The organism is Streptomyces jumonjinensis (genome assembly GCF_009600885.1).
Classification (GTDB): Bacteria; Actinomycetota; Actinomycetes; order Streptomycetales; family Streptomycetaceae; genus Streptomyces; species Streptomyces jumonjinensis.
The window spans coordinates 81,822-138,261 of record NZ_VCLA01000157.1; the positions used below are offsets into that span (position 1 = coordinate 81,822).

The following is a 56,440-nucleotide window of genomic DNA, read 5'->3' on the forward strand; positions in this document are numbered from 1 at the left end:
GCGGGTACTGCCACTCGTCCTCGTCCTCCGGCTCGCCGCCGGCCTCCCCCTCGCCCTCTTCTCCGTCGGCGGCGGAGGCCTCGCCCGGCTCTCCTCCCCCGCGGCCGGTGAGCGCGGTGACCTGGGCCGTCAGGTGCGCGATCTTAGCCTTGAGATCCTCGATGTCCTTGAACATGCCGATCGGCACGGCCAGGTCCGGATCCTCGTCCGGCTCATCGGCCATCGCGGGCCGCCTTCCGCTCCTCGTACGCCGTGACCGCCCGCTCGGTGATCGCCTTCTCCTCGGCCTTCATCTGCGGGCCGATGTGTGCCATCGCCTTCTCCGCGTACCAAGGGCGCAGACCGATCTGGGCGACCGGCATACCGGTGGCCAGCAGCAGAGCGCTCCCCTTCTTCATGGCGCGGATCTCGGCGGGGTCGAGCACCTGCTCGCGCTGCTCGGACCAGCTGCGGCTGCCGCCGTCCTTGCCCTTGGAATACGAGCCGCGCTCCACGAAGTGGGCGCCGGTCAGGCTGCTGATGTCCTGGGCGAACTTGGCATCGTCCAGGCCGACGCCGATAACCTTCTTGGTGGCCGCGCTCCACATCGAATCCATGCCGACCTCCCCCCACGCTTTCACGCCCTGGCGGTAGGACTGGAGGATGACGAACGGTGTGATGCCGCGGGAGCCCAGGTGGGAGTAGAGGTCGGGCAAGTCGGCGATCTTGCAGATGTTGGCGGCCTCGTCCAGCACGGCGCGCATCGGCTCGGGCAGACGGCCGCCATGGCGTTCGCCCGCCTCCGCGCCGGCGGTGAAGACCGCGTCGGCGACCGCGGCGACGAGCGCCGAGGACGGGCCGCCCTTCTTCGACAGGAGATAGAGCGTGTCCTTGCTGGTGGCGAAAGCCTCGGGGTCGAAGCGTGCCCGGTGTTCGTCCGGGGTGACCCATGCGAGGACCTTCTCGTCGCGCAGCGCGGACATCGCCGTACGGGCGTTCTGAAAGATGCCCGACTGTGTCTCCTCGGCGATGTTGACCGAGGAGTCCACCTGCTCGGCAAGAACGGGCTCGTGCTCGTAGAGGACCCTGAGCGGTGCCTTCTCCTTCGGGTCGGCCAGCCAGCGCATGACCTCGCGGACGGTCGCGCCCTCCCACCACGCGGCCCGGAACAGGCCGGTGAGGAGATCTCCGGCGGCCTGGGACCAGAACGGATCGCCCTGCTCTGACGTGATCTGGCAGACGAAGTGGCTGGCGAGCCGCTCGGCACCTTCCAGGGTCTCGGCCTGGGCGACCAGGTCGACCCACACGCTCCGCTCGGCCTGGGCCACGCCCTGGGTGTCGAACAGGAAGGTCTGCCCGATCTTCGCGCGGGAGCCCTGCGTTGCGGCGTAGACGTCCGCTTTGTTGCTGGTCATCAGCAGAGCGCCGGGGGCTTCCTCCGCCACGGGGATGGCCAGCGAGGTCGATTTCCCCGCGCGGGGGGCCATGATGGCGACGTAGGTGTCCTCGTCGGATCCACGCAGCTCGACGCCGGAGGGCAGGTGGTCGCCGAGGAGGACGCCCCGGTCCCGGGCCGGGATCGCCCTGGGGTCCGTGGCCTTCAGCGAGGCACGGAGCCGGGTGGCGGTCCGGGCGGCGTGCTTTGGCGTCAGCTCGCGCACCTGGTGCAGGGTCGCCAGACTGGACGGATTGCGGAACCAGCGGATCACCCAGCGCAGACCCCACACGACGAAGACGACGACGGCCAGGTCCGCCACCGTGGCGCCGATGGCGGACGCGGTCTGCGAGTGCGGCCAGACCGTCGGCCACTGGGTGGCCATCTCGTACGCGCCCACCAGGGACAGGGGGAAGTCGGCGACTTCCTCGCCGGTGACGAGCGCGCCGACCGCAGCCCCGGCCCAGGTCGAGACGGACAGCGCGACGGCGCCGCCGAGGGCGATGCCGCCGGCCGCCCATGCCCGGTCGTTGTCCGTCATCATCAGGTGGTCACCTCTGTTCGTGCCGGGCGCCGGTTGTTGTCGGTGCGGTACAGGCGCCGTTCGGTGGCGGTCAGCTCCAGCGATGCCGCGATCCCGGGCCGCGCACCGACCTTGATCAGGTACTTTCCGCGGCCGGGGTGCCGGGCGCCCTCGTCGTCGGCGCTCGCGGTGCCGTCCTCCGCCGTGTTGCCGGGGTCGATGTCCAGCCCGGTGGAGGTCGCCGACGACCACGAGCCGATCATCATCCGCTCCTGTTCCGTCAGGCTCCGCTTGCCGGTGACCCGCCGCAGCTCCTCCTCCGAAGAGGCGCCGATGACCCAGGTGTCGCACCTGTCCATCAGCCCGCGCGCTTTCGCGCGGTCCATCTCGGTCGGCAGAGCTTCCACGTCGAGCAGCGAGTGTGTGACGTAGATGGTGACGTCGTCGGTGACCCGGTTGAGCCGGGAGATCGCGTCCATCGCGTCCACCAGGCCGGGGCCGCTCCTCAGGGCCCTCCACATCTCGTCCATCGGCAGGACCAGCTTGCGGTCCATCAGGCCGATGGACCGGGCGGAGTCCACCGCGCTGTAGGTGTACGCCCAGGTGGCGATCATCCCCGCGCTAACCACGTCGTTTCCGCGGGCGCGGAGCGCGCTGATGTCCACGGACACGGCCGGGGCGGAGATGTCGAGCGGGGTGGTCGTCGGGCCGTCGAAGAGCCCGCGGAGCGGCCCGCCGACCAGGTTGTCGAGCCCGGCGACGACGGACCGGGTCAGATCCTGGTAGCGATCCCCTTCGGCGGCCAGCTTCGACCGCAGTTCCTCCGGCGCGGCCCGGAGCACCAGGGCAACGTCGGCGACGACGGGGTCATTCCCGGACCGCTGGGCGGCGGACGCGACCTGCACGGCGGTGTCCAGCGCGGACCGTTCGATCTCGTCCGGTGCCCTGCCCAGCCCGTGCTTGGTGGACAGCAGCGCGACCAGGGTCCCCATCCGCCGGCCGTTGAGGACATCGAGCAGGGCCTGGCGGCGGGTGGGGTCGAGCGACTGCACCCTGCCCTTCAGCGGCCCGCTGTCGAGCGGATTGATGCGGCCGATCCCGTCGCCGATCTTGACGACGGAGCCGCCAAGCTCGCGCACCAGCTCGCTGTACTCGCCCTTCACGTCCCCGGGGACGCACATCATGTGCCCGTAGGCGCTGTAGACCAGGCAGATGCGTTTGACCAGCGCGCTCTTGCCCGCGCCCGGCTGTGACATGACCCAGACACCCGGATTGGTGGTGATCCGCCCCGTCCAGCCGGACGGGTCCACGCACACCAGCTCGCCCGTGAGGACATCCCGGCCGACGGGGACACCGCGCGCCGGGAGGCCGGATCCCAGGAGGAAGGGATAGATCGAACCGGCCTGGCTGGTGGGGCCGGTGTAGACGGTGCCAGCGTCCTCCACGGGTGCCCGGCCGCCGAACCGGCCGCCCCAGCCGAGCCGGGCCGCGTACCGGTCCTTCAGCTTCTTCTCGGTCCGCCGTTCGTCGCGGGTCGGCTTCGGCTCGACGGTCCGGCTCACCCGGCGGGGGCTGGTCATGCTCGGCGGCTTCTGCTTGCGTACCACTATTGCATCACCCCTTCACCAGCGGGTTGTAGCCGAGCGGGAGCCCGGCCGCGAACACGGCGGCCTGGGCCCCGTACGCGGGCCGGAGCCGGATCGAACGCATGGCCTTCGTCGCCCGTTCCAGCTCCTGGCGTGCCGCGGGCAGTTCACCGGCGCTGCGGGCGGTCACGGTGACCATGAGGGTCCAGTCGACGACCTGGTCGCCTGAGGCGGCCTGGGCGGCGGCCCTCTCCGCGCGCTGCGAGTCCGCCCTCTGTGACCACTTCGCGCGTCCCTTCATCTCGGCGGTCGCCTGCTCGCGTTGCCGCGCGTGGCTGATCTCCCGCTCCAGCACCGCCTCCCCCTCATAGGGGTCGAGCACCCGGTAGGCGATCGTGATCCTGCGCTGGAACCTGCCCGGCGCGAGCAGGGGGAGGAGAACGGAGTAGGGGATGGGGCGGCGGGGCATCTCCTGGAGCACCCAGGAGATGGAGACGCCGCCGTCGTGAGCGTACTCCTCCCATCCGTCGTCGGCCGCGACCGGCCCGCACTCGCCCCACTGGAGTTCCTCGAACTGGGCGTTCCTCGCGGTGAACACGGCCGGGTCGTACGCGGCCCGGACAATGCGCCGCAGGTCGATGTCGCTCGCGCGCCGCTCGATGTCGGTCCCGGTGCCGGACAGGTCGAGCCCGTCGACCACCTTGAGCGTCTCGGCGACCTGCTCGGCGAGGTCGACCGGGGGGTTGGCCGAGGCGGAAGGGTCGACGGTCACACTCATCCACGGCGCAACGCTCGCAGTGGCGTGCGGGGTCGTCCGCACCAGCTCGTCAATGACCCGCTTCGCCAGATCCGGAGCGCCGGGGTCCTTGCGGGCCTGAACGTCGTCGCCCAGGGCCTCGCCCGCGCCCGGGGTGATCTGGATCGTCACGCTCGCACCCAGGATCTGCTCGTCGGTCGACATCGCGTCCAGCACCGCAGACCAGGTCCGCAGGCTGCTCTGCACCGCCCCGGTGGGCGCCATCAGGCTCCCACCGGGCGAGAGCAGGGTGGTGACCGTCATCCGTCCGGTCGCCCGGTCGTGGACCACCCCGACCGACTGACCCGTCGTCGGATCATGGGCCTTGATCAGCGTGGAGCTGGCCCCGACGCCGGGCAGATCGAGCCGGTAGGGGTGCGGAAGAAGGAGACGCCGGTACGCCGTGCCCTCGTACCGCGATGCCCGCCGCCAGGACAGCTTCGCCCAGTAGTACGACAGCGCACTCATGCCGTGGCGGCGGGCGGCGGCCAGTACAAGGACCGCGACCGTCGCGGGCAGGGTGACGAGCAGGCTCAGCGGTGCCTGGGTGGCGATCAGTCCGTCCGCCGCCAGGACCACCGCCCCGGTCATCGTCGCGCCCTTGGACAGTCCTGCGACACCGCTCCTGCGAGCGCGGAATCCGTCAACCATCAAGGCCCGCGGCACTTCGTGGCTCATTGCTGGCCTCCGTTCCCGATCTCTCCGCTCGCCTGCTGGACTGCGGAGTTGACACCATCCAAAACCTGGATGCCGATGGCGACCGCAGCTCCGGCAGGCCCGGCCGCGGCTGCGGCACCCGATCCGGCACCAGCGGCAGCCCCTCCCCCGGCGGCACCGGTCCCGGCACCGGCTGTGGCACCGGCGGCTTCCGCACCTCCGCCTGCGGCCTGCCCCGGCACCTTCGCGCCGGCCTCGGTCCGGGCGGCCTGGGCCTGGGCGTCACCGCCCCCGGAACCGCCTCCGGGACCGTCGCCACCAGTCCCGGCACCTTCCGCTCCGCCGTCGCCCTGCTGGTTGCCCATGCTCTGGGCGACGCGCTGCGCGTGGCTGACCGGGCTGTCGGGGGCTTCGCCCCCGCCACCGCCGTCCCCGCCATCGGAGCCATCACCGGATTTGCTGCCCATGTAGCTCGCGGCCGCCGCGCGCGCACCGCTCGCTCCCCCGGCGGCCATCCCGCCGCCGACCGCCGCGCCGAACGGCGCGAAAATCTTGGTGAGCGGCGCTGGCGCGAGGATGCCGAGGACGAGCGTCGCGCAGCCGCGGAGCCACTCGACCATGGTGCTGGAGTGCCCGAACTGGCTGAACCCGGTGCAGATGATGATGGTCAGAATCGGCTTGTAGGCCACGATGACGAACCCGCTCGTGATGAGCTTCGGGGCCCACTGCCGGGTCGCGTCGCCACCGGTCCGGCCGCCGCCGGCCACCGGGATGAGCAGACAGATGATGGGGATGGCGCTCTGCCGCAGGAAGATCATGACCATCTGGATGAAGCCGACCAACAACAGGACGGCGACGATGCACAACACGGTGATGGGGTTGGAGACCCCGATGGGGAGCATCACGGCGACGATGCGTTCGTAGGCCTCGCCGTCCGTGGAGAAGACCGACTCGACCAGACCGGCGGAGAAGGCGTCCCCGATGATCAGCAGCAGCGCGAACAGACTGACGCCGAGCGTGCTGAGGATCAGGTTCTCGATCCACCCCGTCATCGCGCGTCCGGCGTGTTTGACCTGCCCGGTCAGCGCCATCTTCGCCAGTTGCCAGATCACTCCCGCCACGGCGATGAGCAGGCCCAGCCACACGAGCATTCCCGCGAGGGTCGACTCACCGCCCCACAGGCCGGTCCCCTTCAGGTCGAGGGAGGGGCCGAGGAGCGCGAGCGTCAACGTCTTCTTGATGATCCACTTGGTAGCGTCGGTGGCACTGTTGATGAAGTCGCCCAGGATGGAACCCCAGACGGCCTCCCACGCTTTCTTGATCGTCTTCGCGGCCGCTTCACCGATCGGATCGCACAGCTCGCTTCCGGCGAGCCCGCCGATGCCGGTGACCTTCCCCCCGGTCTTGAGGATCGTGCCCAGGACCGGGCCGGTGGCGACCCGGCACGTCATCTCGATGCCGTCGCTGATGATGCCGTCGGCCGCGGCGGGTTTGGCAGCGGACACCGACAGTCCGGCCACGGCGACCAGAGCGAGGAGCAGCGCTATCAGCCGCCGCTTCATGACGCCTCCCGGATCGCCGTCCATCCGTTCGCGTTGAACGCGGCGTCGCCCGGCGCGGCCTGCTTCGGTTCCGGCTTCCCCTTCACATCCGTGAGGGCGCGCTCGGTCGCCGCGCCGGTGAGGCGCCAGTCCCCGTTCTGCCACTGGGCGCCGGCCAGAGTGCGGGTGTAGGCGGTCGTCTCCCGCGAGGTCTCCCCGGTCTTCGTCACCACGCGGGCCAGCAGCCAGGCGCTGACCTCGGTCGGCGACTTCTTGATGACCTGGTAGCCGATGACAACGTTGCGGACGTACGCGCCCGGGGGAAGCTGCTGCCCCGGCTTCACGCCCATCTGACGGGCCAGCTGCTTGTCCGTCTCCAGCGCGGTCAGCTCGATCTGCTCCGCGTTCAGCTCGGACTTGTCGGCCTTGCCGATGTACGAGTGGTAGATGCGCAGCTGCTCGTCTGTCGCGCTGGTGCCGCCTTCGATCGCGCTCCGGTTGGCGGCCGCCATCATGCCCACCGCGCCCTCGGTCGTCTCCGGGTATCCGACCAGGCTGCCCCGGGTGTCCGTACGCTCCCCCCGCGGAAGCGCCGACCACCGTACGGGTTCAGTCCAGTCCTCGGGCGCCTGGTACGTCGGCGCGGGACTCGCCGACGCCGACGCGCTCGGCCCGCCCTTGCCCGTGGCGGCGGTATCCGGCTCGTCGTCGCCGGACAGGATCGCGTACCCGGTCAGGGCCAGTACGACGGCGCCGGCCCCTCCGGCGATCCACGCCACCGTCTTCCTGTTGTCCCTCCTGCGTGCCATGCCGTCAGCCCGCGATGCCGTTGAGGATGGTGATCAGGGACCCGGCCAGCAAAATGGCCGCGATTCCGCCGCCCATCCATTTGAAGGGCTCGGACCCGCCGCCGTTCCTGCTCTTGTCGCTCACGGCGAGCTTGTAGACGCCGAAGCCGGCGCCACCGGCCCCGGCGAGGATCAGCAGCCACAGGGCATACCCGAAGATCGTCGCAACCGGGCCGTCCATGCCCGGGATCTTCGTCGGCGTGGCAGGCGGAATCAGGGCGGCGAGCGTCGTCATGTCCGTCAGTGCGCTGTTCATCAGTTCCCCTCGATCGTGTGCCGCAGTGCCTCCGCTGCGGCTCGGACGTCCTTGTGCTCCAGAGCCTCGTCCGCCCCTCTGACGGCCCGGAGGACCGGGAGGTACGGAACCCTCGCCACACCGGCGAGACGGCTCTCCAGAGCGCGTACCAGGTAGCGGGCATCAGAAACCGGGCGGGCCGGGGCGTCCGCGATCAGCACCAGCCAGGGCCGGGGCAGCGCGGTCGTCCAGCGGCGCATCAGGGTCTCCACGCAAGTGGCGCCGTAGACCGTGGTGTCAGACACGACCACGGGCATCACCCCGAGCGGCAGATGCTCCTGCGGACCCAGCGGGCGGGCGATACCCGCGCCCTCCGGGTCAAGCATCCGCTCGACGGTGGCGGTCCCGATACCCTGCCCGGTCACCGGGATAAGCCCATATCGGAGCACAGTGGTCTGTGGTGTTGCTAATGGGGTCATCAACCGCAACTCACCCCCGGTCACGTGCGGTTATCGTTCATGATCTCTGCGTCCGTGAGACTACAGAGGCTAGCGTGCACCCCTGATAAACGCCTGGCAATAAAAGGCATCTGTGATCTAGTGTCCTGCGCCAGAAGAGGCCGACGAAAGTCTGTAGCCTGTCTTAATGTCGCCAGGTCCGCGTGCTGTTGAAGTCGTGCTGTCTGCAGGAGAGTTCGCCGAGTTGACCCGCTGGGCGGGTGGGGAGGTGGCGCCCCGTCTGGCCGAGCGGGCGCGGATCGTGCTGGCCTGTGCGGATGGGCTGCCGACTGTGCGAGTGGCGGCGAAGTTCGGGGTGACCACGGACATGGTCCGCAAGTGGCGCACGCAGTTCGCCGCGCGGAGGATGGCGGGCCTGGCGGACGCGCCGCGGCCGGGCCGGCGCAAAGCGGACCTGGTGCTCACCGAGGAGGAGCGGTCTCAGCTGACGCGCTGGGCAAAGCGGGCGAAGACAGCGCAGTTCCTGGCGCTCCGCGCAAAGATCGTGCTCCGCTGTGCGGAGGGCGGGACGAACCAGCAGGTCGCCGGCGAGCTTGGCATCGCGGCGGGAACGGTGAACCGCTGGCGGGCCCGGTTCATCGCTGGCCGGCTGGATGGCCTGGCCGACAAGCCGCGTGTGGGGCGGCCGCCGGCGGTCCTGCTCGATCAGGTCGAAGACGTGATCACGGCGACCCTGGAGTCTGCACCGGGCCGGGACACCAACTGGTCACGTTCTGCGATGGCCACACGCACCGGCCTGTCGAAGTCGACGATCGGACGGATCTGGAAAAGGTTCGATCTCAAACCGCACCTGCAGGACTCCTTCAAGCTCTCCACCGACCCTCAGTTCGTCGCGAAGGTCGTCGACGTCGTCGGCCTCTACCACCACCCGCCGGAGAACGCAGTGGTCCTGTGTGTCGACGAGAAGAGCCAGATACAGGCGTTGGACCGGTCCCAGCCGGTGCTGCCGACGATGCCCGGCATGCCTGAGCGCCCTACCCACGACTACCTGAGGCACGGCATCACCAGCCTGTTCGCAGCCTTCAACATCGCCGACGGCACCGTCATCGGCGAACTCCACCGCCGCCACCGCCGCCACCGCGCCATCGAGTTCAAGAAATTCCTGGTCACCATCGACAAAGCCGTACCCCGTGGGCTCGACGTGCACCTGGTGTGCGACAACTACGCCACCCACAACACCTCCGAGATCAAGACGTGGCTGGGCAAACACCCCCGCTTCCACGTCCACTTCACCCCGACCGGTTCGTCCTGGCTCAACCAAGTCGAGCGATGGTTCGGCCTGCTCACCGACAAACTCATCCGCCGAGGCGTCCATACCACCGTGAAGGCATCGGAGAACGACATCCGGGCCTGGATCGACACCTGGAACGAGGACCCCAGGCCCTTCCGCTGGACCAAAACCGCCGACGAGATCCTCCACTCCCTCGCCGACTACCTCGCAAGAATCACCCCACCAGCCACCGATTAGTGAATACAGACTTTCGTCGGCCTCTTCTGGCGCAGGACACTAGTGCGCCAGAAGGGCCAACCAGCAGCACACGGGGGAACGTGTGAAAATCGCCGTCCAAGTCGCGGCCGCAACAGTCGCGTTGATGCTCATAGCCGTCCTCGGAGTGATCACCCTGATCGCCTCCGAGGACGATGCCGGGGCCGCCGAAACGTCCTCACCGCAAACCGGTCTGCAGGGCGTCCCCGAGGAGTTCCGCCCCTGGATCGAGAAGGCGGAACGGGACTGCAAGCACCCCGAACTGACCGGCGCCTTCCTGGCCGCCCAGCTGAACCAAGAGAGCGGATTCCGCACCGACCGCGGAGCCGAGAGCCACGCCGGCGCGCAGGGCCCCGCGCAGTTCATCCCGAGCACCTGGGCCACCTGGGGCCGGGACGCCGACAAGAACGGCGAGACCTCGGTCTGGGACATCGGCGACGCGGTCGACGCACAGGGTCGATTCATGTGCTCGCTGATCGGGACGGCGAAGTCCTCCGGGTATCCGGGCGACGTCCGGGCGCTCGCCCTGGCCGGGTACAACGCGGGCTGGGGCGCGGTGCAGCGGTTCCGCGGAGTGCCGCCGATCTGGTTCTCCCGCAAGGCCGGGCAGAAGGAGGGCGAGACCTATCACTACGTGAAAGTCATCATGGCCTCCATCCCAACGTTCCAGGGTCCGAGCCCGGTCTCCATCGCCGGATCCGGGGCGGGACCCGACGCCGTCCGCAAGGCCCTCGCCCGGCTCGGCACGCCGTACTCCTGGGGCGGCGGCAGCCCGCAGGGTCCGGGTCTGGGCTTCTGCGACGGGAGGAACGGCTACGACAAGCACACCGGCAAGTGCAGCGCCAGCCGGACCCACGGATTCGATTGCAGCAGCTTGGTGCAGTACGCGTACTGGGGCTCCCTCAAGCTCCCCCGGACAGCGGCCCCCCAGTACGGTGCCACCTCCGACCGGCCGGTCTCCCGCTCCGACCTCCAGGTCGGGGACCTGCTGTTCTGGTCGAAGTCAGGATCAGGCGCGATCTACCACGTCGCGCTCTACGCCGGAGACGGCAACGTGGTCCACGCGCCGCGCACGGGCAAGAACGTGGAGATCGCACCGCTCACCTCGGCCATGCCGGAGCGCGACTACTACGGAGCCACCCGCCCCTGACCCCTGGAACGCCGTGTGCCGCAGACCGGTTCGATCTGCGGCACACAGTGTCTCCAGAGATGAAGGACTACCGGGTCTTGCCGCCCTTCACGGCAGGCCCGGCCTCCCGGTGCGCAGCCACCGCCGGCGCGGCGGGCGCCGCCCCCTTGGCGGCCGACAGCCTAGTAGGCCCCACACTCGGCGACGACGCGCGGGCCGCCGCGCTGTTCACCCTCACCCGCGACTCTCCCGCACCAACCGGCCTGCGCAGCGCGTCAACGGCCGCCAGGACCAGCCGCCCGCCCAGCTGCCCCGGCCCGTCCTCCCACGCCACGGTGTTCCTCGACAAAGCCGCCAAGCGGTCCGCCACCGGCAGACCCTTGCGCTCCACGTCGATCATCTGTGCCGCGACCAGCGGCCACTGCCGCGCCGCGACCAGCAGACCGGCCTCACGCTCGTACCCGGGCATAGCTTCACGCACCATCCGGCTAAGCCGCGCATTCTCCGACGGAAGGATGCCGAACTGCCGAAGAGCACGCTCCCGGTTGCCCAGATCCAGATTCGGGGGTACGTCCAGCCCGATCGTCAACGGCCCGTACGACAGCACCGCGTCCCGGCTCGGCACCGGAGCCGCCGCGAGCACATTCGCCACCGCCTGGTCCACACCGACGCCCTCGTCATGCGCGGCCACCAGGATCGCCCGCACATCAACTCCGCGATCGCTCAGCTGCGCCATCGTCGCCGCCATGCCCGGCCAGGCCGGGGAGGACAGAATCGCCTCGCGCACCGGGCCCGCCGGCGTGGTCTCCCGCAGCAGCTTGGCCCACTCGTCGGTACCCTCGCGCGCCGTACGCTCGGCGTTCGCGGCGACCGCGTCCCTCACCGTCACGGCGATCTCCCCGACGCGCGGAAGCATCGCCCCCATGTCCACCCCCGCGCGGTGCAGCGCCACCATCTGCTGCGCGATCTGCGGCCAGTCGGCACCCGTCAGCAAGGCCGCACTGATGTCGGGCGGCAGCAACTTCGTGACCTCGCCGGAGGCCTCGGCCACCGACTCCGCGACGGGCGGCAGGTCCTCCTCTTCCTTCCCCGCCCTCTTCAACTGCTGACGCCGCACCGCATCCGCGATGGCCATGACCAGACGAAACGCCATCACGGAGGTCTGCACCGCCTCGGCGGCGGCCGCCGCGAACGCCTCCCCCGCCTGCTCCTCTGGCGACGGTGTTGCCATGCCCCACTCCCCTCGCTAGCGGGCCCGATTCGGCCCCTTGCGCTGCTCGTCGCCCGGCGGCCGACGCTTCGGCCCAGGCCCCCGTCTTGCGAACCACACCAGTACGACCGGTGCCCCCGACGTCGGCGACGGGGTCCTGCCGGGGGCGGAGGCACTCAAGCCGCGTTCCTTCTGCCACCCGTACAGACGCCATGTAAGCACCTCTGCCACCGAGTCCGCTGAGCGCAGTTCTCTTCGGGCGGCGACTGCGGCCAGTACGTCGGTGGGGTCTTCGCCTTCCTGCTCGACCGCAGCCAGCCGCACTCGGAGCGCGGGCCACGCCGGGTCCGCGAGGATCGCCACCGCGTGGTTGGGCACGGCCTGCTGGAGCACCCCGGCCCCCAGACGAAGGCCCCTCGCCCTGCGCTGGAGGATGGCGGGGGGGCAGGGTGGCGAGGTCGCCGACGGTGGTCAGGAGGGGAGGTGCCGGGGTGGAAATCGCCGCTGTGCTGGCCGTTCAGACGGCTCCTGGGGGCTGTTGGGGCGGGTGGGTCAGGTCTGTGCCATGTCGACGAACCGCGAATAGTGCAGTTGTGCGGCGGCGGAGAGGGTCGCGCGGGGTCCGAAGCGGTTCTTTTCGATCACGAGGTCGACTTCGCCGGCGCGGGGGGGATTCGGGTTCGTCCATGTCGGGGCGTTCGACCTTGATCATGACGGATGCGTCGTTCTTGATGGCGCGGGATCCGCGGACCATGCCGTCGTCGTTGAGCTGGGAGAGCGCGATGACGTGGCATTCGAGCTGGACCGACAGGTTCTTGAGGCCGCGTGAGACTGCGGCGACGGCCTGCTCTCGGTTGCTGGTGCGGGTTTGCTCGACTTCGATGAGCTGGAGGTAGTCGACGACGAGAAGGTCCAGGCCGTCGCCGCGGGCGCAGGACCGGGCCGCGGACTCGATATCGCGCAGGGCCGCGCCGCCGGGCCGGTACACCCGCAGCGGCAGTGTGCTGAACAGCTCCCGTCCGAGACGTTCGACCGTGACCCATCCTTCGGGGGTCAGGCCGCCCTGCCGGGTGAGGTGATGCATCGGGATCATTCCCTCGGCCGCGGCGATCGAGCTACCCCCGCGCGGGCGGGGACGACCCCTTCCTGACCTGGGGTGTTGTCACGTGATCATGCTGTTTTCCTTTACCTGCTTCACGACAGCTCCCGGGTGCTGATGTTGTGCCGGTGTCGGCGTCAGCGGCTTGGACAGCACCGTATCCATCGGCATGACCGCCGCGCCGTCAGTTCCCCATGGCGGCACCTGGCATCGGCATAAAAGGCGGGCGGAGGCACCGCCGGTCGTCGCGCGCGTACCCGAGGCGTTCGTCGGCCAGTTCGTAGCGGGTGCGGCGGACGTCGGGCACGGTGACGGCCAGGCCACAGTCGCGCGGACAGGGACGGCTGTTACCGAACTTCGCCGCCGGCTCGAAGGCATCGCCATGTAGCGGGGTCGACAATGCCGTACTCAACAATGGAGCCGCCGCAATGGTCCCACTGGAAGTTCTCGACAGCGGTAGACGTCACCGCGCCGTAAACGCCGTCGAGAGGGTCGCCGTAGTAGCCCCACCAGTCGAGCAGACACTGGACCTCGCGGACGCGGTCGCCCGAATCGCCGTTAGCCACGTAAACGTTCCACGCCCAGCTGTAGCCCGCCGTCAGACCCTGGTAGTTGGCGGAAGTCCGCTCCCAGACCAGGCACCGCGACTGAACGTCGATATCGGTGGACGAAGCGAGGTGCTGGGACGTGGCAGACGCGGACACGCTCATCGACGCCGGGGCCGCGGCTGCCGTGGCCGGTACGAGGGCACCGACGGTGAAGAGCGCGGTTGCGGCGGTGGAGATCATCGCTCTGACTACGCCCATGCCGGCCTTCCGCTCTCTTGAATCGTTGGGCATGTTGTTCCTCTCATTCTTCTCGGTTGCTGCGCGGTTTGTGCTCGGTCGAGCGCTGCACTCGTCCCAAATCCAATTGATATAGGGATGCGATATGGCGGCGCGGCAGCGATTCCCCGGAATTCGTTCCGGGCCGGGGTCGGCTGAAATCGAGGATGTCTGCGCGGTCGGGGAACCGGCAAGGAAAAGTGGCGTTCGTGTTCGTTCGGAACGGTGCTCATCGCGTTCCGAACATGCTCGAACAAGGCCGGTTTCACCGTCACCCGGTAACTGCCGATGCCGCCATGCTGAGATCATGACCCAGAGGGAGAGCGCTTTACCCGAGCCGTCGACGAGGCCACCGCAGCCGGATCAGATCGAGACTCCCGCCGAGTTCACCGCGGCGCTGCGCGCGTTGCGGACCTGGTCCGGACTGACCTACCGGCAGCTTGAGAGCAAAGCCGGCGCGCATGCCGACACCCTTCCGGCCAGCACGATGGCGACCACGCTCGGCCGCGTCCCCCTGCCTCGCGAACGGTTCGTCGACGACTTCGCCCGTGCCTGCGGCCTCGGCGAGGAGGAGATACACCAGTGGCTCCTGGCCCGCCGCCGCATAGCCGGCGGCGAGCCAGCGCCCACCCGTGACGAGGGCGGCGGCGAGGCCGGCGATGAGCGTGATTGTCCCGTCGGCGGCGCGTCGGCCCCGGCGCACGCCCCTCGGTGGTGGTGCCGCGCGCTCGTCATGACCGGCACTGCGGGCATCGGGGCCGTCGGCGCCCTCGGGGTCGCCAGCCTGGTTCACGGCGCGTCGTCACCGGCCGACCCGCCCACGATGCCGGTGACCGGGCTGCGCATGCTGGCCGTGGGGAGCTGGGCACAGATCCACCCCGCACGCACACCCGAACTGTGCGTGACCGAGGGCAGCGATCGCACCGGCCGCTACGAGACCGCCGTCGCCGCCCAACGACCCTGCACCCAGGCCCGGCTGCCGCAGGTGTTCCTCGAACCGGTGGGCCGGGACCTTGTGCAGATCCAGTGGCACCACCCGAAATACGGCATCGGCTGCCTGACAGCCCTGCAGAAGGGCCCGGGCCGGGGCCTGCTGGAGCCCCGCGACGACTGCGCCGACACCGACCGGGCCCAGCAGTTCCGCGTCGAGCCCTTTGGCACGCCTGCCGCCGCCCATTTCCGTCTCCGCGCGGTCAGCACCGGCGAGTGTCTGAGCCTGCGCGACCAGGACACCGTGATCGGAGCGGAAGTCGTTCAGGGCCGTTGCTCCGGCGCCGCCGACCAGGACTTCCTCCTCGAACTGATCCCGCCCCCGTCGGCCGATCCCCTGGATGCCACCAGCACGTCGCCGGAACCCGAGAAAAGGGGACCGGCTCAGCCTGACGCTTTCCGCCAGGCACCGCTCAGGCTGTCATGAGACCTCTGCCACAGCACCCATCTGGGGCTTATATCCCCTGTGTATGTTCGGCGGCATATGTGCGACGGCATCCGATCCACCTCTCCGAATACCGCACACCCGAGTTGTCGCCCACGACACCGAGCTACCCCGCGCGCGCGGGGGTCGGGAGCATCCCCGCTCACGCTCCGCCGCTGCCGCACGGGCCGCATTGCGCCGGTCCTGCTCCTGCCGCCACACGAAGTCCTCCGCCTCGGCAGCGGCGTGCTCACGCAGCCGCTCCTCAAGGACGTGCCGGCGCTCGCCGTCGCCCAGGCCGGGCAGCTCCCGGTCGATGTCCGCGCCGATTCGCGCACGGCGGGCACGGCGGAGGTGGATGACGTTGCCGCAGTTCTCGCAGTCCTCCCCGGTGTCCAGCCGGATCTCGTCGTCGCACTTGCGGTGCGAGCACGCGCGCCGCTGGGGCAGACCCCGCCGGGTCAACCACGGGAAGGGACGGTCGACCAGGGCCTCGCCACCGGTCTCCCCCAGGCGGTCGGCGAGCCGGTCAGCCAGCAGCCGCGGCGCACGGAGCTGGCTGAGCGGGGCGGAGCTCATGGCGTGAGCGGTTGTGCGGGTTGAGCGCTATCGAGCCGTTCGTCGAGTACGAGGGTGTGGCCCGGCTTGTCGGCCTTACCTGGCTCAAGGCCTTTGAGCCAGGTCTCGAACCGCTGGTAGAGAGGGCCGCACGCGCTCCTGTTCGGGTCGGGGTCCAAGAACGCCAGGTAGTAGCTTTGTCCGTACGCGCTCTCCCAAAGCCGCTCAAGGATTGTCACGAGGTTGTCGCCGGAAACCTCCACCGTCTGCATACCGTTGTCCTGTTTGGTGATGCGCCCCGGAGTGAGGTTGGGATTCTTTCTGAAGGCCCCTTCTTTCGCTACCGGCCCGCCCTGGCCGGGCCCGTCTTGCGTGACGCTGGTGAGCCACTCAGGCGACCATGTGCCAAAGGCCCTGCGGGCGATAAACGTCCAGGTGTCTTCATGGCAGGTCAACGAGACATAGGAGACGGTGGCTGCCTTCTTCATGACGCCAAAGTGCGCGCGATACAGAATGCTGGTGGTCTCCGCGTTCCGCGCTTCCTTCGCGGCCCGCTCCTGCTCCTGTTCCTGGCGCAGCCTTTCCTCTTCGGCCTGCTTCTGCCGCCGCCCTTCGCGGTCCTCTTCCCTCCAGCGCTTCTCCTGCTCCCACTTCTCGGCTGCGATAGCCCGCTTCTGCTCCTGGTTCGCCCGCCACTGCTCAGCCAGCGTCTTGAACATCCAGATCCTCCCGCTCGAAACCGAATCCTGATGATCCCGTGCCTGGCTGGACGGCCGGGCCGGATCCGCTGAATTACCTGGTCCGCATCTAGCCATTTTCGTCCGTCACCAGCATCTGCCGTCCGTTGACCAGACGGCGGACGGCGACCGGCACTCCGCCGCCGGCAGGCGGGCCTTGACCTCGAATCGCGGTGACCTCAGCGGCTCCGTCGCCGCCGAGCTGCGCGCAGCCACTCGTTGAACGCCCGCCGGTAGCGAGGGCCGGCCAGATCCGGGCCGGGCGCGCCGCCGTTCGGCGAGGGCTCCGGCCCATCCCCGGGGCGCCACAGCAGCCCGACGGCCGGGTAGGCCGGGACGGTGTCCGCCGCCGTGCCGTCCCACTCCGCGACCGTGAACCCGGCCTGGGCGAGGCCCGGATCGTGCGTGGCGTCCAGCAGGGCCCAGCGTCCGTCGATCAGAACCTCGGCCGCGGAGTGGACGTCTTCGCGGGACCGGAGGAGCCGGACCTCCGGCGGCCGGTCGGGCAGGTGGTAGAGCTACCGCGCCGGACAGCCCAACTAGGTACGCGGACTTCGCCGGGCAGTCACCCCGGCCGACCGAGACGAGCTCGGCGGCAGCGTGCGCGCCGTCCGTCGCGTACGGGACTGCCTGTACCCGCTCGAACAGCCGCAGCCGGATACGCCTGGCCTCTTCGTCGCCCACGTTCAGGGCCAGCCGAGGAGCCAGACCACGCGGACTTCGACCTGGGCGTCGATGACGCGGTAGCCGATCGTGACCCCGGCGGAGGCCACGGCGAGTTTCCGCAGGGTGCCCGGCCCGGTGCCCTCCGGTGTGCCCACCGCGAGGGGGTTCGTGGACAGCGTCCCGCGCATCGCCTCGTGGACCGCGCGGCGCCGCTCCGGGGCAAGGCCAGCCAGGGCGCGCTGGGCCTGGGGGCGAGGACGACCTTGTACGTCACGCCGCCTCTCCCCCGTCGCGGCGCTCGTAGGTGTCGGGGTCGTACTCGCCCATGACGGCGTCGAGGAGGACGCCGTCGTCGATTCCGGCCTCGTCGTCGGCCACGGCCTGGACGATGTCCGGGTGGACCTTCGCCATCCACTCGACCCGGTACGCGCTGATCACGTCCCGCACCGCGCGCAGGGACTCCTCACCGTCCTGGTGGAACGGCGCGGCCTCCAACTCGGCGGCGAACGCCGCCAGCAGGTCGGGCCACGGGGCCAGGGCGGCCTTCAGCTCGCCGACGCTCTGGGGCCCCTCGTCCGCATCCAGCTGATACGGCGAGCGGGTCGGCGGATCCGCCCCAGCTGCCGGCGGCGGTACGCGGGTGTCACTCATCGGATTCCCTCTCCGGCTGACGGAAGCGGCACCCCTCAGTGTCGGGCCCGGGCCGCCCGGATCCTCCGGCCGTCACCCCATCGGACGACACACGGCCGCCCCGATGCCGCAGTGCCAGGAGGGGGTGACGTCGTGCGCGGGGGCCGGGCAGCTGGACCGCTCGCTCTACCGCCCAGACCGTACTCGAACCTGCCCGGCCTGGCCCCCCCGAGGGGGTGCGGGTAGACCGTGTCCGCCGGTGCGGCCCCCAGCCGTAGTGCCGTCAGGTTCAGCGGTTCCAGTCCGCTTTCCGGAGTCCTTCCTTGAGGATGGAGTTGTTCATCTGGCGCACGACGGTGAAGGGGCGGTCGGCCTGTTTGCCGTGGAGTTCGGCCTCTCGGTATCGACGGCCCGGATCGTCCGCGGCAGAACTGCACTCATACCGCGATCATTCCACGCTGAGACCACGGTGACCCTCCAAGCCCCCAGACGGAGGCCCCCACCCCGCGCCCGCCCGTGCGCTGTCGCACATCATGGACCGGTTCCCCGGCCCTGTGGGGCGTTGGGGAACCGGTCCAGATGCAGGCAGAGAGGGGGGGCGGTCGACCTTAGAACACGCTAAGGCTGTACGCGCCCAGCGCACGAGTGATCGGTTCGTATATCGAGAAGCCGCCGCCCGATGAACCGCAACTCTGGGCGGTTGAGGAGGAGAGGACGCCGTACGCGGTGTTCCGGCTGAAGAGCGGACCGCCGCTATCGCCCGGGAGGCGGCAAGCGTCGGTCACGATCATGTTGGTGAATTGGTAGCCGCCAACCGACAGGCTCGTGTCGATCGACCGCACGGTGCCAGTACCGTAGCCGGTCGTCATACCGGAGGTTTCGACACGTTGCCCGACATAGGGCGTACCGGAAGAAGTGATGTCGCGGTAGGAGCCGTTGTAGAGGTTGACGTTGCCGTCTGCGGTGGCGGACGGCAACGCGTGCTGGATGAGTCCGTAGTCGGCACCATTGATTCCGAGCATGGACACCCACATCGTGCCGAGGGGAACCTGGGCCCCGGTGTACCAGGTGGTTCCGTTGGATCCGCAGTGCCCGGCGGTGAGTCCGTAGAACGTATTGCCACGGCGCACGTTGAAGCCGAGGGAGCATATATTGCTTCCGGGCGGGCCGGATATGCGGTCGCCGCCAGAGGCCGCCAGAGAGAACTTACCCTCGATGCGCTTGATCTCCAGAAGGCCAGCTTGCGGGCCCGCGTATTTCTTGATCTTGGAGATTTCCTCGACGGATACGGTGGAGTCCACGGTGACGGAGACCTTGCCCGATGCCTTGTTGATGTACCAGGCGACACCGCTGACGCCGGAGTCACCTACTGCGTTGTCCGCCTTGGCGAGCTGTGCTGCTCTGCCGGTGGATTTCGTGTCGACTGCACTGGCGGGGGATGTGACCAGTGCCGAGGCAGTGAGTAAGCCAGCCACCAACAAGGCCAACTTTGCACGCCTCACGGGGGTTGAGGCCGTGAGATATTTTTTGATCTTCACGCATTCTCCAGAAGCGTCGGGGATGGAGTAGGAATCCTGTCTTTGCTTGCCCCCTGCGGCTAGTTGTGCTTCCAGCCCGCACGATCCTCAACCCAGGGAGAGACACCGCATGACTCGATTACGACCTTGCTCATGCCCCGGGAGCGTGGTGGCCATCGAACCCCGCGACACCCTGTCGACTACCGCCGGAATAGGCGGCTTAGCTCGCGGAACGAGTACCGGACAGAAGAAATGGAAGAGGGGTTCACCTACCCGCGAGAAGCCGCCTCTGCAGTCGGACTCTCACCTCAGGGCGCATATAGGGGCCTACGCCTGTCTAAAAGCAATAATCCCTCCGACATCTCAAGTGAGGGATATCACCCGGTATTCCACACGTTGAGGAACATGTCATATGTCTGATTCCGACACCCAGCAGCACGCGCCATCGGCATGTGCACTCGGAAAGGAACGACGCCTTGACCACTGCGCTGGGCGCAAGACCGGTCGAACGCAGCTGCTCCCGATGGCACTGCTCTCGGTGCCAGGGAAGGCGGGCGTGCACGTGCCGCCCAGGCCTGCCGCTCGGCCGCCGCGATGGCCGGGTCCGAGGCAGCGGCGCGGCCTGGCGGTGGGCTTCGAGGGCGCGGCAGTAGCCGTGCGGCGGGGTCCGCCGCTGACATCCGCGCCACTCTTCCCGCTGAGCGCCGTGCAAAGCTCGACGCGGCACTCGCCGAGCTGGACATCGCTGGCACCTCGGTCGCTGCTCACAGTAACGGTGTCCGCGTCATCACGACGTCGGCTCATGCCACCTCACCGGCTGCCTGCCGAGGGTGAGGTGTCGAAAAAACGGTCGCCCCGGCTCGTTCGGCACGGGCCCGGCGCAGGCGGCCTCGGTCACTGCGGCCTGGCGGTGCCGCTGGATGCGGGCCTGCTCGATCGGGGCCGGCGCATCGTCCGGGACGACGTCGGGCTCGGGGAACGCCCCGGCGCTCCACCGGAACGACGGGCGCGGCCAGCTGCGGAGCCGGGTCGGCGGACGCCGGGCCGGGGCTGGCCTTCAGGGGCGCGGGTGCCAGGACGCGCAGGGCGCGGACGTCCGCGTTCGGCACCCGCTCGTTGGCCGCCGCGATCAGCTTCGGCGCGCTCCAGCGCAGCTTCGTGCCGCAGGCCGGGGCTTCGGGGACGACGTCCAGGCGGCCGGTGTCCGCGTCGAACGCCACACCTCGGGCCCGCCCGGTGAGCTCGGGCACGGCCGTGGCGAGGATGGTGTCGAACCGGGCGAGGACGCTTCCGCCGGCGGCTGGGGCGACCATGCCGCGCTCGGTCATCATCGTCCCGATCGCGGTGCCCAGTCCCAGCGGCTCGCGCCCGTCCCGCCGTACGACGGTGGTGGTGCGCCGCTTCCCGGGCCGCGACCAGGGCCTGGCGGGCGAGGTCGACGCCGCTCAGCTCGGTGGTCATGCGATCACCGCCCGTCGCGCCTCGCAGTACGGAGGAGCGGGTGCAGGATGCGCACGAAGGCCGGATTCGACTCTCCCCGTGACCAAATGCCGTTGTTCTGGGATGAGTTGAGGTGATCCGGCTGCAAGGGAGAAGGCCGTCCGGCAGCATACGCAGCGAACTCGATCAATTACCTAAAGCGATCAGAGGGGGAGCGATGGTACGCCGGTCGGACACGGACCTCGCGGGCACGTTGTCGATCCTGCACAACGCCGTCCTGCACACGGGCACGGACCTGCGGGACGCACTCGACAAGAGCGTGGCGAAGCTGGAGGCGAACGGACAGGCCGCCCACGAGCAGACGACCAAGACGGTGGTCGAAGAGCTCAGCCGCATGCGCACCGACTTCCGCGACGTCCGGAACCGGTTGACCGCCAGCGGGGAGACGCGGAGCAGCGAGGTTCACAACGTCGTCACCAGCCTGCGAACCGAGCTGCGGGAGGTGCGCGTCGTGCTCGCCGATCTCGCCCCGGCACCTGTCCCGGGCCTTGATGAGGGGGCCAGGGCTGAGCCCGCTGCCGTCGGTGCCGCGGAGGCGCCGGTCACCACCGTCACTGGGCACGACGCGCTGGTGGAGAAGGCCGCACCGGCCGGGATCCCGGCCGGTAGCGCCGGCGAGTACGGGCTCCTGCCCGGTCCGGTGCCGGCGGTCGACGCGGTCCGCGACACCCTCCGCGAGGTCCTCGCCGAGGTCCTCGCCCCCATGCTGTCCCCGTTCACCGACCAGGACAGGCACGGCAGGGACCGGGCCGGGGAGCGCGACGACGCACTGGAGCGGCTGCGCGAGACGGCCGGGGAGATCAAGGGCGAGCTGAGCTCCGCCCTGGAGGAGGCCCGGGTGGAACTCGCGGGCCTGCGGCAGGAGGTCGCGGGCCTGCGCACCGTCGTGGAGGAGCTGCAGCCCCAGCCCTCCGTCAGCAGCGAGCCCGCAGACGCCGAGCGGTCCGCGCCCACGGACGCCGAGCGGGACCAGGCCGAGGCTCACAGCCGCCTTCTGCGTCGAGCGGCCCAGGTCTCCTCCGCCGGCCTGTCGTGCCACCGCGACGTTTGGGAGTTCGTCACCGCCCACGCCGGACGGCACCCGCACTTCCGGGTACCCCCGCAAGTCACCGGCGAGGAAGACGAGCGGATCCGCGCCGCCCTGTCCGGCCGGTCCCTGATCGCGCTGCTGATCAGCCTGCACTCCATCGTGCACACCGCCGACGACGGGAACGGCGACCAGGAGCTCGCCGCCACCCTCTACGAACGCATCGAAGAGAGCCTGACCGGCCTCACATCCAGCGGAGAACCGGTCTCCATCACCCTCGACGACCGCGCCCCCGCCCAGGACACCCCCGCCCCCGCCGCTGCGCCCGGCGCCGCCTCCGGCGACGAGCCCGAGGACACCGGTCCGCCCGCCCCCGGAGAACAGGACCCGCAGCCCGGCGAGGACGCGGACCCGCCCGACCACAAGGGGAGTTGATACGGAAACGGGAGACGTTCGCCGCGCGGTCCGGGGGTGTCAGGTGCATTTCGAGTTCGAATGCTGGGACTGTGAGGCGGACTGCACGGTCTGGGGGAAACCGACCGGGTTCTGGCGCGAGTTGTACACGCTCCCAGACGACTGGGAGTGCTGAAACTGCGGCGCTGTCAACACCACCCCGGACCCTCCGTGGACACCAGCCGAGTGACACCGGAACCCGTGGAAGAGCCCCCCGGACTGGCAAGGGCCCGGGGGGCTCTGCCACGCCCCTGCGGAACCCGGGCAGGGCCGGTGTCAGATGCCGGGCCATCGCTCCTGGGAGGCGATCCACTCCCGGCGGGCGTAGGCGCGGACCGCGTCCCGTTCGGCGTCCGTGCAGCCGTTCTCCAGAGCCGGCGGGATGTCGCCGGTGGTGCTGGGGTGCTGGTGGTCGTGGCGAACGAGCTGGTCGGCGACGTCGGAGGCGTCGGTGCGCAGTTCCACGTCCTGTGGCACGGGGTTGGCCGAGTCGTCCTGGTAGGGGCGGGGCAGGTAGGTGCCGTGTCCGTGGCACAGGGCGAGCGCGTCCAGGACGGCCGCGGTCTCCAGCAGGTCGTCCCGGCACTCCATCGCCAGACTCCTCGTCTGGGAGTCGATGAGGTCCTGGCGGCGGGCGCTGTGCGCGGCGGCCAAACCCTGCCGGTCCATGACGTGCATGTACAGCAGTGCCGGGACGAGTTGGCCGATGCGAACCAGGTGCTCTCCGTACGCGGCCTGAGCCGCCCGGCTGGTCGACCAGCCCGGCCACGGCTCATCGGGGGAAGCTCGATGTGCGCTCATATACGGGAAGCTACCGACCTGCCGACGGCAGCGGGGCCGGAACGGATCATCCCGGCCCCGTTCCGGCAGGGCGCGCCAGCCTGCACCGCCGGCCGCGGCCTAGTGGCGCTCTGCCACCCCGATTCGGCCTTTGCATCCTCGACTGCAGATGACTCCATCACGCGCGCCTGCGCACGTGGGCGGAGCCCCGCCTCCGGGCGGCCGTGCTGGTCGAAGGATCATTCCCTCACCGCTCGGGGGGCGGCCGTGCCCGCCTCTGTGTATAGGGCCTTGACGTCTTCCGTGATGTCGCGGTGGTCGTGCAGGTCGATGTCGAGGGCGTTGCCGATCAGTCCGAAGAGTTCGTGGAGCAGCCGGTCCAGCATGAAGGGGGTGAGGGGGCTCTCGGGGGCCGGAGTCTGCGGCGGGCGGCTGTCTTTCTGAGCAGTGCGGGTGGCTCGGAGGTGGCTTTGGTAGGCGGTCACGGCTTCCTTGAGCCGTCCGGGCCAGGGCATCTGGACGGGCGGAGGAGTGGGTCTGCCTTCGTAGACCGCGCTGTTGACGGCCCGTTCGTTCAGCTTGCCAGCGGGGGGAGATCGATCGGCGCGCTGCTGGAGGCTGGGGATGCTGCTCAGCCGCTCGGCCAGGGCGGTGATGCGGTCGGCGTGGCGGGAGGCCCAAGCGTATTCGCTGTGGCGGTCTCGGTGGGCGCGGGCGACCTCGACGCGCTCGGCTTGCGTCAGGTCGTCGCCGGCGATGTTGTCGAGGTCTTCTCTGAGCTGAAGGTAGCGGCGCTCGGCGGCCTGGCGGCTTTTGAGCTCCAGGGCGTCGGCGATCCGACTCCAGGTGACCTTTCTGGTGCGCGCTGCTTTGATCAGGCGCCGCTCGTCGAGGACGAGCTTGTCGCGCAGTGTGCGGATCACGAGGAGCGCGGCGAGGACGCTGGTTTCGTCGAGGTCGTCGTCTTCGTAGCGGACGAGTTGGACGACGTGATCGTACTTGGTGGCCACGCTGGTCAAGTCGAGGTCCCAGACGGAGATAACGCTGGTGAAGAGTGCTAACTCACCGGCCCATTCGTTCGGGTCGCGTTCGGTGGGTGTGTGCAGATGCTGCCAGGCGGCCGACCGGTTGCATTCTTCGCTCGGCCGGTAATGTGTCGTCTGTCGGACGACGCTTTTCGTCGTCCGAGAGACGACGTTTTCTTGAGGTGGCATAGAAATACCTCCAGAAATCGAGTGATGGTCGGATGTCAGCGATTTTCGTCGGTCTGTGAAGGGGGCGGCTGGTCGTGGTCGACAGGTCGGCGTTTGTTCCAGATGCGCAGCATGGCGCTTGCGGCGGCCCCGGTGACCAGGACCAGGACTCCCGCGAGGTACTCGGGGCCCGCCTCACGTAGAAAGCTGTGAATCATGCCAGCTCATCGCGCACGTGTGTCTCCCACATGCGCGGACTCCTCTCCAAGGGGGATGTTGTCGGGCGACACCGGGCCGCCCATGGCGACCGAGAGCCCTGCGCCTTCTGTGTGCGGGCAGCAGGGCGCATGGCCAGGTTCGTCCGCGGTCATTCATAAATCACCGTCGGGGCAATGCATCGCGGATTTATGAATTCGCCACCCCTCGCTACCCCCCGCCTCGATTTTCACCACCCGAACGCCACCGTGAACCGGATCCTCCGGTATCCCAATTCATCCCTTATGAGGGAATGGTGCCGTCTCTTTTCAGGAAGAGAGACCACGCCGAGGGGTTTCTGACTCTGCGGCGAACGCCGAAGCGCGGAACGGACACGGCCCGCATCCGCGTGGGCCCGTGGTGCTCCCGGGTCCCGGGCCGCTACTGCAGACATGGCCTGATGCGCCGTGCCGAGCGCATGGTGCGGTCAGTGTCAGCGGAACTTCTTGTGCCTATCACTGCTCGGCAACGGGGCAAAACGGGGCCGCCGGACGGGTCGTGGCGGGCAGGGCGGGTGCCGGGCTGCTTCATCTCGGGCTCACCGCACGCCGGCTGAATATGCCCGCCAGGGTGACGAGGCCGCGACCGCGCTCGGCGTGACTCACTCCCGGATCCGCCGGGAACCCTTCGTGGCGTGCGCCCACGGGTGCGGTAGCCGCCGTTAGCGGCGCAATCGGCTTCGTCAAGCCGACCGAATCCAGCCTCACGAGCAGGGATCAACCCGATGTTTCTTCACGGCCGTCACCCGTACGGCCGATGGTCGTTTCCCGGTGGGGACCAGCACACCTGAAGTGAAGGAGGCCCGGTGGGCCCGTCGTTTGTGATCGAGAGGTTCGAGTTCCAGCGGGGCGATGTCTGGTACGTCCGCCGCTTCAGGAGTCCGGTGACCTTCCTGGTGGGCCATTCGAAGTCGGGGAAGTCGACTGCGTTGGAGGCGCTGCTCTACCCGCTGGGGCTCCTCACGGGAACGATCATGCCGGAGGTCCGGGGGTGCCAGCAGGTCCGTCTGGTGTTCCGGGTCGCGGGAACCCGGTGGCAGGCCACACGCAGCGGATCGAACCCGCGGGCGCGGGTCTGTCTGAAGAACCTCGATGACGAGGTCGAGCGACAGCTGCCGGTGGCGAGTTCGAAGGCCGGGGAATCCACGGCCGGTGCCTTCGTTCAGGATCTGCTTGGCCTGCCGGCTGCGGCCCGCGGGGCAACGCGTGTCGGGCTGGACGACTTCTACGGCACTGTCATGGGGCTGCGGCAGAACACGATCGCCTCCGAGTTCCTCGGCGGTGGGAAGGACGAGGCGAGGGTTCTGGCCCTGGAGGTGGTCCTGGGGTTGTGGAACGAGGATCTGGCCGGCCTCGAGAAGAATGCCTCGGAGGCCGGCTCCCGGCACAGGGCGGCGCGGTCCGCCCTGGTCCAGTTCAAGAAACTGCGGGACAGCGGCGCACTGGCCGATCCGGACAGCATCCGCGCCGAGCACGAGCTGAAGCAGCGGGAGCACCGTGCCGCGGCCGAACGATGGCAGACAGCCTCCACGGCGCTGACGGCCGCCGTCGGGGAGCACGGGCGGCTTGTCGCCCTGCACAAGGCGGCCGAAGCCCGGCGGAGGAAGACCGCCAAGCAGGCTGAGGCCGCGCGCGGCAACCTCAACGCCGCCACCGCCCGGTCCGCGCGTGCCGAGGGCGAACTCTCAGCCCTCATCGCCCCCGCATCAAAGGACTGTACTTGCTGCGGACAGTCGCTTCCCAAGCGGGAGCCGGGTCTGTGCATGCAGTGCGGGCAGCCGCACGAGAGCGTGGAGGATCGGCGCGAGAAGCAGATCGCCGCCGCCCGCGCGAAGGCGGACCGGTACAGGCTCGCGCTCCGAGGCCTCGCAGAAGCCGCGGCCGCCGCCGCTGCGGAGGCCGCGGCGGCCGACACGGCGGCCGGGAACGCGCTCACGGCCCGCGACGCCTACGACGAGGGCCACGTCCTGCCGGCCCGCACAGCCGCACAGCAGGCTGAGAAGGAGGCCCACGGCCTGAGCCGGGATGTCGCTCAGCTGAAGCGACAGCTGGAGACGGCCGACTACATCAGCGCCCAGGAGCAGGTCGTCCAAACCGCCAAGGAGCAGATGGACACGGCCCAGGCCGCCCGGGACGCCGCGGTCACCGCCTACGAGGTCCGCCGCAAGGAAGTCACCGGCCGCTGGTCGGACTTCTACCTGTCCCGGCTCCAGCAGATCAACCCCGACGTCGAGACCGCCCGCATCGACCCTGTCGACTTCACCACCCGCGTCAAGGAGAAGAACACGGCCGACAAGACCTTCGCGGACAGTTCCGTCGCCGGCAGCCCCAAGGTCGCCACGAACGTCGCACTGCTCCTGGCCCTGCGCGATCTCGGCCGCGTCGACCCCGGCGTCCGGGTCCCACCTGTGCTGGTCATCGACTCGCCCCTGGCCGGCCTCGGAGCAAACGGCCTGGACCACGACACCGGGCTTCGCCTGATCGACACCCTCGTCTCCATCGCCGACGCCTCCTCCCCCGACGGCCATGGCTGCCAGGTCATCGCCGCCACGAACGACCCCCTTCCCCGCCCCTACCCCGGCGTCCGCGAGATCCGCATCGACACGGAAAACCGGTTCTTCGACCACGCCCCCCGCCTCGACACCTGACCGGCATCGCACGCACGGGGTCCGGAACCCAGCATCATTCCCCCAGGTCACCCCCTCGACTCCCTCTCGCTCAGACTTCGACTCCGTACTGACCCAGGCCCATACCGATGGACGGCCGGTCCGCCCGCCGCACTATCAAACGCGGCTCCCACCGCGGCGGAAACCGATGAACCAGCGCCCCGTCGAACCGCCGCCCGTCCTCACCACCGTGCCCGGGAGCACGGCGCACGGAATTCGCCCTCGACCGCTGGGACAGCGTCACCATGGTGCAATCTCCCGCACAACGGCTCCCCCAGATGTTCCGCCCGGCGAGGCTCAGCTTCTACGGCGACGGGTGAGGCAGGGTGTGCACAGCGGGTTCGCCCCATCGCCGTACCGGCAGGTCAGTTCCCGGCACGCCGCGCACAGGCCCACCTGTTCGGGTGCGCAACCCAGGCGGGCCGCCACCGCTTCCCGGTCCTGTGGTGGCCGGGAGACCGAGTCCGCCATAGGCGTCGCCACCCCATGGCGGGCGGGGAGCGGTTGCCGTTGCGTCGGCACGCCGGGGTCGGCAAGTCGCGATGGTACAAACGCGGCCGGAGGCTGCTGGGCTCTGGCGGAGGCCGGATCGGCGGAAGCGGCCGGGCGGCGCGGCACGGGTTCCCTCGGAACCGTCGGCAGCACCTCCCCCGCCTGCGCGGGCTGGACGACAAGTTCCGCGGAGAACTCGCACAGATCGTGCTGCCGTATGTGCGCCGCGCCTGGATCGACGTCCAAGACCCCGACGGAAAACTCGTACGGTTCGACCCGAATCACGCTCTGAAGATCTGGGCCCTGACCGAGCCCCGGATCTGTGCCGACTACCTGCTGCTCGACGAGGCACAGGACACCAATCCCGTCATGGAGAAAATCTTCAACTCCCAACGCTCCCAGGCGCAGCTGGTCATGGTGGGGGACTCCGCGCAGGCCATCTACGGCTGGCGCGGTGCCCGCGACGTCATGACCGACTTCGAGGGACGACAGCTGACGCTCTCGCAGTCGTTCCGCTTCGGGCAGGCCCTCGCTGACGAAGCCAACCGATGGCTGATGATCGTCCAATCCCCGCTCCGCCTTCGCGGCACTCCCGCCATCGACACCCTTATCGGCCCGCTGGAACAAGCGGACGCCGTGCTCTGCCGCACCAACGGTGGCGCAATCACGGAGATCTTCAAGCTGCTGGAGCAAGGCAAACGAGTCGCCCTGGTCGGTGGCAAGAAGTCCCTCGCGGAGCTGGCGAAGGCCGCTGGCGACCTCAAGCCGGACGCCGCGCGACCCACCCCGACCTTGTGCTCTTTCAGTCCTGGGACGAGCTCATGGAGTACGCGGAAGACGACCCCGACGGCCAGGATCTGCTCCCGCTGGTGGAGATCATCGAAAAACACGGCGTCACGAAGGTGCTCGACGCCATGAACCGGCTGCACGCCGAGAACGAAGCCGAAGTCACACTGTCCACCGCTCACAAGGCCAAAGGACGCGAGTGGGACAACGTCCGCATCGCTGGCGACTTCCGCGAGCCGGCTTCCCATGACCGGGACCTGAAAGGCAACCCCCTGCCGGGCGAACTCAGCCTGGACGACGCCCGGCTCGCATACGTCGCCGTCACCAGAGCCCGTCGGCATCTCGACCTTGGCGGCCTGGCATGGATCGACGACCATCCCAACGGCAGCCCCCGCGCTGCTCCATCCGGCCCCCCTCAGAGGCTCCCGCCGGGCCACCAGCCCCCCTCCCCATGGGACCGGCTCGGTCCAGCTCCCTCCTGACCACGAACCAGGCCCATAAAGCCAATATCACTCAGAAAGGCGACTCCCTCTGGGGTCGGTACCCGTTCACCCACTCCAGCTGGGAGCTGATGTCACCGCCTGCGGGAGTCGCCTGCCGCTGGACGCTGGCGTGTGGCTCTCCGCCCCCTTTCTCGATAGCTGCAGGGCCTCGCTGTCGGCGATGCCGCAGGTCCAGGTGGAGCGCCCGAGCGAAGCGAGGACGACCTGCCACCCGTACTCAGCCCCGGTATGGGGCAAAGCATGGCTCAGCGGGAGTGGGTCTCCATCACACCTGTCTCCGACGGCGTCCGCGCCGCCAGCACCACCACCGCCAACCGCACCGTGCCCAAGACGGCGTCGTCCGGCCACGTTGATCTTGTCGATGACTGCCGGTGATGGAGGGAGAGCTCGGTGGCTTCGGCGCGGTCTGTGTGAGGTGGGCCGGTGCGGCCCAGCATGCCGAGACCGCTCGACCGTGATGGATTCCTTCCCCATTGTGGCTGTCTACAGGCAGCCACAATCCCTGGAATCCGTATTCGAGTCGCCTATAGGCAACTGCCCGGTCCGGCTGCGGAGGGTGCCGTACGCCGCGCTCGCGGGCAGATCACGCGAAGTGGTGGTCGGCGAGGGGTTCCTCGGCCGCGGCCTGTGTGGCGAGGTACTGCGGTGCGGCAGGGTGGCAGTCGGGGCACGTGGCCATGCGGACACGCTCTTCTCCGGGCAGCGTGACCTGGACCCATCGCAGAGCGAGGTCGGGTCCGTCGCAGTTGCCGCACCACTGTGGCAATGGTGCCGAGCGTGTTTCCGGTACGGGTGGCGGCTCAGGGAGGATCCGCTCACGGGCGCCAGCGGCTTGCACGTAGGCGGAGGCGAGCCGGGTGTGTCCGGCAGCCGCGTGGTGACGGCCCTCCTCGAGCAGTTGCCGGGCCTTGTGAAGGAGCTCTTCCGCCGCAGTGAGATGTTCGTAGGGGGAGGGCATGTGGATCACCTTTTCTTTCGGTAGGGAGGGAGGCCTCGATTCCGGTCCCGGATCTGCGGGGGCGGGACGGCTCCCTTGCGTGTTTCGGCGGTGGCGCAGAACAGGCAGCGGGGGCCTCCAGGAGCGGCGGGGTCGAGGGGGGCTCCGGGGTGGCGTGGGCACCGTGAGGACGATCGTGGCCGGGAGAGCTCGCGGGCGATGATGAAGGCTCCGTGCACGAGGTCCGCCGCAAGCGCGAAGTCCTCGTCCGGCGATCGGTAGTGCAGTTCGAAGGCGACGTCGTTGATATGGCGCATCCGCTCGAGCAGTACTTCGTGGCTGTAGGGGGGTGGCGGGATCTCGTACTGGCGAGGCGTGTTCAGTACTGCTGAGCGGGCTCGGGGGTCGCCGATGCGGCGGTTGCTGTTGCAGAAGAGGCACTGCCCCCAGCCGGGAGGGGATTGGGGATCGACCGGGCCATTCGGGTGGATCGAGCAGTTCGTGGTGTGCCGCGACGGTGCCAGATTCCGGGCGGTGGTGAAGACCCGGTACAGGGAGTCGGCAATCGCGTCGTACTCCGTCGGGTCCCCGTAACCGGGGATGGCCCGGATGCGGTCGTCCACGCTGGGAAGCCGGGCGCGCAGCTCCTTTAGCAGGAAGGGGCGCTTGGTCGGAACACGGTATGCCGAGTGCTGCGGGAACTCCACACGAGGTACGTCACCGTATCCAGCTGGCTGCTTGCCACACTGGCTCGACCCGATCACCCGTGGGAGTGAGCCTGTCTACCCCGTCGGGTGATCGGTTCGGGTCTATTGACGAGCCCCGGCCCCCCTGGGCTCAGCTCCGGGACAGGCATTCACGCGGTTCCCTCCCCGCCGGCCCTTCAGTGGGCGGGCAGCGAGCTCGGGCAGCCGGTCCGTCCGCGGCGCGGGGGCGGCCTGCCCGGTGCGCGCGGTCTGCTGCTGAGTACGGGCTCGGGAGATAGCTGGTGACCCCGGCCGCACCAGATGCCTTGCGGTCTCGACCCCTAGAGCGGAGATCGGGTGCCTACTCGCGCGGGTCGGCGTGGTCGAGGCGAAGCGCGATAGCACGGGCACCGGCTTTGGCGAGGGCGGCGAGGGCCGCAGCCAGGTCGAGGTGGACCTGGTTCCCCTCATCGGGGTAGCAGCCCTCATCGACCAGTTCCAGGTGGGCTTCGGCTGCCCGGACCAGTTCCAGGACACGGGCGACGTCAGTCTCGGAGTCGGTGGCGTCCGCGAGCGCGCGGGTGATCTCCTCGGCTTCCTTCCGGAGGGCCGCGAGGGTGTCAGGGGTCTTTCGTACGGACACGAGGCACTCCGGAGGAGGGGAAAGGGGAGGATTGGTGGGAGCGTAGTCCGCTGCCGGAGGTGACTGCTTTACACGCTCCTCTCAGCGGCGCCGCCTGCACGGCCGTCGTTCTGGCCTGCTGAGCCTGCAGTTCGGGCGGGTCGGCGGGTCGAGGCGGGGCGGGAAGGAGGAGGGCGGGTCATGGGGCGCTGAAGAGGCGGGTGGGTTGCCGTCCCGCTTTGGCTGCGCGGGCGGCGGCGAGGGCCCGGGTGTGGGTGTCGGCGGCGTTCTGGGCTCGGACGGTGAGCTGGTCCTCCAGGGCGCGGGCGTCGGTGAAGGCGTTCTCGGGTTCGCGGTGGTCCCGCAGGGCGCGGATCTGGTCGTGGTCGGCTGCGGCGATGGCGGGGTCGGGGGTTCGGCGGGGGTGGGCGGTCTGGTGGGCGGTGAGGGCGCGGTGGTAGCCGGCGGAGGCGGTCTCGCGGGTGCGGACCGGCGCGGCCGGGGAGCTCGGCGTGCTCTCGGCAGAGGGTGTGGTCGGGGGGTGGACGTGGTGTGCGACGGGCAGGACGCGGATGCTGCGTACGGCGTCGGAGCCGATTTTGGTGTTGATCTGGCGGCAGAGTTGTCCGCCGAGGAGCCGGAGCTGTGTGGCGTAGGCGTGGGAGGCGGGGCGTAGGTCGAGGCGGCCTGTGTCGGGGTCGTAGGCGGCCGGGTGCACGCGGCCGTCGTATTGGGGGCAGAGGTCGGTCCAGCGGTCGAGGATGTCTCCGCCGCGGACTCCTGCGGCCCAGCCCTGTTCGGAGCCGAGGCGGGCGAGGACGGCGGCGAAGGGTTTCGGGTCGCGGCCGTCGGTGTTCCGGGTGGCTTTGGTTCGTCGGCGGGGCTTCGCCGGGGTGGTGCCGGGGCGGTGGCCGGCTTTGTAGGCGGCGAGGGCCTGGCGGGCGAGGTCGGCGCCGGAGTGGGTGGGGTTGTCGGTCATGGTGATCGTCTCCCAGGGGGGTCAGAAGCTGGTCTGGTGTGGGGTGCGCAGGGCTTTGTCGACCAGGCGGTTGTTGTAGAGGCGGCGGGCGTCGTGTTCGGTCATGCCGCTGGCGAGAGCGGCGTGGACGAGGTTCGGGTCGTGTTCGGCGGCGGCCCGTTCGGCGAGGACCTGGTCGCGGGTGAGGGCCTCTAGGGCGATCTCGTCGCCGAGCTGCGTCACCGCGATGTCGCCGTCGCCGGTCAGCAGGTCGTCGACGGCTCCGATCGCGGTCCGCAGACTGCGCTGGGCGCGGGCGCTCGTCGGCGTGCCCGTGCGGGTTTCGGCGCTGCGCTGCTCTCTAAGGGTTTCGATGCGGTTCTTCCTCGCGGTCTCCTCGGCGTGGTGCCATGCCTCGACGCCCGCAGCGCGCTGGGCTTTGGTGGACCAGAGCTGGTGGGCGCCCTTGAGGCGGTGGGCGAGCATCCCGGACGGTCGGCGGGCGGCGGGGACTTCGGCCAGTGCGAGGAAGGCCCGGACGTCGGTGGCCGTCCAGCCCGCGTCGGCCACGTCACGGATGACCCAGGCGATGCGCGGGGTGGAGGCGCCGCGCAGCCACGGCACGGTGGCGGTCAGCTCGGCGGCGAGCCGGTAGCGGCGGCCGATCCGGTTCAGCGCACGGCGCTTCGGCTTCTGCTGCTGGGGGGTGGGCGAGGGCTTCTTCCCGTTGGCGAGCTCCTTCTCAGGGGGAAGCGTGGGAGAACCGGTAGTGGAGACAGTTGAGGTACCGACCTGCATTGGGGTGCAATGGAGCTCAGCCGAAACAGGCGTCACAGCACCCTGCTCAGGGCCCTTCCGGCCGCCCTTCGCAGGGGCCTTCGAGGACGACTTCGCCCGCCGCTTGCGCACCTTCCGGGCCGCCTTCTTCGCCAGCCTGGCCATCAGCTCCCGGCCGGTCTCCCCGATCCCCGTCGCGGCGCGCGTGTACGCGGGCGCGGCCTCGTCCCGCAGCACCGTCCGGATCCCCAGTGCCGCATCGAACGCCTCCGGGATCATCCGCGCGAACTCCGACGCCTGCGCAGGCCCGCCGGACACCCGGGTCCCCCGCGCGACATAGGCGAGCAGCCCGGCCTCCCGCAGCATCCCCAGGTGGTACTCCACCGACCGCTCCGACAGACCGGTACGGCGCACCAGGTAGGCGATTCCCGGACGGCACGGGAACAGCTGCGCGAGCTCCTGGGCGATCCGGACCGTCGTCGGCCCGAACGAGCGCGGGCCGTGCGCCCGATGCCTGCGTGGCTGGTACACACCGGACCCGGCGACCCAGTGCACCGCCTGCAGCCACGAGTAGCCGTCCAGCGCGATCCGGCCCGACGACGCCGACAACCACTGACTCGCCTCCGGCACGAACAGCGCGGGCAGCACAACGCCCACGTCGCCGTCGACCGACGGACGCGCGGACGGGACCACCACGGCGGCTTCCGCCGCCACGGCGCTCACCGGCCCACCGCCGCGTTGGTCGGAGTAATGGGGGCGACAGGGGCCGTCGGCGTGGCCTGCTGTGTGCCGGAGGGGTGAATGGAACTGTTGAGAGAAGCCATGGCGGCACCCTCGGATGCCGAGGGGTTAGCCACGCAAGCCCCGGCCGACACGGCAGCTCGTGCCCCGGCCCGGCCCGGGGTCGCTGCCCGGGGTGCTGTGCAGGCGTCGAGGCTGACTGAGTTCTCGACAGCTGGCTCGGCTGGTGCTGGGCCCCTGTCGTTCGCAGGTGGGGAATCCGACCGGGTAGCGGCACTCGGTGCCGCCGATGAGCTGGGGCAAAGAGCCCAAAAGGGGTGGAGGTGCGGGGTGAATCCCGCCAGACGGGAAGCTCGTACTTCCTGAATCTGGATGAAACGGTCGGGGGTGGGCTGGAAAAAGGCGCACAGGTACGGCACACTGGCTCCTGTTGTGGGGCCACGCCGCATGACACAACGAAGCCCCTGTTGTGAGGTGGCTTCAGGTTCGGGGAGAACCAGTACGAATGTTCGACCGGCTGCGAACCGGACGGACAATCCCTTCAGAGGGGCTTCCAACCCTCTGGTGGCAGATGGGGCGTCAGCCGGGGTGACTGCGAATCACCCGGGGAGCTGCGCGTCCCGGCGGCTAGAAGACCTGCAGTGCAGGCGCCGCCTCAATTACCTACGACGTCTCGACCCCCAGGGGAGAGATGTACCCGCGACTGGACCGTTGCGGAAGCATGACGAAGGCACCCGGTTCCCGGAGCGACGCGCAGGTCATCGCTGCTACGGGGGTGGGTGCCTTGTGTGTTTGGCGACGGGTGCGGGTACCCTGCAACATGTCGAGACCATCCTGAGTTTGGTCTGCGGCCGTGCCCCGGAGTGCAGCCTCGCGGGGCTTAGCCATGTCTGTAGTGATCGTATCCAGGCACACACTACCCCCCTCACGTAGCGTACCGGCACCCCGGCACCACCCGTGTCGCCCCTCCCCTGCACCTTCCTGACGCACCGCCAGTCGAACAGCACCCCGCCCCCTGGTCAACCAACAGGAGCCCGGACCGGCATGATGAGCAGCATGCACACGCCGACCGACGATCCCCTGGACGTGGAGACCTTCGCCAGCCCGGCGCAGCAGCGCCGCTACACCGCGGCGATGGAACGGATTGCCGCCGCCCGGCCTCACGGCACTCCGGTGCGCGTCTACGTCAGCGCAGCACCCAAAATGATGGATAGTCCGAAGTGGGATAGCTGGCTCGCGCAGATTACTGAAGAACTGCCCGCCGGCGTCGAGATCCTCCACTACCGAAATACTTTCGACGAGCGCTCGTACGACTGGGACAGTCTCGTCGAGCAGCTCGAGGGTCTCGTCATCATCGGCAAACAGAAGCGGGCCGGCAGCCGCGTCAATCTCCTCGGCCCAGTCGCGCGCCTCGAGCTCCGCTCGCTCATCGCACAGAAGCCCGTACTCCTGTACGGACACAGCCTGGGGTTGATCCCCGTCATCGACTGCCGAAGCCAAGTACTCCGCCCCGAAGGCATCCCAAGGTTGAAGCTCATCGCACCGAAGCGATGGAAGAAGGACGCCGCGACGCTCAACGCAGCGCTCAAAGCACTCGGCCCGGGCAACATCGAATCTGAGGAAGAAGTGAACGCGGCCGCTCCAGTTCATCTCGCCCATCCGTTCGCCACACCTCCCCGCTGACACATCATCACAAGGACCGCCGCAAAGATCACCGACGGTTCGGTAACTCTTATACGCGCAGCAAGAATTAGCAGTAGGTCTAAATCCAACAGCAGTAGAAGAAATCGACAAGGGTGTTTGTGTGAAACTCTCCTGCTCCCGCAGGGCGGGCGAATTTCCATTCGATTCCGTCACGTGGGAGGCAGGCTGCAATGATGCCTGCTGTGCGGGTGCCATACCGGATCTGACGGACTGACGCCCACGAGGTGCCGCTCGGTAGGGTCACCCCCATGCCCCTCGCCCTCTTCGACTTGGACGGCACGCTGATCGACCGGCAGTCGGCATTCAGCGACGCCATTACCCGCTTCTCCCATAAGCACGCCTTCGGCCCACAAGTCCAACAGTGGCTGCTCACCGAATTGGCCGAGCGTGCGAACGTAGCGGACTTCGCCCGGCTCTGCGCTGTCTTCGACCTGGATGAGCCAGCCGCAGACTTGTGGCAGGAGTACGTCGACCTGATGGCGGCTTCCGTCACGTGCCGCACGGCCGTCCTTGAGGGCCTGGCCCGACTCCGTGCCGCGGCGTGGACGATCGGAATCGCTACCAACGGTGCCTCCGACATCCAGCGCGCCAAGCTCGCCGCGACCGGCATCAGCGAACTGGTCAACGGCGTCGCGGTCTCCGGCGATCTGGAGGTGCGCAAGCCTGACCGCCGACTCTTCGAGCTCGCCGCCGCCCGCTGCGGTCGGGACCTCTCGGACGGTGGCTGGATGGTCGGTGACAACCCCGCCGGAGACATCGGCGGCGGCTATCAGGCCGGCCTGCGCACCATCTGGCTGCGCGGGCACCCCTGGCCTGACACCCTCGCCGCCCCCCACCACACCGTCGGTGATGTCACCGACGCGAGCAACCTTTTGCTCAACGAGACCCCGGAGTAGCACTGTGGACCAGCCCACCGTCGGCATCCTCCACCCCGGCAGCATGGGCGCCGCCGTCGCCGCCTGCGCTGCGACGAACGCAACTGCGGCCCTGTGGTGCGCAGAGGGGCGCAGCCCAGCGTCCACGGCCCGCGCTGAGCAGTTCGGCCTGATGCCGGTGGCCACGCTGAGGGAGCTGCTGGATCGCAGCGACATCGTCATCAGCCTCTGCCCGCCGGCCGCAGCCGAGGACCTCGCCCACGACGTCGCCGCGCACGGCTTCACCGGGGTGTACGTGGAGGCGAACGCCATCAACGCGGAACGAGTGGTGCGGATCGCGGACCTCCTGGGGACGACGGCGACCGTAGTCGACGCCGGCGTGGTCGGCTCCCCGCCGATCGGCGGCAAATTGCCGACGCTGTACCTATCCGGCCCCGTCTCCGCAGTCGCGAACGTCGAAGCGCTCTTCGCAGGCACTGCAGTGCGGACCAAGACACTGGGCGGCGAGATGGGGAAGGCGTCCGTGCTTAAGCTCGCGTACACCAGCTTCCAGAAGACGTCCCGGCTACTGGCCGCGCTGTCGATCGGCATTGCGCGCGAGCACGGTGTCGACCAGGAGCTCATGGAGATCGCCTCCAGGCGCACTGACTCATACCTGGCAGAGCCTGAGTACATCCCGAAAACTGCTTCCCGCGCGTGGCGGTGGAGCCCGGAACTGAACGAGGCTGCTGACATGCTCGACGCGGCTGGCCTCCCTCCGGAAGTCCTGCGCGCGGCTGCGGCGAGTCTGGCACGGTGGAACGACGCCAAGGACGACGGCGAACTCACGCTCGTCGATGCCCTGGACCGCCTCGCCCACCCGTAGCTCATGCCCTCAACGCTCCCTTCCGTGCGGCCAGCAGCCGCTCGATCAGACGGGCCGACTCCTTCGGTGGCGTCAGTGTCGTGTCCACCGTGAGGTCCCAGACCATGTCCGGGTGCGCGTCCAGGTCCTCGCGGGTTGCGTCCCACGCCGCGAGGCGCGCCGTGGTGTCGCTGTCGCCCCGGCCCTCGGACCGCTGCTCGGTCACCTCACGTGGGCACCACAACAGGACCCCGGCCCAGTCGGCCGGGTAGCTGTCGACCAGGGCGCGGATGCCGTCGACCTGCCCGAGGTGCACCACTGGCACCCCGGCCGCGAACGCCGTGTCCAGGCCTGGACGGTCGACCAGGTACGTGTTGCCGTACCGCCTGTTCGCGTAGACGACGTCGCCCGCGGCCTCCAGCGCACGCAACTGATCCGTCGTGCCCATCCGGTAGCTGGCGGTTTTGCCTGTCCCGACCTTGAGCCGTGCGAACTGCGCATATTGCGGATTCAGCTCGGTGAGCGCCGTGGTGACGGTGTCCTTGCCTGCTGCGGGCGGGCCGTAAAGGATCACGCCCTTCCGTCCGGTCATGCGTACATCGCCCCCATTGCCTGCCGCGCCTGGTCCGCGAGCGTCACCGCGGTCCCCAGCCGGTTGTCGACGACCAGGTGCGGGACCGCCGGGCGCAGGTCCAGGTCGATCGTGGCCATGTACTCATCCCAGCGCTGGAGCTTCCAGGCGTCCCGGGCCGCGGAGCGGAAGGTGATGTACTCGCGCATCGACTCCTCGTCGCAGCGGACCCAGACGGGGAAGACATCGACGCCCAGACTTGCGGCGCGGTTGGCGAGGCGCTGCATCCAGGCCGTGTCGGTCATCTCCGCGATGAACGGCGCGCTCAGCACGGTGCTGATCCCGCATTTGATGTTGGCCATGGCTGACTGCATGAGGCAGTCGTATTCCACCGACCGGACACGTTCCCTATAGAGCTCGGTGTGGCGGTCGTTCGGGTCGCCGCCCAACGCGACCAGGAGACGCTCCACCAGTGGTCGGGTCAGCGGGTCCTTGTCGAGCAACGGCCAGCCGGTGAGGTGGACGAAGAACCTGGCCAACTCGGTCTTGCCGCTGCCAGCGAAGCCGCCGACCAGAATCAGGACGGGGCGGTGCGGGTCTCCGCCGGTGTGCCTCCGCTTCCAGGCGTCGATGATCCGCTGCTGCAAAGCCAAATGATCGGCGTCGTCGCTGCCGGGCGCGATCCGGTGGATCGCCCGCTCCACCGCCAGGACGTGGGACCCGTTGATGCGGTCCTCTGCCGGTGTCAGCTGGAAGCTGCTCTCCTCGCCGGGAAGAGCGTTCCGGAAGCCCAAGTCCGGCTCAGTCGCCCGGTACAGGAGACAGTAGGCACGTCGGTAGTGCGGGCCCGGGTAGACCTCGCCAGTCTCGTGCTGCCACAAGGTCTGGGGATTCGCGGCAGGGATGCCCTTGAGACGGGCCTGCTCCGCGACTGCGCGGAGGCGTTCGCCAGCCTTCTCCAGGGTCAGGCCGTGGGCCTCCCGTTGCTCACGTAGTTTGTCCGGCCGCCACCCCGACCTGTGCTTCCCCACCCTGGTCCCCTCCGCCATCGTCATGTCCGCGAGCCTAGGCCCGCGCCCCCAAAATCCATGTGTACGCGGATGTTGAAAACCCATGAACGGGGGTGCGCACAGGCTTCGACAAGCCGCTGTGATGTTGGGTCCGCGCCAGAACGAGTGTGATGGCCCCCACAAACGCGGAGCGATTGAAGGGGCGCGACACGGTGGAACCAGCGAGCACAATCGCAGGGCACTACCTTAAGCAGATTCAGCTTAAGATTTTAGTGGCTCTCCTGGCTGCCGCTGCCGCGAAGCCCCGGTCAGGGCACGGTGACGGTGTATCGCATCCGGTACCGATGAGCAGCCTTGGTCAACAAGGACACCTCGATGGGGCGCTCATCGTCCGCGTAGACGACGCGGAACGTCACCATCACGGGCATGTCCTTGGGGAGCTCAAGAGCCACAACCTCCTCCTCCGTGGGAATCTCCGAGGAGACCTCGTCCACGAACGCCCGGGGCGGGTATCCGCGCTCTGCGAGCAGGGTTGGGGTTCCTCCCTTGATCTTCCGGCGCTCCATCATGGCCGTACCCTCGGCCAGCTCGAGCGGATAGTACGAGTGGGTCAGCTCTGTGGGCTGGTCGTCGAGGTAGAGGATCTGCTTTCTGAGCAAAGCCTGGTCGGCGTCGTTCAGGCCGAGGGCGTGGCGGACCTCAAACGGGGGCGTGACCGCAGCGACCTCGAGCAGCGTCACGGAAGCGCACTGCGAGCGCTTTTCCGCTTCGGTGATCCAGCGGTACGGCTCTCCCTGGCTGACGGGTGGCATGTATACCTCGGGCGAGATGGACTGCTGGGTCCTGCCCTGGACGAACACGCCCTTGCCAGGCTGGCCAACAAGAAGCTCTTCCTCCTTCAGCATCTGCAGGGCCTTCTGGACCGTGGTGCCGGCGACGTTGTGCTCTGCCATCAACGCGGGTGTAGAGGGCAACTGGGTGCCGGGACAGAGGTCCCCACGCGTGATCTGACGGCGGAGCGTTGCCGCAATCTTCTGGTGAGCCGACCGGGGGTCCGTGAAGGTTCTTGCCATCTTTCAGCTCGCCTCCTTCCTCTGTCGGTAACGGAGGTTCCGCGTCATCGTCATGATGCTGACCTCGATCGGTTCTCCGGCGGCGGACCTGGTGAAGCGGGTCAGTACCAAGACGGGCGTGCCCGGCCGGAGGCCCAGTGCCTCACATTGACCGGGAGTCGCGATGGCGGCGGCGACATCCTCAAGAGGTTCGTCTTCGGGGGTAAAACCCAGGGCTGCCAGGAGCGTGACCGCGCCGCCTCGAATCTTGGTGCTGGCGGCGAGCTGAGTATCCCGCGCCACGTGCGCGGGGTAGTAGGAGTCGGCGAGTTCGACCGGTTTGCCATCAAGCAGGATCAGCCGGCGGCGGACAACGGCCAGCTCACCCTGCGGGACCCGGAGGAACTCGCGAACCGCGCTCGGCGCTTCGACTTCCTCGACGGCGAGCAACTGCTGGCTGCCCTGCCTGCCGCGCGCAGCTGCCTCGGCACTCCAGGCGTCCGCTTCTCCTCGTTTGCGTGCCGCCAGGTACGGCTGCGCGTCCCCGATCCACGCGTCGTCGCTGCTCACGCCGTGTCCTCTCAGTCGTACTGACCTGCTGGAAACCCTAATGCCATGCCACTTCAACCAGTAAGGCCCACCGTAGACCTTGCTGCCATAAGGCTTAAGGACTTATGGTCTCATCCAGGTCGCCCTGCAAGGGATGGGCCGCCGGAAGGCGCCTATTTGCCCTGTCCGAATGCACCTGATCGACGTGTCCCGAGCTGCAGACCCCCTACCGAGAGGAGCACCACCAACCATGAACGTCACCCGCTGCCCCGCCTCCAGCCTCGCCACCGAGCGCTTCGACGCCGAGACGCTCGCGCTCCTGGAGGCGGTCGAGGTGCCGCTCCCCGACTTCGCCGGCATCGATGTGGACGTCGCCTTCGGCACGCCGCTCGAGATGTACGGGCTCGTGACGTCGGACGAGCTGGTCAGGTGGGACGCCGCGTCCGCGCTGAAGAAGGGCAAGACCAAGGCCCGCGACGAGGTCATCGCGGAGTCCGGCGCGCGGCGGGACGCGGCCCGGGACATTCTCGCGGCCGACCCGACCGCCACAGAGCTCGTCCGTGAGCGCCTGGTCGACGTGCTCCTCCCCTACGCCGCGCAGCTGCGCATCGCGCCAGCCGTGGCCGCGCCGGGGCCGCTCGCGGCCTGACCCCAGCACTTCCGGCTCTGACGGCTCCCATCGTCGCCACCTCTGTGGCGGCGGTCGAAGCGGCCAGATTCACCGACCGCCCAGCCCTCTGTGAACGCCGTGCTCGTCGCGGCCGGATCGGCGGAGTGCACGTTCCTTGAGAACTGAAGACGCGACCACCGGGTGACGACTACCGCCCCTGACCAGGCAACTGGCCGGGTGTTGAGGCAAGGGTGACCGGCTTGGAAGCGTCAGAAGGGCAGACCGGAGCCACGAATCCGGTCACCGTGAACGGCGGTACGAGGCGGGGAAGTGAGAGCGACCCTGCTTCGTACCACGGAGCGGCAGCAAGGCAGATCTCGGTGTCTGTTTCGGCTGCCGCGTGGGCCGAGCGATCACCCGCCCCCGCAGAACCTGCGGCGGTTGCGCGACGACAGCCCCCAGCCGGTAAGCGGCAACATCGCACGACCCGGCAGGTGAGCCGTGGTCGCGGGCACGCCACCTCCCGGACGAAAGGTGGCCAGCGCGGAAGGCAGCAGGCCGCGCGCCGCAACACCCCCAAGCACTTCGCAGCCCCGCGCTGCCCAGTCGCCCGCCGCCCGGCCCTCGGCCGGTCGGCGGGCGGTGGAGAGCGCGGTGGACACCCGCTCTACCAACCGAGACAGCCCCAGGGATTAGGCCCCCGGGGCTGTCCAGGACCTGGATGGAGGCCCCTGTTGAACATCCTCAGCATCGCACGCCTGGCCGCCGCCCCGTACCCCGAGGCCCGTACGCCCGTCCCGCGCGCCGGGACGATCGACGACATCGAGTCCGAGGACGACCGCCGCGGCCTCGAACCGGACGACGACTTCTACAGCCTGATCCAGCGCCTGGTCGCCGACGGCGACCGCAGGGCCGCCAGCCTCGGCCGGAGCGCGCCGCGCACCGCCGCGGAGATGCGGGCCCGCCTGAACAAGGGGACGACCCGGTGAACGCGGCCGCCGCCGTCGTCTGGTTGACGGAGGAGGAGCGCCTGGCGTTGTCCCGGAAACTCGCCCAGGTCAACCGGCGGACTGAGACGAGGCCCCGATGAGCACCCGCGCTCGGACGACGTTCGGCACTGGGATCATGCTCACGCGCCGACCGGTGCTTCCGGCCTCCTCTCCCGGGCTGTATGTGCGGCATCGTCATCTCGGCTTCGTCGCTCACCTCACCGCCTCGTCCACCAGCCTGAGCACCGTACGCGGCCTGACCCTGACGGTTCTCACCGCGTACGGGACCCACCGGGAATCGGCTGAGGCCGCGCAGCTGGTGGTGTCTGAACTGGCCGGCAATGCTGTGCGGGCCCTCGGCGATCACGTTCCGCTGGTCGTTGAGGTCTACCGGACCGCTCTCGGGGTCGCGGTCACAGTCCACGACCCCGTCCCCGAGGAACTGCCGTACCGCGGCGAAACGCCGATGGACAGCGCCGATGCGGAACGAGGCCGGGGCCTGCTGATCCTGGACGTCCTCGCGCCCGGTTGGAGTATCGAATACTCGCTGATCGGCAAGCAGATCCGCTGCCACCTCGGCTGAGTAACCGCCGATCCCGGGTGCCCCGGGTGATCACCCGGGGCACCTGCCTCTCTATTCCCTTCTGCCGCTGCCCGTGCCGGGCGGTGGCCTCTCCCCGTTCCGACCCCGGGGCACTGCCCCGGGCCGCCACCGCCTATAGCTCCCGGAGGACTACATGCGCGGCGACATTATCCGCACCACCTACGCCCCCTCCCCCGCCCTGCCCGTCACCACCGACTGGCGTCACAACGCCGCATGCCGCAGCGAGGATCCCGACCTGTTCTTCCCCATCGGCAACACCGGACCGGCGCTCCTGCAGATCGAGGAAGCCAAGGCCGTGTGCCGCCTTCGCTGCCCTGTCATGGAGCAGTGCCTGCAGTGGGCGCTTGAGTCCGGCCAGGACTCCGGCGTCTGGGGTGGCCTCTCCGAGGACGAGCGTCGCAACCTTCGGCGCCGGATTGCCCGTCGGCGGGCCCGGACCGCGGCCTGATCCGTTCTGCCAGCTGCCTCCTTCGCCTGTCCCCGCCCCTGTATTTCCGGGGGCGGGGACAGGCGGAGCGCAGGGAGCCGGACAGCCCGGTCCAGCCACGAAGGGAATCGCTATGCGCTCTCTCGACGAGTTCTCCGCCGCCCTCGGATCCGTCATCGCCGGGGCCGCCCAGCAGGCTGTCACCAACACCCAGGCCCGCGCTGTCGTCCAGGCCGCCGCGACCGGCGGGGAGGACGCGGTCCGCACGATGACCGAGAACATGTCCACCGCCGACCTTCAGCGACTCAAGGCCCAGCTGGAGCGCTGACAGCCCTCCTCTTTCCGGTCCCGCCACCCGGGACTGGAACCAAAGTTCCCGCTTACCCCGCCGCCACTTCCCCGGCCGGCTGCCCGCCCTGCGGGCGGCCGGCCTTCTCCATGCTCAGGCCCGGGGAAGAGTGCCCAGGGCCCGGCCCCTATATATGGGAGGACGACCGCATGTCCCGAACCATTGCTTTGCACCGCGCGCTCGACCGGTCCGGCCTCGCGCCGTCCCCGGTCCGCTCCGTCCCGGCCCCGGCGGCCCGTTACCACCACCCGCACTTTCTCCAGTCCCGCCTGGGCCAGTGGGGCGCCGTCGTCTACTCCTTTCGCCCGTTCACCGGCAGCGAGCCCGAACCGCAGACCCCGATCGCGGCCTATGAGGACCGGGCCCTGGACCGCGAGCAGCTGGCGGAGATTCGCATCGAGTACGGCGCGGCGCGGGCCATGTGGTCCCACGCCCGGCTCCGCGCCCAGGCCACGCCGGTACTGCGTGAGGCCGTGCCGCTGTGGGCGGCATGGGAGGCCGCGCACACCGCGCTCACCACGACCTTCCGCACGTTCTGGGAGACCCCGGACGGCCGGTGGCGCGCGCAGCTGCTGCGCCTGGGCGACGCCGAGAACGCTGCGCGGGATGCGGCCCGCGCATGGGATCAGGTTGCCGGGAAGCTCGCCGCCCTGGCCGATGCGCAGGTTTCCGCCGCCGGGTACGAGCACGAGCTGGAGCTGGCCGCCGTCGCCGCTGAGGCCGGCACCGACGTCTCCGGCTGGCACGTCGCCCCCGCGAGCGAGTACGGCGACGGTGTCTGGAGCACCGACACTCCGCTGGTCCACAAGGTGCGCACGGAGATCGCCGCACAGCGCGCGCGGCTGCGTGACGTCGCCGATCTCGCCGGGGATCGCGAGCTGGTCTGACGGCTGCCCGAGCCGCCCGCACCAGCCGCCGACCCTTCGGCGGGCCGGGACGGGCGGTGACGGGGAGCCGGACAGCCCGGACCGTACGCGAGAGGAATCGTGATGACTGTGTTGACGCCCGCCCTCATGGAGACGACGGCAGAGGCCGAGGGTCTGCTTCAGCAGGCCGCCCGGTTGGAGGTCGACTGGTACACCGCTCGGCGGATGTGGTTCGGCTCCAGCGGGGAGCCGGTCACCGGCCCGCAGGCCGCCGGGTTTTTGGAGGCTGCTCTCGGTCTGCTGGACCGGGAGGGCTGGGAGCCGGGCTCCTTCGGTCTGTGGGAGGTGCTGGCCGGTCCCGGGGATCTGGCCGGTGTGTCCGTCAGTGTCCTGGAGCTGGTCATCTGTGCCCGCACCGGTGCCGGCGCCGCCGCACCGCGGCTGTGGGACACGGTGCCGGGCCGCACGGTCGAGCAGGTCCGCACCCTGCTCCTGGCCGGTATCGCCTACGCCCGCCGTCACGGCCCCACCGCTCAGCACCCCGCCCTGACGCCCTGACGCTGATGTCACTGCTGTTCCCGCCCGGCGCTGACCTCCTCAGCACAACGGTCCTCCGGCTCCGCGGCATTCAAGCTGCCGGGGCCCCGGAGGGCCTGCTCACGACCCTACCCACCGCCGCAGATCCACGGTGACCTCTTGCACGGAGGCGCCCGGAAGAGAGGACATTCCGTGGCCACCAAGCCCGCCACCCGCCGCAGGCGCCAGCCCGCGGCGAACACGAAGCCCCGCAACGGGCGCGCCAAGGCACCGGCGACGCCGCCCTCCATTCCCGCCCAGGCCGCCGCCGAGAACACCGTGCCGCTGGTGTTCGAGGAGACCGACCCGGTCGTGGCCGACGCCGCCGACCGCGCCGCCGACCTCCGGGACCTGGCCGTCGACGACGTCGCGCGGATCCTCGCCGACGGCCAGGTGCGCGCCGCCGAGCTGCTGGACGGCGCGCGCACAGAGGCGGCCTCGATCACCGAGGCCGCCAACGCGGAGCAGGCCCGCCTCCTGGCCGTCGCTGCGACGGACGCCGACCAGGTCCGTACGAAGGCCGCCGCCACGGCGGCCTCCGACGCCGACCAGCGCCGGGCCGCCGCCGAGGCGACGGCGGAGCAGCTGCTCGCCGACGCGCGCCGCGACGCCGACGCCGTCACGACGACGGCGGCCGGCGAGGCCGACCAGGTCCTCGCCGACGCCAAGACGGCTGCCGAGCAGCTGCTCGCCGGCGCCCGTCGACAGGCGGAGGAGATCACCTCCGCGGCAGCCGTAGAAGCGGAGCAGGTCGCCGCCACGGCGGCCGCGATGGCGGAGCAGGTCCGTGCCGAGGCCGCGAAGGCCCTCGCCGACGCGGAGAGCGCGTGCACCGAGCTGGTGGCCGGCGCGGAGCTCACCGCGGCGCAGACACGCACCCGCGCGACTGCCGACGCCGAACAGCTCCTGGAGCGGGTGCGGGGTGAGGCCGACCGGCTGCGCGAGAGTGCGGACGCCCAGGCCGCGCAGGTGAAGGCCGGGGCGGAGAAGGCGGCTGCCGAGCTGCGTGAGGACGCTGCCCGCGAGCGGGAGGCGTCCCGTGCGGATGCGGCGCGTACGCGGACGCTGGCCGAGGAGGACATCAGCCGGCTGCGGGCGACGGCGGCCGAGGACGCCGAGCGTCTGACCCGCACCACCCGCGAGGAGGCCGACCGCATCCTGGCCGCCGCCCGCACCAAGAGGGACGCGGACCTCGCGGAAGCCGAGCAGGCGCTGGCGCAGGCCCGGCTGCGGGAAGCGGACGCGGACGTCACGCTGAAGGCCGCCGACGAGTTCGTGGCCGAGGCCGCCGCCCGGATGAAGCGCGCCACCGACCGCACCGAGCAGGCCCTGGAACGCAAGCGCCTCAAGCTCCAGGCCGGCGAGGAGCGCCGGGACGCGAAGGAGGCCCGCAAGGCGAAGGCCCGCGAGCTGCGGGCCGCGGACCGCGCCGGGAAGCCGGCCGTGACCGACCGCGTGAAGCAGTTCGTGAAGGTCAACGCGGAACGCCTGATGGTGATCGGTCCGATCACCGCCCCGATGGCCGTCGCGTGGACGGGGCAGGCCGGGTTCGCCGAGGACATCCTCGGCTGGGTCGTCCCGTTCACGGTCCTGTTCGCCGCCGCGTGGGAGCTGTCGACGGCGTTCGTGGGCTGGATGTACCACCAGGCCCGCCAGGGCGGCGACGCCGGAACCCTCTACCGCGTCAGCACGTGGATCTTCGCCCTCGGGGCGGCGGTCATGAACTTCTGGCACGCCTCCGGTGAGCCGGTGCCCGGCAGCCGGGTCTGGGACGCGAAAGCGGAGATCTGGACGGAGCAGATCACCTACTGGCACTTCACCCCGAAGGCGGTGGCGTTCGCCGCCATGAGCATCGTGGGGATGGTGCTGTGGGAGCTGTACGCCTCGCTGATCCACCGCCGCAAGCTCCGTGAGGACGGCAGGGTCGCCAAGGCGCGGCCCTCCATCGGGGCGGTCCGCTGGTTCCGCTACCCGGTCCACTCCTTCACCGCCTGGTCCCTCGCGATCACCGACCCGCGCCTGACCACCTTGGACCGGGCCTGGACCGCAGCGGGCGCGGAGCTCGCGGACCGCAAGGCGGTCCGGACCGGTCTGGCCCTGCACCGGGTCATCGTCCCCCGCATCGCGGCCGACGATCACGGACCGGCCGCCATCCCCACCGTCCTCACCCTGACCCGCACGGACCGCAACGGACCGCTGGAAAGCCTCGTTCCGGTCCGCCCGGTCCAGCCCGGCGGGTACGCGGTCCGGTCCGGTCCGGGCGAACGGAACGCGGTCCACGGTCCGGTCCGGACCGCTGGAGCCATGGACCGGACCGGCGGACCGGCTCTCGCTCTGGAGGCCGGTCCGGCCGGATCGCAGGGCGCTGACCTGCTGACCGGCCCCGGTCCGGACCGGGGCTCCCGGACCGCGCCCGCCGCTCAGGGCGCGGCGACAACGCGCAGGGTGACGGTCCGGACCGCCGACGCCGCTCCCGGACCGTGGGAGCCGGACCGCACCGGACCGGCCGACCAGGAAGCACCGGACGAGATCGACGGTCCGGACCGTGGCGAGGACGGCGGTCCGGACCTCACGGTCATCACGCTCACGGACCTGGAGCGGACCGCGCTGGACCGGCTCCGGACCGCGAACGAGCCACTGAACCGGACCAACATCGCCAAGGCGGTCCGGACCGAGGGCGGCTCCATCGCCACGGACCGCGCCGGACAGATCGCGGTCGCCCTCAAGCAGCACACGGTCCGCTGACCGGACCGCCCGCACAACGCCCTGCCGCTCATAGTCGCCCCCGGACCGCGCTCGCCCACCGAGCGCGGACCGGGGACGGCCACGGCCGGCAGGCCGCTCGCCCGCACCGTGCCCCGAGCGCGGATACAGCGGGCCAGGCACGAACCGAGTACCACCCACCCCGCGCCACGACCGCATCCGTCTCCTCTGCACCGAGCTCGGGCACCGCCCCGAGTGGAAGGAGATCCGCGACGCGGTTCAGGCACACGAAGGCCCCCTGCTGAAGCGTGATCAGCGGGGGCCTTCGGCTTCTCTGCTCACGCAAGAAAGGAGCACAGCATGGCACCCACGACGACCGGGCCAGCCCCGAAGTCTGGGAGCTTCACCCGTACGACGACCCCGCCGGCGCCCGCGCTGGCACCCCCCGCGGTGATCCCGCCGACCCTGGAGATCTGGGCGCCCGACCCCCCGACCTGGGGCCAGCGCGTGATCCCCAAGGGGATCCGGTCCGCGACGGCTGACCTGGGGCTTTGGCAGGAGCCGCGCCCCTTGAAGCCCTCGTACCACCTGGTCCAGGTGATCGAAGTCCTGACCCGCTACGGCTGGTCCCAGTCCTTCGATTTATCCCCCACCGGACGTATGTGCATCAGGGGTGCCCAGACCTTTCTGGAATCCACCGGGCATGTGACCACGATCGACCGGGGTAAGGCCGTGAATTACCTCCAGACCCAGCTGGCCCGCCAGGGCGTGAACATGCGGTTCTGGGAGTGGAACGACCTTTCCAGCAACACTTTCCGGGGTGTGGAGGCCACGATCTCTGCGGCCTCCGACATGGCGCGTAAGAACGGAGACTGAAATGACACCGGACGAAGAGAGGGTATTCGAAGGAATTCAGGCCGGAATGACGGCCGGAATGACCTTCGGGAATAGCGCTCCGAACGCTTCCCCGTACGCCGATGAAGGGCCGTACGGAACCCCGGTCGCAAAGCACAAGAAGGCCGGTCTGACCCGCCGCGGAAAGGTCGCCATCGCGGTGGCCGGGGTGGCGATCGTCGGCGGCGGAACCATCTGGTTCCAGGTCCATTCGGCGGCCGTCGTGAAGGACGAGAAGGAGGCCGCCGCCCTCCAGATCCAGATGAAGAAGCTGGAGCTGGAGGAAATGAAGATCCGGAACGAGCAGGCGAGCACCGACAAGAAGGCCGCGACCGCCTCCGCCGACAAGATCCAGACGGCCGTCGACAAGTGCGTGAAGGACTCTTCCGACCTGATCGGCAAGGGGTACGGATCGCCCACGAGGAGCGATGTCGTGGCGGACTGCAAGCAGCAGTACGAGGCCACCGACAGGTCCGGCATGGAGGCCGCCGGCACCGCCCGGGATACCGGTAACGGAGGGGGTGGTGGCGGGATCAACTCCCCCGCCCTGCTGGGTCTCGTCGCCGGCGGCGGCCTGGCCGTCGCGGTGTTCGCGCGCAAGGGCAAGAAGGCCGACGCGTAGTCACGCACGGTGGTTCCTTACTCCTTCCCTCCTGGCGGAGAGTGCCGTAATCGGGCTCCATGGCCGACTGATCGGCCGCTCTCCGCTGGGAGGTAAGGAGTAAGGAACCACCGGCGACCACGGAGAGTGAGGAAATGATGGCGACCGATACGGTGCCCCCGGTCCCCGGGGGACCACCCGATCTGCCCGCTTCGCCAGCCGCCAGCACCGCGCCCGCGCCGGCTGGAGACACCGGCATCATGGCCGCCCTGATGGCCGCGGTGGAGCCGGCCCGGCCGGTCACCGCGACCGGCGCCGGGGCCAGGCCGGCCGGTGACGATCCGGCCGCGAAGGCGGACCCCGACGGAGTGGTGGACCGTTCCTCCCCAGGCGTCACCAGCGAGTCGTTCAAGGCCCCGGAGGACCTGACCGGGGCCGGCTCCGACGCGGCCGGTACCCGGTACAAGGAGGGCGTGATCAAAACGCTGATCCGGGCCGGTGCGACCCGCTGGGCGAAGGGCGGCGGGACGGCGAACAAGCGGCTGGATCTGGAGAAGGCCAGGGCTGGCGCGCACCAGGTGAAGGAAGCCCGGACCACCACGGTCATGAAGTCGCCTGGGCTTCCCACCCGAAACGGCTCCGGAGAGGCCGGCGGAGGGGGTCGGAATTCCGGCGGAAATGGCGGCGAGAATTCGGGCCGGAATTCCACAGGGAACGGCTCCACGGGTACCGGGCGCGGCGGAAGCGGCGGTGCCACCGGAGGCGGTGGGCGAGGCTCGTCCGGCTCGACTGGGAGCGGCGGATCCGGAGGCGGGCGCGGCACCAGTGGAAACGGTGGCGGCGGCGCGTCGAAGGAAACCAGCTCCAAGGGGACAAAGGACTCCGGAAGTAAGGGGAAGGACGACTCCTCGGGGAACGCGGGATCTGGCGGAAAGGCTGGCAAGGACGGAAAGCCCGGGGCCTCCGGAAGCGGCGGTGGGTCGACATCGGGCGGCCCGTCCGGCGGTAATTCCGGCAACTCGAAGGACAAGGCCGACAAGGGCAAGGTCGACAAGGCCGGAAAGGTCGGCGCCTCCGGAAGCGGCGGTGGATCGACGTCGGGCGGCTCGTCCGGAGCTACCTCCGACGACTCCAAGGGCAAGGCCGACAGGGGCAAGGGAGTGAAGGCCGACCCGGAGAAGGGCGGCGGCAGTGGCAAGGGTTCGGGCGGCTCTTCCGGGAGCGGCGGCGGATCCGGCTCGTCGAGCGGCGGCGCTGGCGAGAACGGCAAGAACGGCGCCGCCGGCCACGGCTCGAACGGGACCGACAACCGGACCCCGCTCCAGCGCTCAAGGGAGACGGGTCACGGCGACGGCTCCGCGGTCCGAAACGCGGTCGACCACGTGAAGGCATACGCGAAGGGCGCGAAGGACGGATACCAGGACAAGAAAGAGGAGAACGGCAAGGAACATGCACGGCTGGACAAGGCGCACACCGGTCACAAGGCGAAGCAGCAGGACCCGAAGAAGGACGACCCGAAGCAGCAGGGGACGACGGTCACCGGGCCCAGTGGCCAGTCGATCGTCATCGCCCCGCCGGATGAAGGAGACGACGGAGTGAGCACGGATGTGAAGCCCCTCCTGGTCAAGGAGATCGACGCGAACACTCTGACTCTGGGAACGGAGGGTGCCCGTGGGTCGATCAGCCGGAAGGAGCTGCGCAACTTCAAGCAGTACGAACGCAAGGTGGAGACCAAGGAGAACCACCTGATCAAGGTGGCTGACGCGTGCAAGCAGCTCGAAGCCGCCGCCCAGGACGAGGCGAAGGACTGCCAGAAGCTCGCCGAGCAGGCGAAGGCCGTCGAGGGCGGGGAGAAGCTGGCCGCGAAGCTGACGAAGCTGGCCGACGCGGCGAAGGCCCAGGCGACGGAGGCCGCCGAACTCCACAAGCGTGCGAAGCGGGCGGCGGAAATGTGCAGGGTCGTCCTGACCAACATCGGGACCAGGTACGCGCCGCTGTACAAGGCGGTGGTGGACAGCGACGAGACGAAGCCGGCCGAACTGCGCTTCTACAACGACAAGGGCTCCTACGCGCCCGCCGCGTAGGACCGGACGGGAGACCCGATCATGGCGGAGCTGACGTACAAGGTCCTCGTCCGAAAGACCCAGGACAAGGAGAAGGCCCTGGCCCGCAACGCGGAGGGCGTCAAGAAGGCCGCGGACAACATCAGGGAACTGGCCGACGACACCGCCTCCGACGCGGACGCGCTGGGAGCCAAGAGCGTGGACCGCGACTCCCTGGCGGAGTGCCAGGAGCTGTCGAAAATCATCCGCGGGGTGTCGGAGGCCGCGATCACCTACGCGTCGAGGACGTCCGACACCGCGAAGGCCGCGAAGGCGGCCGGCGACCAGGCCCGCACCGCCCACGCCGGGTTCCAGGAAGCCTTCGACCGCTCCGACGTCGACGGCTTGGAGAAGGTGTCGCGCTACTGGTTCGAGCAGGAATAGCACCACCACACCACCGGCGCGGCCGGCCTCGGGGATCGCACCCTGCGGGCCGGCCGCGCCCTTGCGGATCACCCGGTACCCAGACAGGAGTTTCCCCTCGATGTCCACCATCACCAGGACCGTGCCGAACGCGGAGCCGGCGGAGCGCGCCGCCGCGGCGCTCCAGATCGTCCTCCCTGTCGGGGTGGGCATCCTGGCCCCCTACCTGGAGCCGAACGCGGCGGCCTACGCCGGGGCCGGTTTCCTGGTCGGCGCGACGTTCGCCAGCGCCAACTACATGAACCGCCTGGGCCGCTGGGCGAACCAGCTCCCCGGCATCGACATCGCGCGGGCGCACCGCGACACCATGGGGATCTCCACGATCACCACCGGTATGGGCCTGGCCCTGGGCCAGCTGGGCGGAGCCCAGGCGTCCGAAGCGCTAATGGCCGGCGTCCTCGAGCCGGCCACCGTTCCCGGGATCCTGTCGCTGGGCTGGTGGGCCGCGGTCGTCTTCACCGGCTGGCGCCTCCGCCGCGTCTTCGGCAGGCAGAAGCAGCAGATTGAGGTGGAGCAGACGCCGACACAGGCCGCCCCGGCAGCCAACACCGGCGACCCCGGCCCGGTATCCCTGGCCGACAAGATGATCGCGGCCTGGGGGCGCGTGATCAGCGACCCGAAGACGGGACGCCACCGCAACCAGGTCCTCTCCGACGTCGTGATCTACACGGACCGCTGGGAGGGACGGATCACCGCCGCCCTGGGCGACTCGGTGAACGTGTCGAAGGAGACCGTCTCCAGCCTCTTCGGCCGCACGGTCGACGACATCACCATGACGTACGGCGCGCACTCCGGGGAGGCGTTCATCACCGTCTGGTACACCCGGCGCGCGGAGCTGGACCCCTCCACCCTCCAGGGCGCCTGGAAGCGGGTCCGGGCGCGGGTCCTCCCGAAGACCCACCTGGAGGAGGTCGGAAAGGACGAGAACACCGGCGGCCAGGTCGCGCGCGTCGTGGCCGACGACGACCTCGACGCACTCCCCCGCGTCGTCAACCTCGGCGAGCTGGCCGGTGCGCTCCGCCGCTCCATCGACCTCGTCTCCTACGAGCTGGGACGGCGCGACCCGCGGCGCGCGATCATCCGCGTCATGGACCACAACCCGCTGGAGGCCGGCCACGACTTCCAGGGCCTGGACTCTCTGAAGGCCACCCCGGGCGGCTGGGTCAGCATCGGGAAGATCGTCTCCGGCTTCCCCGCGAGGATCCAGCTGTTCGACCCGAAGCTCGGCGCCCTCCACGTCGTGATCGCCGGTACCACCGGCTCCGGCAAGGGAGGCACGGGCCAGATGATCAGCCTGGCGTACCACGCCAACAAGATGGCCCAGATCTACGGCGACCCCAAAGGGGCGAGTAACCCGGCGATCCCGAAGATGGCCGCGTACAGCGGCCTGACGCAGTACGGCGCCCTGGGCGCCATGCGGCTGTCCTGGTGGGTCCTCCAGCACCGGATCGATGAGGCCGCCGCCATGGAGCTGAAGAACTTCGAGCCGTCCGCGATGCGGCCGTACTGCGCCACGATCCTGGACGAGGCCGCCCAGATGCTGGCCCCGGGAGCGCCGAACCGCAAGGAGGCCGTGAAGATCGTCAAGGACGGCGCGTCCCTGACCCGCTCCCTGGGCATGCCCTGGGTCCTGATCAACCAGACCGTGAACCTGGACCAGCTCGGTGGAGAGCAGGCGATCCGTGCCAACCTCCTGGCCGGCGGCACCTGGATCATCCTGCGCACCGACAGCGACCAGGTGAACCTGGGCGACCTTCCCCCCGGCTTCGAGGGCCTGGACCCCTCCCTGATCCCGCCGGTGTGGGTGGAGGACGACGACACGCTGGTCTACGACCCGACGATGGAGGAGTCGGACCCGCGCCGCACCTTCGGCCTGGGCTACGTCGCGGCACCGGGCGGGCGCGCCGGCATGATGCGGATCGACACCCTGGAGGACGCCACCGCGCACATCCGGCCGGAGAACATCCTGGCCCCGGCCGACGTCCCCTGGTGGGGCGACCAGGCGCACATGGAGGAGCTGGCCCAGACCCCCATCCCCGGCTTCGAGGAGAAGGACGGCGAAGGCGGGACCGGCGAAGCGGGGACCTCGTTCGCCGGCGTCTATCTCCCGAAGGCCAAGGAGCTGACGTCGGAGGAGAAGGTCCTGGCCGCCCTACGTGACGAGTCCGACCCCATGTACGTGGACATGGTCGACGAGGGCGACGACATTGACCCCGACGACATCGACTACGTGGAGCGGGGCCAGCTGCAGGCCGCCTGCGGAGTGGCGGAGTCGACCTTCGCGAACGTACTGAACAAGCTGGAAAAGGCGGGAAAGATCCACCGGATCAAGGAAGGGAAAGCCTCGAAGGTCGCCCTGGGCGGCCGACCGAAGGCCAGCGACGAAGCCGCCTAACCGCTGTCACATAGCGGCGCGCTTCCCACATGGGGGGGCGCGCCGCCGTTCCAGTTCGTACTGAACCCCGCCCCAGACCCCCGCGGCACAGCATCGCGCCGACCACGGCCAGCACCGACACGCCGTAGCGGCCGTCACCGCACAGCACCACGCGCCCCGCCGGACAGCCCATCGCCGGTGGGGTGCCGCCGTCCCTGCCCTCGACCCGCTGGAGGAACAGCCCGTGCTCATCCCCCGACCGCGCCGCCGGATCGGCCGCCCCCGCCCTCAGCGCCCCGGCCCCCGCTACCCGCAGCGCCCCGCCCGGCTCCCCGGTACCTGGAGCCGGTGATGCCCCGCCCTCGGAAGAAGGGCCGGCGCCGCGAGGTCAAGAAGGTGCCGCGCAGCACCGCGACGCTGGAGGAGTTCGACCGGCGCTCCTGTCCCGAGGGCCTGGTCACCAGACGCCAGCTGCGCGAGCGGGGCCTGAGCCCCGGCGGGCACGGCCCGGTCGCCATCCTGTGCTGCAAGTACTGCAGCTACTGGCCCGACATCTCGTGCGACCACCCTCAGCGCGGCTGGCTGTACGACGTGGCGCTCGCCCGGCCGAAACGCGTGCCGACGATCGCGCAGGAATGGGCGCTGGACCGGGCGATGGCCGCGAGGTCTACGTGCCCGGAATGCCTGCGCCGGTTCCGACGCTGCGTACAAGACGAGACCATCTCGCTTGCTGCGCGAGTGGTCGGCAGCCTCGTCCTACTTCTCGGCCTGCAGATCAGCAAGGTCCTCCGGCTCACCACCGGGGACGTCTCGCTGGACGGAAAGACCGTGCGCCTGCATCTGAACGGCCACCACGTGGACCTGCCGCCCCGTATCTCGACCCTCGTCGGGCAGCGCCTGGAGCAGGCCGAAGCGGCCTGGGAGAACAACCGCTCCGCCAGCACAACCCCGTGGCTCTTCCCAGGCCACAACCCGGCTCGTCCGCTGTGCCTGCAGTCGATCCACCTTCAATTCCGCAAGCACGACCTCAAAGGACTCGCCGGTCGCAACGCCGCCCGCCTGGCCCTGGCCGCCAACGTTCCTGTATCAATCCTCGCTGAAGTCACAGGTACCAGCGTGAGCAATGCGACCCGGTGGGCCACCCTGGCCAAGCGCGACTGGACGGACTGCATCGCCACCCGCCGCGACGACGCCTGAGCTATCACCGGCGGTGACCTGGAGCGACCACTGGGCGGCGCTGCGATTCGTGCCGTGCTTCAGCGGATGTGGACTGCGAGATACAGATCGCTACGGTTTCCCTCATTGTCCGGGTATCCCATTCCTGGCAGTACGAGGAACGTGCCCGAGCTGATGCCCGGTGCGAAGGTGATGCTGACTGACTGGGGTGTACCCGGGAGGTGACCGGAGCCTGAGCATGATCGGCAAAGCCCTGCAGCGGTCGTTCCCCGTCCGCTGCAGGCGGAACATGTCTCATGTTCGTTCGCCAGGAAAGCTATGGGTCCGCCTGACGCGGCTGCCGCGCGACCAAGGCGCAGTTCCTGGATGGCGGGGCCCTCATCGACGGGCACTCCGTTAAAGGCGTCTTTCAACCGTCCCCATAACGGCGGGCGCGGGGGTGCGGGGACAATCTCGAGAAACGTTGCCCTGTGCGTGGACTCGGTTTGAGGATCGACGAGCCGGGTGTTCTGGGGCGCCTTTAGACGTAGGACGTGCTCCGCGGCTGCGGCGATGTCAGCGAGGATTGCGGCGGGAAGCCAGGCCTGTGCTGGGTCTGGGGAAGGGATTTCCTGGAGAGCAGCGCTCAGCGGTGGGCGCCGATACGGATTCTTGTCGAGAAGTGCTGCCAGCAAGGCGGCGATGTGGGGGGAAAGGCCTGCGAGATCTGGCGGCTCGTGAACGGACCGGTATTGCACCTCTTCCCAGCGTCCCTGTCCGAAGGGGTGCCGCCCAGTCGCCGCGTAGGCAAGTACTGCTCCGAAGGCGAAGAGATCAGCGCGCTCGTCTGCTGTTGCGGTGGTGAGGTACTCGGGTGCCATGTAGCCGATCGTGCCGACGGCTTGGCCCACGTTGGTCAGGGCACTGTCGTTATGTGTGCGGGCGATACCAAAGTCGATCAGGTGTGGACCCGTGCGTGACAGCAGGACGTTGGCAGGTTTCAGGTCTCGGTGAACCGTGCCAGCCTCGTGAACGGTGTGCAGAGCGGTTCCCAGCTGGTGAGCTATACCTGCCCAAGCGGGTGTTCCCAATGGGCCGTGCCGGATGACCGCGTCAGCAAGCGTGGGGCCCGCGATGTATTCGGTAGCCAGCCATGGCTGGGCCGCATCCGTGTCCGCAGCAACGATCTTGACCAGTCCTGGTCCCGTCATTTCTTGCGCGACGCGAACTTCGCGCAAGAACCGGCGGCGGAACTCGCTGTCGCTCGCGTGCTCGGGGCGCACCACTTTGAGGGCAACCACGTCGCCCTGCGGCCCGCGACCGATGTAAACCACACCCATTCCGCCTTGACCAAGCCGGCCCAGGAGCTGGTAGCCGCCGAGCTCCACTGGGTCGTCCG

Annotated in this window: 54 protein-coding genes and 1 pseudogene (2 of these 55 only partly in view); 25 read left to right on the forward strand and 30 right to left on the reverse strand. The window is 69.5% G+C overall.

The window, feature by feature from the left end:
- The 8 genes in view from FF041_RS21895 to FF041_RS21930 are tightly spaced (at most 38 nt apart) and all read right to left on the reverse strand, a layout consistent with a single transcriptional unit that may run on beyond the window.
- Positions 1–223, reverse strand: the 5' end (the start) of a protein-coding gene (locus FF041_RS21895) for a DUF4913 domain-containing protein (RefSeq protein WP_153524360.1). It extends 374 nt beyond the left edge of the window; 223 of the gene's 597 nt are visible here — the first part of the coding sequence; it begins with the start codon at positions 221–223; its stop codon lies off the left edge, out of view.
- Positions 213–1,958: a type IV secretory system conjugative DNA transfer family protein gene (locus FF041_RS21900; RefSeq protein ID WP_153524361.1), complete on the reverse strand. Its 1,746-nt coding sequence runs from the start codon at positions 1,956–1,958 to the stop codon at positions 213–215. The genes FF041_RS21895 and FF041_RS21900 overlap by 11 nt, the downstream gene beginning before the upstream one ends.
- On the reverse strand, positions 1,958–3,517 hold the full coding sequence (locus FF041_RS21905) for an ATP-binding protein (protein WP_153524362.1): 1,560 nt from the start codon (positions 3,515–3,517) through the stop codon (positions 1,958–1,960). Before FF041_RS21905 ends, FF041_RS21900 begins: the two co-directional genes overlap by 1 nt.
- Positions 3,518–3,551: 34 nt before the next feature.
- Positions 3,552–4,997, reverse strand: coding sequence for an SCO6880 family protein (locus FF041_RS21910; RefSeq protein WP_228388488.1), 1,446 nt, complete (start codon positions 4,995–4,997; stop codon positions 3,552–3,554).
- Positions 4,994–6,496, reverse strand: a complete 1,503-nt coding sequence (locus FF041_RS21915) for a hypothetical protein (RefSeq protein ID WP_153524363.1) — start codon at positions 6,494–6,496, stop codon at positions 4,994–4,996. The genes FF041_RS21910 and FF041_RS21915 overlap by 4 nt, the downstream gene beginning before the upstream one ends.
- 38 nt (positions 6,497–6,534) lie before the next feature.
- Positions 6,535–7,326: a hypothetical protein gene (locus FF041_RS21920; RefSeq protein WP_153524364.1), complete on the reverse strand. Its 792-nt coding sequence runs from the start codon at positions 7,324–7,326 to the stop codon at positions 6,535–6,537.
- A gap of 4 nt (positions 7,327–7,330) precedes the next feature.
- Entirely contained in the window at positions 7,331–7,621 is a 291-nt protein-coding gene (locus FF041_RS21925; RefSeq protein ID WP_153524365.1) for a hypothetical protein, read from the reverse strand.
- On the reverse strand, positions 7,621–7,986 hold the full coding sequence (locus FF041_RS21930; protein WP_153524366.1) for a hypothetical protein: 366 nt from the start codon (positions 7,984–7,986) through the stop codon (positions 7,621–7,623). The genes FF041_RS21925 and FF041_RS21930 overlap by 1 nt, the downstream gene beginning before the upstream one ends.
- A gap of 259 nt (positions 7,987–8,245) precedes the next feature.
- On the opposite strand from FF041_RS21930, the gene FF041_RS21935 reads away from it, so the two are divergent.
- Together FF041_RS21935 and FF041_RS40375 are read left to right on the forward strand one after the other, a co-directional pair.
- On the forward strand, positions 8,246–9,586 hold the full coding sequence (locus tag FF041_RS21935; protein ID WP_153524367.1) for an IS630 family transposase: 1,341 nt from the start codon (positions 8,246–8,248) through the stop codon (positions 9,584–9,586).
- Positions 9,587–9,710: 124 nt separating this feature from the next.
- The gene (locus FF041_RS40375; protein ID WP_153524368.1) at positions 9,711–10,754 is read left to right on the forward strand and encodes a C40 family peptidase; all 1,044 of its coding nucleotides are present in this window, start codon (positions 9,711–9,713) and stop codon (positions 10,752–10,754) included.
- 67 nt (positions 10,755–10,821) lie between these two features.
- Here the strand turns inward: FF041_RS40375 and FF041_RS21945 are convergent, their stop codons facing one another.
- The 4 genes and pseudogenes from FF041_RS21945 to FF041_RS38040 all read right to left on the reverse strand — a co-directional run bounded on the left by FF041_RS21945 (position 10,822) and on the right by FF041_RS38040 (position 13,881).
- Entirely contained in the window at positions 10,822–11,964 is a 1,143-nt protein-coding gene (locus FF041_RS21945) for a hypothetical protein (protein WP_153524369.1), read from the reverse strand.
- A 496-nt stretch (positions 11,965–12,460) separates the two neighbouring features.
- Entirely contained in the window at positions 12,461–13,027 is a 567-nt protein-coding gene (locus FF041_RS21950) for a DnaB-like helicase C-terminal domain-containing protein (RefSeq protein ID WP_194292119.1), read from the reverse strand.
- Positions 13,028–13,277: 250 nt separating this feature from the next.
- A pseudogene (locus FF041_RS39215) lies at positions 13,278–13,382 on the reverse strand (transcriptional regulator); the annotation flags it as partial.
- Positions 13,383–13,389: 7 nt separating this feature from the next.
- Complete coding sequence (locus FF041_RS38040; protein WP_194292120.1) at positions 13,390–13,881, reverse strand: peptidoglycan-binding domain-containing protein; 492 nt, start codon at positions 13,879–13,881, stop codon at positions 13,390–13,392.
- Between the two features lie 292 nt (positions 13,882–14,173).
- Between FF041_RS38040 and FF041_RS21965 the strand changes: the two genes are divergently transcribed.
- A complete protein-coding gene (locus FF041_RS21965) occupies positions 14,174–15,283 on the forward strand; it encodes an XRE family transcriptional regulator (RefSeq protein ID WP_153524373.1) in 1,110 nt (369 codons plus the stop codon).
- On the opposite strand, the gene FF041_RS21970 is transcribed toward FF041_RS21965, so the two are convergent.
- The 6 genes from FF041_RS21970 to FF041_RS21995 form a co-directional block, all read right to left on the reverse strand.
- Positions 15,278–15,859, reverse strand: coding sequence for a hypothetical protein (locus FF041_RS21970; RefSeq protein ID WP_228388489.1), 582 nt, complete (start codon positions 15,857–15,859; stop codon positions 15,278–15,280). The genes FF041_RS21965 and FF041_RS21970 overlap by 6 nt on opposite strands.
- Positions 15,856–16,557: a hypothetical protein gene (locus tag FF041_RS21975; protein ID WP_153524374.1), complete on the reverse strand. Its 702-nt coding sequence runs from the start codon at positions 16,555–16,557 to the stop codon at positions 15,856–15,858. Before FF041_RS21975 ends, FF041_RS21970 begins: the two co-directional genes overlap by 4 nt.
- Before the next feature lie 704 nt (positions 16,558–17,261).
- Positions 17,262–17,429: a hypothetical protein gene (locus tag FF041_RS21980; RefSeq protein WP_228388490.1), complete on the reverse strand. Its 168-nt coding sequence runs from the start codon at positions 17,427–17,429 to the stop codon at positions 17,262–17,264.
- A gap of 82 nt (positions 17,430–17,511) precedes the next feature.
- Positions 17,512–17,892 carry a hypothetical protein gene (locus FF041_RS21985; protein ID WP_153524376.1) on the reverse strand — a complete coding sequence of 127 codons (381 nt, stop codon included), beginning with the start codon at positions 17,890–17,892 and terminating at the stop codon, positions 17,512–17,514.
- Between the two features lie 587 nt (positions 17,893–18,479).
- Positions 18,480–19,409 (reverse strand): S1 family peptidase, encoded by a 930-nt coding sequence (locus tag FF041_RS21990; protein ID WP_323392374.1) that lies wholly within the window; start codon positions 19,407–19,409, stop codon positions 18,480–18,482.
- A gap of 779 nt (positions 19,410–20,188) precedes the next feature.
- Positions 20,189–20,719, reverse strand: coding sequence for a hypothetical protein (locus FF041_RS21995; RefSeq protein WP_228388491.1), 531 nt, complete (start codon positions 20,717–20,719; stop codon positions 20,189–20,191).
- A 326-nt stretch (positions 20,720–21,045) separates the two neighbouring features.
- On the opposite strand from FF041_RS21995, the gene FF041_RS39220 reads away from it, so the two are divergent.
- Positions 21,046–22,350 (forward strand): hypothetical protein, encoded by a 1,305-nt coding sequence (locus FF041_RS39220; RefSeq protein WP_228388492.1) that lies wholly within the window; start codon positions 21,046–21,048, stop codon positions 22,348–22,350.
- 294 nt (positions 22,351–22,644) lie between these two features.
- Here FF041_RS39220 and FF041_RS22005 read toward each other — a convergent pair whose 3' ends face one another.
- From FF041_RS22005 to FF041_RS22015, 3 genes are all read right to left on the reverse strand, one after another.
- The gene (locus FF041_RS22005) at positions 22,645–23,169 is read right to left on the reverse strand and encodes a hypothetical protein (protein WP_153524377.1); all 525 of its coding nucleotides are present in this window, start codon (positions 23,167–23,169) and stop codon (positions 22,645–22,647) included.
- A gap of 218 nt (positions 23,170–23,387) precedes the next feature.
- Entirely contained in the window at positions 23,388–24,362 is a 975-nt protein-coding gene (locus FF041_RS22010; RefSeq protein ID WP_153524378.1) for a hypothetical protein, read from the reverse strand.
- Positions 24,363–24,397: 35 nt separating this feature from the next.
- Positions 24,398–24,559, reverse strand: a complete 162-nt coding sequence (locus FF041_RS22015; protein WP_153524379.1) for a hypothetical protein — start codon at positions 24,557–24,559, stop codon at positions 24,398–24,400.
- 842 nt (positions 24,560–25,401) lie between these two features.
- Between FF041_RS22015 and FF041_RS22020 the strand changes: the two genes are divergently transcribed.
- The 4 genes from FF041_RS22020 (at position 25,402) to FF041_RS40115 (ending at position 29,417) form a co-directional block, all read left to right on the forward strand.
- A complete protein-coding gene (locus tag FF041_RS22020; protein ID WP_153524380.1) occupies positions 25,402–27,243 on the forward strand; it encodes an SMC family protein in 1,842 nt (613 codons plus the stop codon).
- Positions 27,244–27,771: 528 nt separating this feature from the next.
- Positions 27,772–28,671 (forward strand): UvrD-helicase domain-containing protein, encoded by a 900-nt coding sequence (locus FF041_RS40380; protein ID WP_323392377.1) that lies wholly within the window; start codon positions 27,772–27,774, stop codon positions 28,669–28,671.
- Entirely contained in the window at positions 28,623–29,021 is a 399-nt protein-coding gene (locus FF041_RS40385) for a 3'-5' exonuclease (protein WP_323392379.1), read from the forward strand. Before FF041_RS40380 ends, FF041_RS40385 begins: the two co-directional genes overlap by 49 nt.
- A gap of 261 nt (positions 29,022–29,282) precedes the next feature.
- Entirely contained in the window at positions 29,283–29,417 is a 135-nt protein-coding gene (locus FF041_RS40115) for a hypothetical protein (RefSeq protein ID WP_267133214.1), read from the forward strand.
- A gap of 588 nt (positions 29,418–30,005) precedes the next feature.
- Here FF041_RS40115 and FF041_RS22030 read toward each other — a convergent pair.
- The 4 genes from FF041_RS22030 to FF041_RS22045 all read right to left on the reverse strand — a co-directional run bounded on the left by FF041_RS22030 (position 30,006) and on the right by FF041_RS22045 (position 33,745).
- Positions 30,006–30,686: a hypothetical protein gene (locus tag FF041_RS22030; RefSeq protein WP_153524381.1), complete on the reverse strand. Its 681-nt coding sequence runs from the start codon at positions 30,684–30,686 to the stop codon at positions 30,006–30,008.
- A 340-nt stretch (positions 30,687–31,026) separates the two neighbouring features.
- A complete protein-coding gene (locus FF041_RS22035; protein ID WP_153524382.1) occupies positions 31,027–31,308 on the reverse strand; it encodes a hypothetical protein in 282 nt (93 codons plus the stop codon).
- Between the two features lie 178 nt (positions 31,309–31,486).
- On the reverse strand, positions 31,487–32,266 hold the full coding sequence (locus FF041_RS22040; RefSeq protein ID WP_153524383.1) for a DciA family protein: 780 nt from the start codon (positions 32,264–32,266) through the stop codon (positions 31,487–31,489).
- A gap of 21 nt (positions 32,267–32,287) precedes the next feature.
- The gene (locus FF041_RS22045) at positions 32,288–33,745 is read right to left on the reverse strand and encodes a helix-turn-helix domain-containing protein (RefSeq protein ID WP_153524384.1); all 1,458 of its coding nucleotides are present in this window, start codon (positions 33,743–33,745) and stop codon (positions 32,288–32,290) included.
- A gap of 1,062 nt (positions 33,746–34,807) precedes the next feature.
- On the opposite strand from FF041_RS22045, the gene FF041_RS22050 reads away from it, so the two are divergent.
- The 3 genes from FF041_RS22050 to FF041_RS22060 all read left to right on the forward strand — a co-directional run bounded on the left by FF041_RS22050 (position 34,808) and on the right by FF041_RS22060 (position 37,207).
- Positions 34,808–35,446, forward strand: coding sequence for a hypothetical protein (locus FF041_RS22050; protein ID WP_153524385.1), 639 nt, complete (start codon positions 34,808–34,810; stop codon positions 35,444–35,446).
- A 269-nt stretch (positions 35,447–35,715) separates the two neighbouring features.
- On the forward strand, positions 35,716–36,363 hold the full coding sequence (locus FF041_RS22055) for an HAD family hydrolase (RefSeq protein ID WP_153524386.1): 648 nt from the start codon (positions 35,716–35,718) through the stop codon (positions 36,361–36,363).
- A 4-nt stretch (positions 36,364–36,367) separates the two neighbouring features.
- Positions 36,368–37,207: an NAD(P)-dependent oxidoreductase gene (locus tag FF041_RS22060; protein WP_323392383.1), complete on the forward strand. Its 840-nt coding sequence runs from the start codon at positions 36,368–36,370 to the stop codon at positions 37,205–37,207.
- 1 nt (position 37,208) lies between these two features.
- On the opposite strand, the gene FF041_RS22065 is transcribed toward FF041_RS22060, so the two are convergent.
- The 4 genes from FF041_RS22065 to FF041_RS22080 form a co-directional block, all read right to left on the reverse strand.
- Complete coding sequence (locus FF041_RS22065) at positions 37,209–37,778, reverse strand: phosphotransferase-like protein (RefSeq protein WP_153524388.1); 570 nt, start codon at positions 37,776–37,778, stop codon at positions 37,209–37,211.
- Positions 37,775–38,812 carry an AAA family ATPase gene (locus FF041_RS22070; protein ID WP_153524389.1) on the reverse strand — a complete coding sequence of 346 codons (1,038 nt, stop codon included), beginning with the start codon at positions 38,810–38,812 and terminating at the stop codon, positions 37,775–37,777. Before FF041_RS22070 ends, FF041_RS22065 begins: the two co-directional genes overlap by 4 nt.
- 263 nt (positions 38,813–39,075) lie before the next feature.
- Positions 39,076–39,840, reverse strand: a complete 765-nt coding sequence (locus FF041_RS22075) for a GntR family transcriptional regulator (RefSeq protein WP_153524390.1) — start codon at positions 39,838–39,840, stop codon at positions 39,076–39,078.
- Positions 39,841–39,843: 3 nt separating this feature from the next.
- The gene (locus FF041_RS22080) at positions 39,844–40,389 is read right to left on the reverse strand and encodes a UTRA domain-containing protein (protein WP_323392385.1); all 546 of its coding nucleotides are present in this window, start codon (positions 40,387–40,389) and stop codon (positions 39,844–39,846) included.
- A 229-nt stretch (positions 40,390–40,618) separates the two neighbouring features.
- Between FF041_RS22080 and FF041_RS22085 the strand changes: the two genes are divergently transcribed.
- The 14 genes from FF041_RS22085 (at position 40,619) to FF041_RS39225 (ending at position 55,083) form a co-directional block, all read left to right on the forward strand.
- Positions 40,619–41,017 (forward strand): hypothetical protein, encoded by a 399-nt coding sequence (locus tag FF041_RS22085; RefSeq protein ID WP_153524391.1) that lies wholly within the window; start codon positions 40,619–40,621, stop codon positions 41,015–41,017.
- 695 nt (positions 41,018–41,712) lie between these two features.
- Positions 41,713–41,967, forward strand: coding sequence for a hypothetical protein (locus FF041_RS22090; RefSeq protein WP_153524392.1), 255 nt, complete (start codon positions 41,713–41,715; stop codon positions 41,965–41,967).
- 136 nt (positions 41,968–42,103) lie between these two features.
- A complete protein-coding gene (locus FF041_RS22095; protein ID WP_153524393.1) occupies positions 42,104–42,550 on the forward strand; it encodes an ATP-binding protein in 447 nt (148 codons plus the stop codon).
- A 154-nt stretch (positions 42,551–42,704) separates the two neighbouring features.
- A complete protein-coding gene (locus tag FF041_RS22100) occupies positions 42,705–43,019 on the forward strand; it encodes a WhiB family transcriptional regulator (protein ID WP_153524394.1) in 315 nt (104 codons plus the stop codon).
- A 112-nt stretch (positions 43,020–43,131) separates the two neighbouring features.
- Complete coding sequence (locus FF041_RS22105) at positions 43,132–43,326, forward strand: hypothetical protein (RefSeq protein WP_153524395.1); 195 nt, start codon at positions 43,132–43,134, stop codon at positions 43,324–43,326.
- Between the two features lie 170 nt (positions 43,327–43,496).
- Complete coding sequence (locus FF041_RS22110; RefSeq protein ID WP_153524396.1) at positions 43,497–44,234, forward strand: hypothetical protein; 738 nt, start codon at positions 43,497–43,499, stop codon at positions 44,232–44,234.
- A 102-nt stretch (positions 44,235–44,336) separates the two neighbouring features.
- On the forward strand, positions 44,337–44,771 hold the full coding sequence (locus tag FF041_RS22115; protein ID WP_153524397.1) for a hypothetical protein: 435 nt from the start codon (positions 44,337–44,339) through the stop codon (positions 44,769–44,771).
- A 171-nt stretch (positions 44,772–44,942) separates the two neighbouring features.
- Positions 44,943–47,534, forward strand: a complete 2,592-nt coding sequence (locus FF041_RS22120; protein ID WP_323392388.1) for a hypothetical protein — start codon at positions 44,943–44,945, stop codon at positions 47,532–47,534.
- 318 nt (positions 47,535–47,852) lie between these two features.
- Positions 47,853–48,368: a DUF6197 family protein gene (locus tag FF041_RS22125; RefSeq protein WP_194292121.1), complete on the forward strand. Its 516-nt coding sequence runs from the start codon at positions 47,853–47,855 to the stop codon at positions 48,366–48,368.
- 58 nt (positions 48,369–48,426) lie between these two features.
- Positions 48,427–49,008, forward strand: a complete 582-nt coding sequence (locus FF041_RS22130) for a hypothetical protein (RefSeq protein WP_228388494.1) — start codon at positions 48,427–48,429, stop codon at positions 49,006–49,008.
- Positions 49,009–49,247: 239 nt separating this feature from the next.
- Positions 49,248–51,071, forward strand: a complete 1,824-nt coding sequence (locus FF041_RS22135) for a hypothetical protein (protein ID WP_228388496.1) — start codon at positions 49,248–49,250, stop codon at positions 51,069–51,071.
- A gap of 21 nt (positions 51,072–51,092) precedes the next feature.
- Positions 51,093–51,473, forward strand: a complete 381-nt coding sequence (locus tag FF041_RS22140) for a hypothetical protein (protein ID WP_153524400.1) — start codon at positions 51,093–51,095, stop codon at positions 51,471–51,473.
- A 100-nt stretch (positions 51,474–51,573) separates the two neighbouring features.
- Positions 51,574–53,907 carry a hypothetical protein gene (locus FF041_RS22145; RefSeq protein ID WP_153524401.1) on the forward strand — a complete coding sequence of 778 codons (2,334 nt, stop codon included), beginning with the start codon at positions 51,574–51,576 and terminating at the stop codon, positions 53,905–53,907.
- Between the two features lie 375 nt (positions 53,908–54,282).
- Entirely contained in the window at positions 54,283–55,083 is an 801-nt protein-coding gene (locus tag FF041_RS39225) for an RRQRL motif-containing zinc-binding protein (RefSeq protein ID WP_228388498.1), read from the forward strand.
- A gap of 59 nt (positions 55,084–55,142) precedes the next feature.
- Here the strand turns inward: FF041_RS39225 and FF041_RS22155 are convergent, their stop codons facing one another.
- Positions 55,143–56,440: the 3' portion of a serine/threonine-protein kinase gene (locus FF041_RS22155; RefSeq protein ID WP_153524402.1), read on the reverse strand. Its footprint extends 16 nt past the window's final position; 1,298 of the gene's 1,314 nt are visible here — the last part of the coding sequence; the start codon falls outside the window, past its right edge; its stop codon occupies positions 55,143–55,145.

Bases quoted from the DNA above. Each gene is read 5' to 3' on its own strand.
- FF041_RS22130 (WP_228388494.1), top strand. From the start codon at position 48,427: ATGACCTTCGGGAATAGCGCTCCGAACGCTTCCCCGTACGCCGATGAA.
- FF041_RS22010 (WP_153524378.1), bottom strand. From the start codon at position 24,362: ATGCCACCTCAAGAAAACGTCGTCTCTCGGACGACGAAAAGCGTCGTC.
- FF041_RS22005 (WP_153524377.1), bottom strand. From the start codon at position 23,169: ATGAGCGCACATCGAGCTTCCCCCGATGAGCCGTGGCCGGGCTGGTCG.
- FF041_RS22115 (WP_153524397.1), top strand. From the start codon at position 44,337: ATGACTGTGTTGACGCCCGCCCTCATGGAGACGACGGCAGAGGCCGAG.
- FF041_RS22095 (WP_153524393.1), top strand. From the start codon at position 42,104: ATGCTCACGCGCCGACCGGTGCTTCCGGCCTCCTCTCCCGGGCTGTAT.
- FF041_RS22040 (WP_153524383.1), bottom strand. From the start codon at position 32,266: ATGACCGACAACCCCACCCACTCCGGCGCCGACCTCGCCCGCCAGGCC.
- FF041_RS21965 (WP_153524373.1), top strand. From the start codon at position 14,174: ATGACCCAGAGGGAGAGCGCTTTACCCGAGCCGTCGACGAGGCCACCG.
- FF041_RS22085 (WP_153524391.1), top strand. From the start codon at position 40,619: ATGAACGTCACCCGCTGCCCCGCCTCCAGCCTCGCCACCGAGCGCTTC.
- FF041_RS21900 (WP_153524361.1), bottom strand. From the start codon at position 1,958: ATGATGACGGACAACGACCGGGCATGGGCGGCCGGCGGCATCGCCCTC.
- FF041_RS21920 (WP_153524364.1), bottom strand. From the start codon at position 7,326: ATGGCACGCAGGAGGGACAACAGGAAGACGGTGGCGTGGATCGCCGGA.
- FF041_RS22140 (WP_153524400.1), top strand. From the start codon at position 51,093: ATGGCGGAGCTGACGTACAAGGTCCTCGTCCGAAAGACCCAGGACAAG.
- FF041_RS22055 (WP_153524386.1), top strand. From the start codon at position 35,716: ATGCCCCTCGCCCTCTTCGACTTGGACGGCACGCTGATCGACCGGCAG.
- FF041_RS22125 (WP_194292121.1), top strand. From the start codon at position 47,853: ATGGCACCCACGACGACCGGGCCAGCCCCGAAGTCTGGGAGCTTCACC.
- FF041_RS21925 (WP_153524365.1), bottom strand. From the start codon at position 7,621: ATGAACAGCGCACTGACGGACATGACGACGCTCGCCGCCCTGATTCCG.
- FF041_RS22070 (WP_153524389.1), bottom strand. From the start codon at position 38,812: ATGACGATGGCGGAGGGGACCAGGGTGGGGAAGCACAGGTCGGGGTGG.
- FF041_RS21995 (WP_228388491.1), bottom strand. From the start codon at position 20,719: ATGATGACCGAGCGCGGCATGGTCGCCCCAGCCGCCGGCGGAAGCGTC.
- FF041_RS38040 (WP_194292120.1), bottom strand. From the start codon at position 13,881: ATGCCCAACGATTCAAGAGAGCGGAAGGCCGGCATGGGCGTAGTCAGA.
- FF041_RS22105 (WP_153524395.1), top strand. From the start codon at position 43,132: ATGCGCTCTCTCGACGAGTTCTCCGCCGCCCTCGGATCCGTCATCGCC.
- FF041_RS22100 (WP_153524394.1), top strand. From the start codon at position 42,705: ATGCGCGGCGACATTATCCGCACCACCTACGCCCCCTCCCCCGCCCTG.
- FF041_RS40375 (WP_153524368.1), top strand. From the start codon at position 9,711: ATGCTCATAGCCGTCCTCGGAGTGATCACCCTGATCGCCTCCGAGGAC.
- FF041_RS22015 (WP_153524379.1), bottom strand. From the start codon at position 24,559: ATGATTCACAGCTTTCTACGTGAGGCGGGCCCCGAGTACCTCGCGGGA.
- FF041_RS21950 (WP_194292119.1), bottom strand. From the start codon at position 13,027: ATGCATCACCTCACCCGGCAGGGCGGCCTGACCCCCGAAGGATGGGTC.
- FF041_RS22110 (WP_153524396.1), top strand. From the start codon at position 43,497: ATGTCCCGAACCATTGCTTTGCACCGCGCGCTCGACCGGTCCGGCCTC.
- FF041_RS39220 (WP_228388492.1), top strand. From the start codon at position 21,046: ATGGTACGCCGGTCGGACACGGACCTCGCGGGCACGTTGTCGATCCTG.
- FF041_RS21910 (WP_228388488.1), bottom strand. From the start codon at position 4,997: ATGAGCCACGAAGTGCCGCGGGCCTTGATGGTTGACGGATTCCGCGCT.
- FF041_RS21975 (WP_153524374.1), bottom strand. From the start codon at position 16,557: ATGTTCAAGACGCTGGCTGAGCAGTGGCGGGCGAACCAGGAGCAGAAG.
- FF041_RS22050 (WP_153524385.1), top strand. From the start codon at position 34,808: ATGATGAGCAGCATGCACACGCCGACCGACGATCCCCTGGACGTGGAG.
- FF041_RS21945 (WP_153524369.1), bottom strand. From the start codon at position 11,964: ATGGCAACACCGTCGCCAGAGGAGCAGGCGGGGGAGGCGTTCGCGGCG.
- FF041_RS22065 (WP_153524388.1), bottom strand. From the start codon at position 37,778: ATGACCGGACGGAAGGGCGTGATCCTTTACGGCCCGCCCGCAGCAGGC.
- FF041_RS22135 (WP_228388496.1), top strand. From the start codon at position 49,248: ATGGCCGCCCTGATGGCCGCGGTGGAGCCGGCCCGGCCGGTCACCGCG.
- FF041_RS22075 (WP_153524390.1), bottom strand. From the start codon at position 39,840: ATGGCAAGAACCTTCACGGACCCCCGGTCGGCTCACCAGAAGATTGCG.
- FF041_RS40115 (WP_267133214.1), top strand. From the start codon at position 29,283: ATGGCTCAGCGGGAGTGGGTCTCCATCACACCTGTCTCCGACGGCGTC.
- FF041_RS21970 (WP_228388489.1), bottom strand. From the start codon at position 15,859: ATGAGCTCCGCCCCGCTCAGCCAGCTCCGTGCGCCGCGGCTGCTGGCT.
- FF041_RS22145 (WP_153524401.1), top strand. From the start codon at position 51,574: ATGTCCACCATCACCAGGACCGTGCCGAACGCGGAGCCGGCGGAGCGC.
- FF041_RS21905 (WP_153524362.1), bottom strand. From the start codon at position 3,517: ATGACCAGCCCCCGCCGGGTGAGCCGGACCGTCGAGCCGAAGCCGACC.
- FF041_RS21935 (WP_153524367.1), top strand. From the start codon at position 8,246: ATGTCGCCAGGTCCGCGTGCTGTTGAAGTCGTGCTGTCTGCAGGAGAG.
- FF041_RS21980 (WP_228388490.1), bottom strand. From the start codon at position 17,429: ATGCGCGGGACGCTGTCCACGAACCCCCTCGCGGTGGGCACACCGGAG.
- FF041_RS21985 (WP_153524376.1), bottom strand. From the start codon at position 17,892: ATGAGTGACACCCGCGTACCGCCGCCGGCAGCTGGGGCGGATCCGCCG.
- FF041_RS21930 (WP_153524366.1), bottom strand. From the start codon at position 7,986: ATGCTTGACCCGGAGGGCGCGGGTATCGCCCGCCCGCTGGGTCCGCAG.